The 57,671-nt window shown below is 57.0% G+C and carries 52 protein-coding genes; 30 read left to right on the forward strand and 22 right to left on the reverse strand.

Features of this window, described 5'->3' with window-relative positions; genetic code table 11:
• Positions 1-318: 318 nt before the first annotated feature.
• Entirely contained in the window at positions 319-1,041 is a 723-nt protein-coding gene (locus FZE95_RS14300) for a UDP-2,3-diacylglucosamine diphosphatase (protein ID WP_150301552.1), read from the reverse strand.
• A 9-nt stretch (positions 1,042-1,050) separates the two neighbouring features.
• Positions 1,051-1,545 carry a peptidylprolyl isomerase gene (locus FZE95_RS14305; RefSeq protein ID WP_150301553.1) on the reverse strand — a complete coding sequence of 165 codons (495 nt, stop codon included), beginning with the start codon at positions 1,543-1,545 and terminating at the stop codon, positions 1,051-1,053.
• Positions 1,546-1,853: 308 nt separating this feature from the next.
• On the opposite strand from FZE95_RS14305, the gene FZE95_RS14310 reads away from it, so the two are divergent.
• Together FZE95_RS14310 and cysS are read left to right on the forward strand one after the other, a co-directional pair.
• Positions 1,854-3,521 (forward strand): glutamine--tRNA ligase/YqeY domain fusion protein, encoded by a 1,668-nt coding sequence (locus FZE95_RS14310; protein WP_150301554.1) that lies wholly within the window; start codon positions 1,854-1,856, stop codon positions 3,519-3,521.
• 4 nt (positions 3,522-3,525) lie between these two features.
• Positions 3,526-4,911, forward strand: coding sequence for a cysteine--tRNA ligase (gene cysS / locus FZE95_RS14315; protein WP_150301555.1), 1,386 nt, complete (start codon positions 3,526-3,528; stop codon positions 4,909-4,911).
• Between the two features lie 64 nt (positions 4,912-4,975).
• On the opposite strand, the gene FZE95_RS14320 is transcribed toward cysS, so the two are convergent.
• Positions 4,976-6,388, reverse strand: coding sequence for an alanine/glycine:cation symporter family protein (locus FZE95_RS14320; RefSeq protein WP_150301556.1), 1,413 nt, complete (start codon positions 6,386-6,388; stop codon positions 4,976-4,978).
• A 138-nt stretch (positions 6,389-6,526) separates the two neighbouring features.
• Here FZE95_RS14320 and FZE95_RS14325 point away from each other — a divergent pair, with 138 nt between their 5' ends.
• The 5 genes from FZE95_RS14325 (at position 6,527) to FZE95_RS14345 (ending at position 11,363) form a co-directional block, all read left to right on the forward strand.
• A complete protein-coding gene (locus FZE95_RS14325; protein WP_150301665.1) occupies positions 6,527-7,357 on the forward strand; it encodes a metal-dependent hydrolase in 831 nt (276 codons plus the stop codon).
• A gap of 14 nt (positions 7,358-7,371) precedes the next feature.
• Positions 7,372-8,280, forward strand: coding sequence for an AEC family transporter (locus FZE95_RS14330; protein WP_150301557.1), 909 nt, complete (start codon positions 7,372-7,374; stop codon positions 8,278-8,280).
• Between the two features lie 202 nt (positions 8,281-8,482).
• Positions 8,483-9,610 (forward strand): NAD(P) transhydrogenase subunit alpha, encoded by a 1,128-nt coding sequence (locus FZE95_RS14335; RefSeq protein ID WP_150301558.1) that lies wholly within the window; start codon positions 8,483-8,485, stop codon positions 9,608-9,610.
• A 2-nt stretch (positions 9,611-9,612) separates the two neighbouring features.
• The gene (locus FZE95_RS14340) at positions 9,613-9,939 is read left to right on the forward strand and encodes an NAD(P) transhydrogenase subunit alpha (protein WP_150301559.1); all 327 of its coding nucleotides are present in this window, start codon (positions 9,613-9,615) and stop codon (positions 9,937-9,939) included.
• 5 nt (positions 9,940-9,944) lie between these two features.
• Entirely contained in the window at positions 9,945-11,363 is a 1,419-nt protein-coding gene (locus FZE95_RS14345; protein WP_223825077.1) for an NAD(P)(+) transhydrogenase (Re/Si-specific) subunit beta, read from the forward strand.
• 151 nt (positions 11,364-11,514) lie between these two features.
• On the opposite strand, the gene FZE95_RS14350 is transcribed toward FZE95_RS14345, so the two are convergent.
• Entirely contained in the window at positions 11,515-12,951 is a 1,437-nt protein-coding gene (locus FZE95_RS14350) for an aldehyde dehydrogenase family protein (RefSeq protein WP_150301560.1), read from the reverse strand.
• A gap of 246 nt (positions 12,952-13,197) precedes the next feature.
• On the opposite strand from FZE95_RS14350, the gene iscR reads away from it, so the two are divergent.
• The 10 genes from iscR (at position 13,198) to FZE95_RS14400 (ending at position 21,627) form a co-directional block, all read left to right on the forward strand.
• Positions 13,198-13,674 (forward strand): Fe-S cluster assembly transcriptional regulator IscR, encoded by a 477-nt coding sequence (gene iscR / locus FZE95_RS14355; RefSeq protein ID WP_150301561.1) that lies wholly within the window; start codon positions 13,198-13,200, stop codon positions 13,672-13,674.
• 114 nt (positions 13,675-13,788) lie between these two features.
• Positions 13,789-15,225: a Fe-S cluster assembly protein SufB gene (gene sufB, locus FZE95_RS14360; RefSeq protein WP_150301562.1), complete on the forward strand. Its 1,437-nt coding sequence runs from the start codon at positions 13,789-13,791 to the stop codon at positions 15,223-15,225.
• Positions 15,226-15,280: 55 nt separating this feature from the next.
• Positions 15,281-16,030, forward strand: coding sequence for a Fe-S cluster assembly ATPase SufC (sufC, locus tag FZE95_RS14365; protein ID WP_150301563.1), 750 nt, complete (start codon positions 15,281-15,283; stop codon positions 16,028-16,030).
• On the forward strand, positions 16,030-17,337 hold the full coding sequence (gene sufD / locus FZE95_RS14370) for a Fe-S cluster assembly protein SufD (RefSeq protein WP_150301564.1): 1,308 nt from the start codon (positions 16,030-16,032) through the stop codon (positions 17,335-17,337). The genes sufC and sufD overlap by 1 nt, the downstream gene beginning before the upstream one ends.
• Complete coding sequence (locus FZE95_RS14375; RefSeq protein ID WP_223825078.1) at positions 17,330-18,577, forward strand: aminotransferase class V-fold PLP-dependent enzyme; 1,248 nt, start codon at positions 17,330-17,332, stop codon at positions 18,575-18,577. The genes sufD and FZE95_RS14375 overlap by 8 nt, the downstream gene beginning before the upstream one ends.
• Positions 18,578-18,589: 12 nt before the next feature.
• Positions 18,590-18,946: a HesB/IscA family protein gene (locus FZE95_RS14380; protein ID WP_150301565.1), complete on the forward strand. Its 357-nt coding sequence runs from the start codon at positions 18,590-18,592 to the stop codon at positions 18,944-18,946.
• Positions 18,947-18,959: 13 nt separating this feature from the next.
• The gene (sufT, locus tag FZE95_RS14385; RefSeq protein WP_150301566.1) at positions 18,960-19,481 is read left to right on the forward strand and encodes a putative Fe-S cluster assembly protein SufT; all 522 of its coding nucleotides are present in this window, start codon (positions 18,960-18,962) and stop codon (positions 19,479-19,481) included.
• A 10-nt stretch (positions 19,482-19,491) separates the two neighbouring features.
• A complete protein-coding gene (locus FZE95_RS14390) occupies positions 19,492-19,914 on the forward strand; it encodes a SufE family protein (RefSeq protein ID WP_150301567.1) in 423 nt (140 codons plus the stop codon).
• Positions 19,915-20,089: 175 nt separating this feature from the next.
• On the forward strand, positions 20,090-21,184 hold the full coding sequence (locus tag FZE95_RS14395; RefSeq protein ID WP_150301568.1) for a GGDEF domain-containing protein: 1,095 nt from the start codon (positions 20,090-20,092) through the stop codon (positions 21,182-21,184).
• Between the two features lie 53 nt (positions 21,185-21,237).
• A complete protein-coding gene (locus FZE95_RS14400; RefSeq protein WP_150301569.1) occupies positions 21,238-21,627 on the forward strand; it encodes a YkvA family protein in 390 nt (129 codons plus the stop codon).
• A 14-nt stretch (positions 21,628-21,641) separates the two neighbouring features.
• On the opposite strand, the gene FZE95_RS14405 is transcribed toward FZE95_RS14400, so the two are convergent.
• From FZE95_RS14405 to FZE95_RS14420, 4 genes are all read right to left on the reverse strand, one after another.
• Complete coding sequence (locus FZE95_RS14405; RefSeq protein ID WP_150301570.1) at positions 21,642-22,070, reverse strand: DUF411 domain-containing protein; 429 nt, start codon at positions 22,068-22,070, stop codon at positions 21,642-21,644.
• Between the two features lie 278 nt (positions 22,071-22,348).
• Positions 22,349-22,507: a YqaE/Pmp3 family membrane protein gene (locus FZE95_RS14410; protein ID WP_150301571.1), complete on the reverse strand. Its 159-nt coding sequence runs from the start codon at positions 22,505-22,507 to the stop codon at positions 22,349-22,351.
• Between the two features lie 102 nt (positions 22,508-22,609).
• Entirely contained in the window at positions 22,610-23,812 is a 1,203-nt protein-coding gene (locus tag FZE95_RS14415; protein ID WP_150301572.1) for a benzoate/H(+) symporter BenE family transporter, read from the reverse strand.
• A 173-nt stretch (positions 23,813-23,985) separates the two neighbouring features.
• On the reverse strand, positions 23,986-26,229 hold the full coding sequence (locus FZE95_RS14420) for a TonB-dependent receptor domain-containing protein (RefSeq protein ID WP_150301573.1): 2,244 nt from the start codon (positions 26,227-26,229) through the stop codon (positions 23,986-23,988).
• 371 nt (positions 26,230-26,600) lie between these two features.
• Here FZE95_RS14420 and FZE95_RS14425 point away from each other — a divergent pair, with 371 nt between their 5' ends.
• Positions 26,601-27,506, forward strand: coding sequence for a LysR family transcriptional regulator (locus FZE95_RS14425; protein ID WP_150301574.1), 906 nt, complete (start codon positions 26,601-26,603; stop codon positions 27,504-27,506).
• A 15-nt stretch (positions 27,507-27,521) separates the two neighbouring features.
• Here the strand turns inward: FZE95_RS14425 and ppsR are convergent, their stop codons facing one another.
• Positions 27,522-28,340 (reverse strand): posphoenolpyruvate synthetase regulatory kinase/phosphorylase PpsR, encoded by an 819-nt coding sequence (gene ppsR / locus FZE95_RS14430; protein WP_150301575.1) that lies wholly within the window; start codon positions 28,338-28,340, stop codon positions 27,522-27,524.
• A gap of 163 nt (positions 28,341-28,503) precedes the next feature.
• Here ppsR and ppsA point away from each other — a divergent pair, with 163 nt between their 5' ends.
• The 6 genes from ppsA (at position 28,504) to FZE95_RS14460 (ending at position 34,343) form a co-directional block, all read left to right on the forward strand.
• Positions 28,504-30,873 (forward strand): phosphoenolpyruvate synthase, encoded by a 2,370-nt coding sequence (gene ppsA / locus FZE95_RS14435; protein WP_150301576.1) that lies wholly within the window; start codon positions 28,504-28,506, stop codon positions 30,871-30,873.
• A 19-nt stretch (positions 30,874-30,892) separates the two neighbouring features.
• Positions 30,893-31,378 carry a ribonuclease E activity regulator RraA gene (gene rraA, locus FZE95_RS14440; protein ID WP_150301577.1) on the forward strand — a complete coding sequence of 162 codons (486 nt, stop codon included), beginning with the start codon at positions 30,893-30,895 and terminating at the stop codon, positions 31,376-31,378.
• A 193-nt stretch (positions 31,379-31,571) separates the two neighbouring features.
• The gene (locus FZE95_RS14445) at positions 31,572-31,820 is read left to right on the forward strand and encodes a CrfX protein (RefSeq protein WP_150301578.1); all 249 of its coding nucleotides are present in this window, start codon (positions 31,572-31,574) and stop codon (positions 31,818-31,820) included.
• 3 nt (positions 31,821-31,823) lie between these two features.
• Positions 31,824-32,645 carry a mechanosensitive ion channel family protein gene (locus FZE95_RS14450; RefSeq protein WP_150301579.1) on the forward strand — a complete coding sequence of 274 codons (822 nt, stop codon included), beginning with the start codon at positions 31,824-31,826 and terminating at the stop codon, positions 32,643-32,645.
• A gap of 42 nt (positions 32,646-32,687) precedes the next feature.
• The gene (gene sigX, locus FZE95_RS14455) at positions 32,688-33,269 is read left to right on the forward strand and encodes an RNA polymerase sigma factor SigX (protein WP_150301580.1); all 582 of its coding nucleotides are present in this window, start codon (positions 32,688-32,690) and stop codon (positions 33,267-33,269) included.
• Positions 33,270-33,371: 102 nt separating this feature from the next.
• A complete protein-coding gene (locus tag FZE95_RS14460; protein ID WP_150301581.1) occupies positions 33,372-34,343 on the forward strand; it encodes an OmpA family protein in 972 nt (323 codons plus the stop codon).
• A 42-nt stretch (positions 34,344-34,385) separates the two neighbouring features.
• Here FZE95_RS14460 and FZE95_RS14465 read toward each other — a convergent pair whose 3' ends face one another.
• The 10 genes from FZE95_RS14465 to FZE95_RS14510 form a co-directional block, all read right to left on the reverse strand.
• Entirely contained in the window at positions 34,386-34,838 is a 453-nt protein-coding gene (locus tag FZE95_RS14465) for an acyl-CoA thioesterase (RefSeq protein WP_150301582.1), read from the reverse strand.
• Positions 34,839-35,002: 164 nt separating this feature from the next.
• Positions 35,003-36,598 carry an isocitrate lyase gene (locus FZE95_RS14470; RefSeq protein WP_150301583.1) on the reverse strand — a complete coding sequence of 532 codons (1,596 nt, stop codon included), beginning with the start codon at positions 36,596-36,598 and terminating at the stop codon, positions 35,003-35,005.
• Between the two features lie 446 nt (positions 36,599-37,044).
• Positions 37,045-37,866 (reverse strand): secretin N-terminal domain-containing protein, encoded by an 822-nt coding sequence (locus tag FZE95_RS14475; protein WP_150301584.1) that lies wholly within the window; start codon positions 37,864-37,866, stop codon positions 37,045-37,047.
• Positions 37,863-38,888, reverse strand: a complete 1,026-nt coding sequence (locus tag FZE95_RS19975) for a GNAT family N-acetyltransferase (protein WP_150301585.1) — start codon at positions 38,886-38,888, stop codon at positions 37,863-37,865. Before FZE95_RS19975 ends, FZE95_RS14475 begins: the two co-directional genes overlap by 4 nt.
• Complete coding sequence (locus FZE95_RS14485) at positions 38,875-40,050, reverse strand: ribosomal protein uL16 3-hydroxylase (protein ID WP_150301586.1); 1,176 nt, start codon at positions 40,048-40,050, stop codon at positions 38,875-38,877. The genes FZE95_RS19975 and FZE95_RS14485 overlap by 14 nt, the downstream gene beginning before the upstream one ends.
• A 78-nt stretch (positions 40,051-40,128) precedes the next feature.
• Positions 40,129-41,499, reverse strand: coding sequence for an adenylosuccinate lyase (purB, locus tag FZE95_RS14490; RefSeq protein ID WP_150301587.1), 1,371 nt, complete (start codon positions 41,497-41,499; stop codon positions 40,129-40,131).
• Between the two features lie 36 nt (positions 41,500-41,535).
• Positions 41,536-42,426: a DMT family transporter gene (locus tag FZE95_RS14495; RefSeq protein ID WP_150301588.1), complete on the reverse strand. Its 891-nt coding sequence runs from the start codon at positions 42,424-42,426 to the stop codon at positions 41,536-41,538.
• On the reverse strand, positions 42,419-43,039 hold the full coding sequence (hflD, locus tag FZE95_RS14500; RefSeq protein ID WP_150301589.1) for a high frequency lysogenization protein HflD: 621 nt from the start codon (positions 43,037-43,039) through the stop codon (positions 42,419-42,421). The genes FZE95_RS14495 and hflD overlap by 8 nt, the downstream gene beginning before the upstream one ends.
• On the reverse strand, positions 43,036-44,166 hold the full coding sequence (mnmA, locus tag FZE95_RS14505; RefSeq protein ID WP_150301590.1) for a tRNA 2-thiouridine(34) synthase MnmA: 1,131 nt from the start codon (positions 44,164-44,166) through the stop codon (positions 43,036-43,038). Before mnmA ends, hflD begins: the two co-directional genes overlap by 4 nt.
• A gap of 1 nt (position 44,167) precedes the next feature.
• Positions 44,168-44,602 carry an NUDIX hydrolase gene (locus tag FZE95_RS14510; RefSeq protein WP_150301591.1) on the reverse strand — a complete coding sequence of 145 codons (435 nt, stop codon included), beginning with the start codon at positions 44,600-44,602 and terminating at the stop codon, positions 44,168-44,170.
• Positions 44,603-45,004: 402 nt separating this feature from the next.
• On the opposite strand from FZE95_RS14510, the gene icd reads away from it, so the two are divergent.
• A complete protein-coding gene (gene icd, locus FZE95_RS14515) occupies positions 45,005-46,264 on the forward strand; it encodes an NADP-dependent isocitrate dehydrogenase (RefSeq protein WP_150301592.1) in 1,260 nt (419 codons plus the stop codon).
• Positions 46,265-46,429: 165 nt separating this feature from the next.
• Here icd and cspD read toward each other — a convergent pair whose 3' ends face one another.
• Positions 46,430-46,693, reverse strand: a complete 264-nt coding sequence (gene cspD, locus FZE95_RS14520) for a cold shock domain-containing protein CspD (protein WP_150301593.1) — start codon at positions 46,691-46,693, stop codon at positions 46,430-46,432.
• 205 nt (positions 46,694-46,898) lie between these two features.
• On the opposite strand from cspD, the gene clpS reads away from it, so the two are divergent.
• Both clpS and clpA read left to right on the forward strand, forming a co-directional pair.
• A complete protein-coding gene (gene clpS, locus FZE95_RS14525; RefSeq protein ID WP_150301594.1) occupies positions 46,899-47,261 on the forward strand; it encodes an ATP-dependent Clp protease adapter ClpS in 363 nt (120 codons plus the stop codon).
• A 33-nt stretch (positions 47,262-47,294) separates the two neighbouring features.
• Complete coding sequence (gene clpA / locus FZE95_RS14530; RefSeq protein ID WP_150301595.1) at positions 47,295-49,562, forward strand: ATP-dependent Clp protease ATP-binding subunit ClpA; 2,268 nt, start codon at positions 47,295-47,297, stop codon at positions 49,560-49,562.
• 91 nt (positions 49,563-49,653) lie between these two features.
• Here the strand turns inward: clpA and xthA are convergent, their stop codons facing one another.
• Positions 49,654-50,469, reverse strand: coding sequence for an exodeoxyribonuclease III (xthA, locus tag FZE95_RS14535; protein WP_150301596.1), 816 nt, complete (start codon positions 50,467-50,469; stop codon positions 49,654-49,656).
• 159 nt (positions 50,470-50,628) lie between these two features.
• Here xthA and FZE95_RS14540 point away from each other — a divergent pair, with 159 nt between their 5' ends.
• The 3 genes from FZE95_RS14540 to tpx all read left to right on the forward strand — a co-directional run bounded on the left by FZE95_RS14540 (position 50,629) and on the right by tpx (position 56,632).
• Positions 50,629-52,347, forward strand: coding sequence for an autotransporter assembly complex protein TamA (locus FZE95_RS14540; RefSeq protein ID WP_150301597.1), 1,719 nt, complete (start codon positions 50,629-50,631; stop codon positions 52,345-52,347).
• Entirely contained in the window at positions 52,344-56,054 is a 3,711-nt protein-coding gene (locus tag FZE95_RS14545; RefSeq protein WP_150301598.1) for a translocation/assembly module TamB domain-containing protein, read from the forward strand. Before FZE95_RS14540 ends, FZE95_RS14545 begins: the two co-directional genes overlap by 4 nt.
• Positions 56,055-56,131: 77 nt before the next feature.
• Entirely contained in the window at positions 56,132-56,632 is a 501-nt protein-coding gene (tpx, locus tag FZE95_RS14550) for a thiol peroxidase (protein ID WP_150301599.1), read from the forward strand.
• Between the two features lie 34 nt (positions 56,633-56,666).
• Here tpx and FZE95_RS14555 read toward each other — a convergent pair whose 3' ends face one another.
• Positions 56,667-57,671 (reverse strand): SDR family oxidoreductase, encoded by a 1,005-nt coding sequence (locus FZE95_RS14555; protein ID WP_150301600.1) that lies wholly within the window; start codon positions 57,669-57,671, stop codon positions 56,667-56,669.

Genomic DNA, 57,671 nt, shown 5'->3' on the forward strand with positions numbered 1-57,671 from the left:
CCGGAGCTGGACGGCAAGCTGTAAGTAACGCTTGAGCGGTAAATGAAAACCCGGCCTTGTGGCCGGGTTTTTTGTGGGTGGGGATATTTGCTTGGCTCGGTTTCTATGGGGCGCCGCGAGTCGCGCCTCTAACGGAAGAGTGCGAGTGCTCTCAGGTAGCCAATGGCAGAAATGTAAATGTGTAGGAGGGGCGACTCGCCGCGATGGCGTCCGCAGGACGCCGGGTTTGGTCTGACTGAACTACAAGCTGGACGAGCTCAGGTTCACCCAAAAGTCCAGCTAGCCACGCTGTTCAAGGGTGCCAGATCAACCCCGCCATCAGAGCGCAAAACTCTCCAGCCGATAACCGTCCTCATCCACTTCCAGTGCCCAGCCGCTCTTATCCCAATCCCCCAGCACTATCCGCTTCGCGGACTGGCCGTCGATTTCGAGATCGTGCGCAGCAGGGCGGTGCGTGTGACCGTGAATCAGCGTGCGAACCTTGTGCTCGCGCATCACCTCGACCACCTTGTCCGGATTGACGTCTGTGATGTCGGCGGCTTTGTAGCGGGTTTGCTCGCTGCTTTCAGAGCGTAGCTTTCTCCCGATCTTGTGCCGGGTTTTCAGCGAGAGATTGCGCAGAACGAACAAGCTCAGTGGGTTGCGCAGCAAGCGGCGTAGGCGCATATAACCCAGATCGTCGATACACAGGCTGTCGCCGTGCATAAGCAATACGGGTTCGTTATTCAGCGTGATGACCGTCGGATCATTCAGTAGGGTGCAACTGGCCTCCTGACAGAACCGCTTGCCCAGGAGAAAATCCCGATTGCCGTGCATGAGATAAATCTTCACGCCCTTGGCTGCAACGGCGGCCAGGGCGGAAGCAACTTCACGGGCGAGCGGATTAGGGTCGTCGTCGCCGAGCCACACCTCGAAAAAGTCGCCAAGAATGTAGAGCGCGTCTACCTGGCTGGCACGCTGCTCAAGGCAATGCAAAAACGCCCGGGTGATATCCGGGCGTTCGGCTTGCAAGTGCAGGTCTGAAATAAACAGCGAACGCATTCTGTAGCGTTACTCGACCAGTTCGGCGCGCTCGATGATCACGTCGTCGGCGGGCACATCCTGATGGCCAGCACGCATGGTGGTGGATACCGACTTGATCTTCTCTACCACATCCATGCCTTCGGTGACCTGGCCGAACACGGTGTAACCCCAGCCCTGAACGGTGGGAGCGCTATGATTAAGGAAGTCGTTGTCGTTGACGTTGATAAAGAACTGGGCGCTGGCGGAATGGGGCTCCATGGTGCGTGCCATGGCTACCGTGCCCGCCTTGTTGCTGACGCCGTTGTTGGCTTCGTTCTTGATCGGGTCGCGGGTCTCTTTCTGCTTCATGCCGGGTTCAAATCCGCCGCCCTGAATCATGAAGTTGGGAATGACGCGGTGGAAAATGGTGTTGTCGTAATGGCCGTCGCGGACATATTGCTTGAAGTTCTCGACCGTTTCCGGCGCCTTGTCAGCGAAGAGTTCCAGGGTAATAACACCAAAATTCGTATGTAGTTTGACCATCAAGGCAATCCTCGGAGCGAGTTGAGACTAATTATCCTGCGAGACAGACGTGCTTCGGAGCCTCTGAATAACTACTGCGCTCGGCCATGCTGCGTTGAAACCCTCCTCAAAATGCTCATTTACAGAACGTAAACTGCGCTTTTTCGTCGGATTTCGCCTTGCCTGACCTTCGCTCGCTACGTTCTTCAGAGGCTCCTTCGATTTAGACGCCTGTGACTTTCCGGTATGATAAGCGTTTTGGCCGATACGGCCTAGCCAAAATCCGCGATGCCCATGGGCGTTGCCTGTAACGAGTCCTGCGAATCCCTATGAACAAACCGGAATCCACCACGCCAGCACATTTCCTGCGGCAGATCGTCAAGACTGACCTGGAAAGCGGCAAACACCAGCATATCGTGACCCGCTTTCCGCCGGAGCCAAACGGATATCTGCATATCGGCCATGCCAAGTCGATCTGTCTGAATTTCGGGCTGGCCGAGGAATTTGGCGGTGAATGTAATCTGCGCTTCGACGATACCAATCCGGCGAAGGAAGAGCAGGCATACATCGACGCGATCAAGCGTGATGTTGAATGGCTGGGCTTCAAGTGGGCCGGTGATATCCATTATGCCTCGGACTATTTCGACCAGTTGCACGCCTGGGCTATCGAGCTGATCAAGGCGGGCCAGGCCTACGTATGCGATTTGTCGCCAGAACAGGCGCGTGAGTACCGCGGCAATCTGACCGAGCCGGGCAAGAACAGCCCGTTCCGCGAGCGCAGCGTCGATGAGAACCTCGATCTGTTCGCGCGCATGACCGGCGGCGAGTTCCCCGATGGCAGCAAGGCGTTGCGTGCGAAGATTGATATGGCGTCGCCCAACATGAACTTGCGCGACCCGATCCTGTATCGCATTCGCCACGCGCATCACCACCAGACCGGTGACAAATGGTGCGTCTATCCGAGCTATGACTTCACTCATGGCCAGTCCGATGCGATTGAGGGCGTCACGCATTCAATCTGTACCCTTGAATTCGAGGATCACCGTCCGTTGTACGAATGGTGCCTGGATAACCTGCCAGTGCCGGCCAAACCGCGCCAGTACGAATTCGCCCGTCTCAACCTGAACTACACGGTCACCAGCAAGCGCAAGCTCAAACAGCTGGTCGACGAAGGCCACGTGCAGGGCTGGGATGATCCGCGTATGTCGACCCTCAGCGCGTTTCGTCGCCGTGGTTACACGCCGGCATCGATTCGTGAATTCTGCGAACGGATCGGCGTGACCCGTTCCGATGGCGTGGTGGACATGGGCGTACTGGAATTCTGTATTCGTGATGACCTGGATGCCCATGCGCCGCGTGCCATGTGCGTGTTGCGCCCGCTGAAAGTGACCATCACCAACTACCCTGAAGGCCAGGTCGAACAGCTGTCGCTGCCGCGCCATCCGAAACAGGATATCGGCACGCGTACCCTGCCGTTCAGCCGTGAGATCTATATCGATCAGGACGATTACATGGTCGATCCGCCCAAGGGCTACAAACGCCTGGTACCGGGCGGTGAAGTGCGCTTGCGCGGCAGCTACGTGATTCGTGCCGACGAGGCCGTTACTGACGCCGAGGGCAATATCGTAGAGCTGCTGTGTTCCTACGATCCGGACACGCTGGGCAAGAACCCCGAGGGCCGCAAGGTCAAGGGCGTCATTCACTGGGTGCCGGCTGCAGAAAGCATTGAATGCGAAGTGCGTCTGTATGACCGGCTGTTCAAGACGCCGAACCCGGACAAGGGCGAGGAGGGCGTCGGCTTCCTGGAAAACATCAATCCGGATTCGCTGATCACCTTGCAGGGGTGCCGCGCCGAGCCGTCTCTTGCAGACGCGACCCCTGAGGACCGTTTCCAGTTTGAGCGCGAAGGCTATTTCTGTCTCGATTGCGTGGATTCGACTGCAGACAAGCCGGTATTCAACCGCACCGTCACGCTGCGCGATTCCTGGGGGCAATAAGGTCATGGCGCTGAGTCTCTACAACACCCTGAGCAAGACCAAGGAAGCCTTCAAGCCGCTTGAAGGGAATCAGGTGCGGATGTATGTCTGCGGCATGACGGTGTATGACTACTGTCATATCGGCCACGCCCGGGTGATGGTCGCCTTCGATGTTATTTCCCGCTGGCTGCGCTATCGCGGATATGACCTGACCTATGTGCGCAATATTACTGATATCGACGACAAGATCATCCGCCGCGCCAATGACAACGGCGAAAGCTTTCAAGTGTTGACCGAGCGCATGATTGCCGCCATGCACGAAGATGAAACACGCCTGAATGTGCTGCGCCCCGATCAGGAGCCGCGCGCCAGCGATCACATCGCCGGAATGCACGAGATGATCCAGACCCTGATAGACAAGGGTTACGCCTATGCGCCGGGTAACGGCGATGTGTATTACCGGGTCGGCAGGTTCGAAGGCTACGGCAAGCTGTCGCGTCGGCGTATAGAAGACCTGAAAATTGGTGCGCGTATCGAGGTCGATGAGGCCAAGGAAGACCCGCTGGATTTCGTGTTGTGGAAGGCAGCCAAGCCCGGTGAGCCAAGCTGGCCATCACCCTGGGGCGATGGCCGGCCAGGCTGGCATATCGAGTGTTCGGTCATGTCCACCTGCTGTTTGGGCGAAAGCTTTGATATTCACGGTGGCGGGCCCGATCTGGTGTTCCCCCATCACGAGAACGAGATCGCGCAGAGCGAGGCAGCGACGGGCAAGCCTTACGCAGCCACCTGGATGCATGCCGGGGCGGTGCGCGTCGATGGGGAAAAGATGTCCAAGTCATTGGGCAACTTTTTCACTATCCGCGAAGTGCTGGAGAAGTATCACCCGGAGGTCGTGCGTTATTTGTTGGTGTCCAGTCACTACCGCAGCGCGATCAACTATTCGGAAGACAATCTGAAGGAAGCCAAGGGTGCGCTTGAGCGTTTCTACCGCGCGCTCAAGGGCTTGCCAGATGCCGCGCCAATGGAAGCTGTCGAATATGGCGAACGCTATGCGGCGGCCATGGACGATGATTTCAACGCGCCGGAAGCCTGTGCGGTGTTGTTTGACATGGTGCGCGAGGTGAATCGTCTGAAGGATAGCGACCTGCACGCCGCTGCCGCGCTCGGTGCCACGGTGCGGGAGCTGGCCTCGACGCTTGGCGTGTTGCAGCTGGATGCGGATGAATTTCTGCAAGCCGGCGCGTCCAACCAGGTCGATGCGGCGGAAGTGCAGGCATTGATCGATGCGCGGCTGCAGGCTCGTGCAGACAAGAACTGGGCGGAATCGGATCGCATTCGCGATCAACTGACCGGGATGGGCGTCGTGCTTGAGGATGGAAAGGGCGGAACCACCTGGCGGTTGCGCGGATAAGGCTTCGTTCCCGTTGGGGTAGGGCAGGTGCAGACGGCATCCCGCAGCACCCGCCCACTCGCCCTCAGCGCCAGATATTGTTGTTTATCTTCTCCTTCAGTTCCGGATAGTTCGAAGCCTTGAACGTCGGCACCACGCCTTGCTTGCGCTGCGCCAGGTAATCCTTGGTCAGTTTGGCTACGGTCCCCGAGAGCAGGACAATCGCCACCAGGTTGATAGTCGCCATGAGGCCCATCGATGCGTCAGCGGCGTTGAACACCGTCGTGACCGCTTCGTACGCGCCCCATACCACCATGCTCAGCGTTGCCATCCGCAATAAGGTCATGCCCAGCGTATTCCCGACGCCGAGGTAAATCATCGCGTTTTCGGCATAGGAGTAGTTGGCGACAATCGAGGTAAAGGCGAAGAACAGAATGGCTATGGCGATGAAATAGCTGCCAGCGACCCCGATGTGCGATTCCAGCGCTTGCTGCGTCAACTGCGTACCGGTAACACCCGAGCCGGGCTCCATAACGCCAGAAAGCAGAATCATGATGGCCGTGGCGGTACAGATCACGATGGTGTCGATGAACACCCCCATGGCCTGTACCAACCCCTGGGAAGAGGGATGATGCGGAGCTGGCGTGGCGGTGGCCGCGACGTTGGGTGCTGAGCCCATGCCCGCCTCGTTGGAAAACAAACCGCGCTTGATACCGTTGAGCATAGCAGCCGTCACCGAGCCTGCGACGCCGCCGGCGGCTTCTTCAAGTCCAAACGCGCTGCGTACGATGGTCATCAGCACGCCGGGTACTTCGGAAAAATTCATGATCAGCACCACCAGCGCCATCAGCACATAGGCACCGGCCATGAAGGGCACTACCAGCTCCGCAAACCGGGCGATGGTACGCAGACCGCCGAAAATCACCATGCCGGCCAGTACCGCCAGAGCGAGACCAGACCATAGCTTGGGAATGCCGAAGGCACCTTCCATCGCATCGGCAATGGAGTTGGCTTGCACGGCATTGAATACCAGCCCGAAGGAAATGATCAGCGCGATCGAAAAGATTGCCCCGGCCCATGGCGCCTTCAGGCCTTTTGACATATAGAACGCCGGCCCGCCGCGGTACTGGCCTTTACCGTCCCGTACCTTGTAGAGCTGCGCCAGCGTGCTTTCGGCGTAACCGGTAGCCATGCCGACCAGCGCAACCATCCACATCCAGAAGATTGCGCCGGCACCGCCCAGATAGAGCGCCACAGCCACCCCAGCCAGGTTACCCGTGCCGACCCGTGAGGCAAGACTGGTGCATAGCGCTTGAAAGGGCGATATGCCCGACGCATCGCTTTGTCTGGAGCCCTTTATCGCTCTTACCATCTCGCCAAAATGCAGGAATTGCAGAAACCCCAGCCGAATTGTGAAGAACACACCCACCGCCAGCAGGCCGTAGATAAGCACGTATCCCCAGAAGATATTATTGAGGAAATCGATGATTGCGGTCATGGCACATCCATTTGTAGTGAAAAATCATGTGTAACTCTAGTCGCTACGCTTCAATACGCCAGACATCTATGCCTGACGGCCAGACAGGGTAATATGCAATTCAGGCTTGAGACCAGATAAGGAGGATCGCGCATGAACATCAAAACAAGAACACCGCCGGCTTTGCAGATACTACCGAGGCGTCCGGATCTGGCGTTGCCTGATCCCTTGCCGCGACACTGGCACAGTAACGATCCTTTCAAAACGCATTTTTTCAACGCCATGTCCGTGCTGTTCCCGGATGGGGAGCGCTACTTTATCGACTCGGTCCGGTTGTTCCGCGATCAGATCAGCGACACCGATCTGCAACAGCAGATCCGTGGTTTTATCGGCCAGGAAGGTCATCATAGCCGTGAACATCTCGAATATAACCAGCGCCTGCGCGAGCTGGGCTATGACATCGATGCGCTGGAAAGCACGGTCAAAAAGCGCATTCGCTTCGTTCAGAAAAACTTTTCAGCTGAGCGGCAGCTGGCAGGCACCGTGGCGATGGAGCATTTCACCGCGATCATGGCGGATCTGCTGCTGCGTGAGCCGCAATGGATTGATGGGGCTGTTCAGCCCATGCAGAGCTTGTGGCGGTGGCATGCGCTGGAAGAGACAGAGCACAAGGCCGTTGCCTTCGATGTATACATGCAGGTATGTGGCGACCGCAGAATACTGCGGCGTGCTATGCGTCAGGCGACTTTTTTCTTTCTCAAGGACGTGACCAGGGGCATGTGGCACATGCTGCGCAAGGACGGCAAGCTGACCGATCTGCCCATGATGTGGCGTGGCATGCGCTGGTTATGGGGACGCAACGGGTTTTTCCGCAAGCTTGTGGGGGTGTACCGGGATTATTATCGGAGAGACTTTCACCCCTGGCAGCACGACAACAGGGATCTGCTCGATCAATATGCGCCCGCGTTTGCGTCTGCGCTAGTTCGTTAAGGTGCGCCCATAGCGTGGTAGTCATCAACGCCCTTGTCCCCATCTTCGGGCTGATCCTGCTGGGTTATGTGCTCGGCAAGCGCCGCTGGTTGCCCGCCGAGGCCGGCGGGGCGCTGGCCTCCATCACTTTCCGGATATTCATGCCGGTGCTGCTGTTCTCGGGTCTGGCACGTGCCGACCTGAGCGAGGGGCTGTCGCCGTTGCTTCTGCTGGTGTACTTCCTGCCCGCCGTCGGCGTGTTCTGCGCAGTGAACTGGTTGATGCATCGTCGATCAGGGCAGCCGAGCTCTATGGGCCTGGCTGCCAGTTATTCGAATAATGTGCTGGTGGGTGTTCCACTGATAAGCATCCTGCTCGGGGCGGACAAACTGGTGTATCTGTTTGCCATCCTGATCTTCCACAGCCTCGTACTCTTTACCCTGCAGAGTCTCTACAACAGTCTGTGGCGCGGCGAAGGACGCGGCGGGATAGATAAGGGGGGACTGTTCAAAAGCCTCGCAAACCCGCTGATCATCGGCCTGTTTCTAGGCGCGGCGCTCAATCTTTCCGGTGTGTCCGTGCCCGCACCGCTCTGGCGCATGGTGGAGTGGCTGGCTGCCGCGGCGTTGCCCTGTGCATTGTTGGTGCTGGGGTTAAGCCTGTCGCATTACCGCTTGCACATCAGCCGCGTCATGTTCGGCCTGACACTGGCGAAACTGTTGCTGTTTCCCGGCCTCGTGCTGGCTGGTGGGTTCTTGCTTCCAGGGCTCAGCGCAGATGCCCGAACAGTATTGATACTGATGGCAGCCTGTCCGACGGGCGTGAACGTGCTGGCTTTCGCCATGGCAGACGAAGACAGTCGGATCATCAGTTCCGTGATTTTTCTCTCCACGCTTCTGGCGGCCGTTACCCTGCCGGTCTGGCTTATGCTGCTGACAGGCTGATCCCGCACCTGCACGCTTTCGAACTTTATGGTTTTTCCAAACCGCCTCGCGGGTCGTTTATCGCTACCGCCCCGCTCGCGAAAATTGCAGGTGCGCCGTGCATTTTTGCGCATCGAATCCGTTACAAGAACGGCCAGGGGTTGGGGTATGCTCTTCGCCGGCTTTCAATATGAACAAGACGAACAACATAAAAGGAAACCCCATGCCGGTCAGTCTGTTTGTTCCAGTGGAAAGGCGCGCGAACGAAAAGCGCGTTGCCCTGGTGCCGTCGGTAGCCAGCAAGCTATCGAAGCTGGGCATCGACATCTCATTGCAATCCGGCGCGGGCCTGGCTGCGCGTATTCCGGACCCGCTGTATGAAGGCGAGGGCGTCAAGATCGTCAGCGCGCCTGTGGCCGCCGATCTGGTATTCCGGGTTCAGCCACCCGAGCTTGCGGACATTGAGCAAATGGCGCCGGGAACGGTGTTGTGCTGCTTCGTCTATGCGCACCGCGAACCGGAGATTGTCAGAGCGCTGCGTGACCGGCAGATCACCTGCTTTGCCATGGAGCTGGTACCGCGCATCACGCGCGCGCAGGCCATGGATGCCTTGTCCTCCCAGGCCGCATTGTCCGGTTACGCGGCCGGTCTGATGGCTGCCACCAACCTCAACCGTATCCTGCCGATGATGACCACAGCCGTTGGCTCATTGCGTCCGGCCAAGGTGCTGGTAATGGGTGCTGGCGTAGCGGGTTTGCAGGCGCTGGCCACGGCCAAGCGACTAGGCGCCATGATTGAGGGTTATGACGTGCGCTCGGAAGTCAAAGAGCAGGTCGAGTCGGTGGGCGGCAAGTTCGTTGATACCGGCGTCTCCGCCAGCGGTACAGGCGGGTATGCCCGCGAACTGACCGACGACGAAAAAGCCCAGGTGGAAAAGGTCGTCACCCGACACATCCAGCAGGCCGATGCGGTGATCACCACGGCAGCCATCCCTGGCCGTCCGAGCCCTAAAATTATCAGTGAAGCGCAGATCATGGGCATGAAGCCGGGTTCGGTCATTATCGACCTGGCCGCCGAGGGCGGTGGTAACACGCCGCTTACCGTTCCCGGAGAAACTGTCGAGGTCGGCCCGGTCACTATTGTCGCGCCCATGAATGTCCCCAGTCGTCTGGCTGAGCATGCATCGGAGTTGTACGCCCGCAATCTGCAGCATCTGGTTGGCCTGATGGTCAAGGACGGCGAACTGCAGATTGACTGGGAAGACGAGATTCTGGCCGGAACGGTTTTGACCCATGCCGGTGAAATTCGCAACGAGGCCGCCCGCAAGGCAGCCGAAACCGCCGAGGCATAATCATGGACGCAACGACTACTATCACCGGCTTTGTCGCGCTGTATATCTTCATGCTGGCAGCGTTTACCGGATACGAAATTATCGGCCGCGTGCCGGCGATCCTGCACACCCCCTTGATGTCCGGCTCCAACTTCGTCCACGGAATTGTGGTGGTGGGCGCCATGTGGGCATTGCTTAACGCAGCGACGCCGCTGGAGCAGGTAATCGGCTTTTTCGGGGTGCTGTTGGGCGCGGGTAATGCGGCTGGCGGTTACGTGGTGACAGAGCGCATGCTGGAAATGTTCAAGCCCAGCGACAGGCGCCAGAAAGATGCCTCAGACAAGGAATAACAAGAATGACTGAGATGATTATCGAATCCGTCTACTTCATAACGGCATTGCTGTTCATTTACGGATTGAAGCGTATGGCGAGTCCGGTTACCGCGCGTTCCGGCATCCTGATTGCCGGTGTCGGCATGGTGCTGGCTGTGCTGGCCGCTTTCCTTTATGGGCTTGATGTCAGCGAGCGGGCACAGCCGCATCTGAGCATGAACCTGGCTCTGGTGCTGATCGCCCTGGGACTGGGTCTGGGTTGGGCATGGTACAGCGGCAAGAAGGTCGCGATGACCGATATGCCGCAAATGGTTGCGTTGTACAACGGTATGGGTGGCGGCGCAGCGGCTGCCATTGCAGCAATGGAACTGTATTCCGGTAACGCCCAGGCGCACGGCGTGGTGGTGTCAATGTTGGCGGTGCTCGGCGGGCTGATTGGTTCGGTTGCGCTGTCCGGCTCGCTGATTGCCTGGGCCAAGCTCGACGGCCGCATGAACGGGACCATACGGTTGCCGGCGCAACAGTTGATCAACGCGGTGCTGTTTTTTGTCACGCTCGGGATTGGCGCGGCAATTATCGGCTCCGGAGTCGGCGGTGGCGTTTCGATGCTGTTGATCTCGGTGTTCTTTATCGCTGCTCTGGCGCTGGGCGTGATGCTGACCACGCCAATCGGCGGCGCCGATATGCCCGTGGTGATATCCCTGTACAACGCCTTCACCGGCCTGGCGGTTGCGTTTGAGGGTTTTGTACTGCAGAACCCGGCGATGATCATTGCCGGCACCGTAGTCGGTTCCGCCGGTACGCTTCTGACATTGATGATGGCCAAGGCAATGAACCGTCCGGTATCCAATGTGATCTTCAGCCAGTTCGGTGGCGATGACGACAGCGACGCAGGGGACATAGAAGGTTCGATGAAGCCCGCGGATGCCTCCGACGCGGCCATTGCCATGTACTACGCCAGCAAGGTGATTATCGTGCCCGGTTATGGTCTGGCTGTAGCGCAGGCGCAGCACAAGCTCTATGAGTTCGTGAAACTGCTGCAGAAGCAGGGCGTGGACGTGGCATTTGCCATTCATCCGGTTGCCGGACGCATGCCCGGTCACATGAACGTGCTGCTGGCCGAGGCGGGCGTGCCCTACGACATTATTTACGACCTGGAAGACATCAACGAGGAATTCCAGCAAGCGGACGTGGCCATCGTTCTCGGGGCCAACGACGTGGTCAACCCGGCCGCGCGCACGCGCAAGTCAAGCCCGATTTACGGCATGCCGATTCTCAACGTGGATATGGCGCGCCAGGCCTATGTGGTCAAGCGCGGGCAGGGCAAGGGCTACTCGGGCGTCGAGAACGAGCTGTTCTATGCGGACAACACCTCAATGGTATATGGCGACGCGCAGAAGGTAATGGTGCAGATGATTGATGCGGTGAAGTCGCTCGGGTGACCGAAACCGATTGGCACAAAAAAAACCGCAGCGTGAGTCTGCGGTTTTTTTGTGGCTACCGCACTGAAGCGGAACCAGTGTGGCCGGGGCTGCCCCCGGCCTGTGTGGCGCAATATTCCACCAGCCGAGGTGGAATTGGTCCTTTCTGGGCTTACTTGGCCTTGGCGTTGTAACCGAAGATCGATTTCACTTCGAGGAAATCCTCGAAACCGTAGTGACCCCATTCGCGGCCGTTACCAGACTCCTTGTAGCCACCGAAGGGCGCCTTGTTGTCGAGCGGTGCGCCATTCAGGTGAACCATGCCGGTACGAATCCGGCGTGCAATGCGCCGGGCGCGTTCCGGGTCGCCGGCCGATATATAGCCGGACAGGCCGTAGGAGGTGTCATTGGCGATACGTACAGCTTCTTCCTCGTCTTCATAACCGATGATGGTGAGCACCGGCCCGAAGATCTCTTCGCGGGCGATTTTCATGTCATTGGTGACGTGACTGAAAATGGTTGGCTTGACGTAGTAGCCTTTCTCCAGGCCATCAGGCCGACCTGTACCGCCCACAACCAGCTTGGCGCCTTCCTCGATACCGGCGGCGATCAGGCCCTGAATCTTGCTCCACTGCGCCTCGGAAGCAACCGGCCCGATAACAGTATCGTCAGCCCTGGGGTCGCCCGGCTTGACCTTGGCGGCCACGGCTTGAGCGATAGCGCTGACTTCATCCATGCGGCTGTTAGGGACCAGCATGCGGGTAGGGGCATTACAGGACTGACCGCTGTTGTTCATGCACGACATGACGCCATGGGCGACCATTTTCTCGAAGTTGACGTCGTCCAGAAGGATGTTTGCGGACTTGCCGCCCAGCTCAAGCGCCACGCGCTTGATAGTGTCAGCACCGCTCTTCATGACCTGACGTCCGGCACCGGTAGAACCAGTGAACGACATCATGTCGATGCCCCAGTGGGCGGACATGGCAGCACCGACGGTGGGGCCGTCGCCATTGATGAGGTTGAAGACGCCCGGTGGTACGCCGGCTTCATCCAGAATTTCCGCCAGCAGCAGCGCGGATAGCGGCGCGACTTCAGAGGGTTTGAGTACCATGGTGCAGCCGGTCGCCAAGGCAGGGCCGATCTTGCAGGTCAGCTGGTTCATTGGCCAGTTCCAGGGCGTGATCAGGCCGCACACGCCAATCGGTTCTTTAACCACCAGGGTTGTGCCGATCTCTTCTTCAAATTCGAAGTCCTTCAGGACTTCCAGCGCCGTGGCGAAGTGACCGAGACCAGACGGGGCCTGAGCCTGCTTGGACAGTTTGGCAGGTGCGCCCATTTCCATGGAGATGGCTTCGGCTACTTCCGGCATGCGCTTATGGAACACCGCGATAACGCGCTCGAGCAATGCGATGCGTTCTTCGCGGCTGGTCTGGGAATAGCTTTCGAAGGCTTTGCGCGCTGCGGCGACAGCCAGGTCAACGTCCTCGTGATTACCTAAGGCAATAGTGGCTACGACTTCTTCGGTGGCGGGATTGATGACATCGGCGCTACCGGTGCCCTGGGGTTCGACCCACTGACCGTTGATATAGAACTGCTTGTGGTGGCTCATGAAATGCCGGCTCCTTGAGTTGGTGACGAAGAATAGTCCAACGATAGCACTGTCCGCGCTTTTGTATCACCGGTTTTGCACTAGATCACCGTTGGTTATCCCTGCCAATGTGTTCGGTTTCACGCACAGGGTGATGGCTTTATACTATCCAGCCGCTCCGGCTTGCGGCGCCCGCCATAATACTTGACTAAAACACTTGGATATTGCATAGTTTTGCCTAAGTTGAACCTCCTCCCAGGAGCTAGAATGCGTCTGACAACCAAAGGCCGCTATGCAGTCACTGCCATGCTCGATCTGGCTTTGCATGCGGACCAGGGACCCATAACCCTGGCCGATATCTCGATGCGCCAGGGCGTTTCGATTTCGTATCTGGAGCAGTTGTTCGCCAAACTTCGGCGCAGCCGGCTGGTTGAAAGCGTTCGGGGCCCGGGCGGCGGGTACCGTCTCGCTGGCGGTCCGGACATGATCAGCGTGGCGCAGATAGTTGAAGCGGTTAACGATTCGATGGACGCCACGCGCTGCCTGGGAAAAGGCGACTGTCAGGACGGCGAGATCTGTCTGACCCACCATCTCTGGACTGATCTCAGTAATCGTCTGCGTAATTTTCTGAATGATATAACCCTGGCCGAACTGGTTTCCCGTGAAGATATTCAGCGGGTGCGTTCGCGGCAGGACCGGGGCTGCTCGGGCGCTGCCGAGCCAGTCCTGGAACGCATTATCTAGATCTAGCGGCCCAAGAGCCGATCGAAGAGTGCAGCGTCTCATGGCGTTGTGAAGCCTGAAACGAATTGGCAGCAAGTTGTCACACGGCAATTGCTGCGAAATTGAGGTGATACCGTGTCTCAGCAAGTCGAAAACCTGATCAAGAAGGACTACGCGGCCGGGTTTCACTCTGCCATCGAGTCCGACACTTTACCGCCGGGTCTTAACGAAGAAGTCGTGCGGTTTATTTCGGCCAAGAAGGGAGAGCCTGAGTGGTTGCTGGAATGGCGTCTGAAGGCGTTCCGTGCCTGGCAGGAAATGGAAGAGCCGACCTGGGCCCACGTGCATTATCCCGAGATAGACTTCCAGTCTGTTTCCTACTTCTCCTCGCCCAAGAGCATGGCTGACAAGCCCAAGAGCCTGGACGAAGTCGACCCCGAACTCATTGCTACCTACGAAAAGCTCGGTATCCCGCTGCATGAGCAGGAGATGCTCGCTGGCGTGGCGGTTGATGCAGTATTCGACTCGGTATCGGTCGTGACGACCTTCCGCGCCAAACTGGAAGAAGCGGGTGTTATTTTCTGCCCGATCAGCGAAGCCGTGCACCGTTGTCCGGAACTGGTCCAGAAATATCTCGGCAGTGTGGTTCCGCAGAAGGATAACTACTACGCTGCGCTGAATTCCGCGGTGTTCTCTGACGGCTCGTTCGTCTATATCCCCAAGGGCGTACGTTGCCCTATGGAGCTGTCGACCTACTTCCGCATTAATGAAATGAACACCGGGCAGTTCGAGCGCACCCTGATCATTGCCGATGAAGGTTCACACGTCAGCTATCTGGAAGGCTGCACCGCACCCATGCGTGACGAGAACCAGCTGCACGCTGCGGTCGTTGAACTGGTCGCGCTGGACGGTGCGCAGATCAAGTATTCGACAGTTCAGAACTGGTATCCCGGCGACTCGGAGGGCAAGGGCGGCATCTATAACTTTGTGACCAAGCGCGGCCTGTGCCACGCCAACGCCAAGATTTCCTGGACGCAGGTCGAGACCGGCTCAGCGATCACCTGGAAATATCCCAGCTGCATCCTCAAGGGTGACAACAGTGTCGGTGAGTTCTACTCGGTGGCCCTTACCAACAACTGCCAGCAAGCCGATACCGGCACCAAGATGATTCACCTGGGCAAGAATACCCGCTCGACGATCATCGCCAAGGGCATTTCAGCGGGCCGCAGCAACAGCGCCTATCGTGGTCTGGTACGCATGAATCCCGGCGCCGAGGGCGCGCGGAATTTCACCCAGTGCGATTCGCTACTGATTGGTGACCGCTGTGGTGCGCATACCTTCCCCTATATCGAGAGCAAGAACCCGTCGGCGGTCGTGGAACACGAGGCAACCACCTCCAAGGTCAGCGATGACCAGATGTTCCTGTGCCAGCAACGCGGCCTCGATGCGGAGAAAGCCATCTCGATGATCGTCAACGGTTTCTGCCGCGAAGTGTTCAAGGAGTTGCCGATGGAGTTTGCCGTGGAAGCGGGCAAATTGCTTGAGGTCAGCCTCGAAGGCTCGGTGGGTTAACCCGACCAGACGAACGCTTCACGCCACACTAATTCATAAGGTATCAGGCCAAAATATGTTATCAGTCAAAGGGTTGCACGCTAAAGTTGAAGACAATGATATCCTCAAGGGATTGGATATCGAGATCAAACCGGGTGAAGTTCACGCCATCATGGGGCCGAACGGTTCGGGTAAGAGCACCCTGGGGAACATTCTTTCTGGCCGTCCCGGTTACGAAGCCACCGCGGGCAGCATTACTTTCAAGGGTCAGGATCTGCTGGAGATGGATACCGAAGAACGAGCCCGTGAAGGACTGTTCCTGGCATTCCAGTATCCGGTCGAAATTCCCGGCGTGAGCAACATGGAGTTTCTGAAGGCCTCGGTTGATGCCAAGCGCAAGCACGCCGGCCTGGAGCCCCTGAGTTCGGTCGAATTCATGAAGCTGGCACGCGAAACCAGCAAGCGCGTCGACCTTGAGGCCAACTTCCTCAAGCGTGGCGTGAACGAAGGTTTTTCCGGCGGAGAGAAAAAGCGCAACGAGATCATGCAGATGATGCTGCTGGAGCCGGCGCTGTGCATTCTCGACGAGACCGACTCCGGTCTGGATATCGACGCACTGCAGGTAGTCGCCGACGGCGTCAACAGCATGCGCGACGGCAAGCGCAGCTTCATCGTGGTGACCCACTATCAGCGCCTGCTGGACTACATCGTTCCGGATTACGTCCATGTGCTCGCGGGTGGCAAGATCGTCAAGTCCGGCGACAAGAGCCTGGCGCTCGAACTCGAAGCCAAGGGCTATGGCTGGCTGGAAGGTGAGGTGGCCTGATGAGCGATTTTCAGAATGTGGCGTTGCAACTGGCGGAGGCTCAACATAGCCCCGACTGGTTGCAGAGCTTGCGCGAGCGCGGCGCACTGAGCTGGTCTTCGGCCAGGTGGCCGACCCGCAAGACCGAGCTGTGGAAGAACACACCGCTGCAGCCATTGCAGAGCGACATGCCGTCGCGCTGGGCTGCAGCCACCGGCACTGACTGGCAACAGGATATCGAGCAGATCGATATCGATGCGACGCGGCTGGTGTTCGTCAATGGCCAGTTCATGGCCGAGCTATCAAGTGATCTGCCGGAAGAGATCGTTCGCTTTGCCGATGCAAACGTTGCGCAGCGCCAGGTCATCGAGCAAAAACTTGGTACTGTGGTCGATGCTGAACGGCACTTGTTCGCTGCCCTGAGCAATGCCTGGGTAGCCGATGGCATTCTGGTTCAGGTGCCGCGCAACCGGTCGTTGGACAAGCCCATCTATGTGCTCAACGTGTCCACTCCGGAGGCTGAGCCTGCGGTCAGTAACCAGCGCGTACTCATGGTGTTGGAAGATGGCAGCCAGGCGGAGCTGATCGAGCACTACGTTTCGGCGGACAGCAAGCAAAACGGTTTCGTTAACAGCCTGACCGAGGTGATCGTGGGTCAGAACGCCCAGGTGCAACATTACCGCATCAACCTGGAGCAGGAAGATCTGCTGCATGTGGGCGGGGTTCACGTGAACCTGCACCGCGACGCACGCTTCCATGGCTTCACCCTGGCCCAGGGCAGTCGGCTGAAGCGCATCGATTATCAGGTCAATCACCGGGGCGAGGGCGCTCACCTCGAGCTGCACGGCGTCTATCTGCCGCGCAACAAGCAGCTGATCGATTACCACACCAACGTTGAGCACTGCGTGCCGCACTGCACGACTAATGAGGTGTTCCGCGGCATCATCGGTGACTCGGCCAAGGCCGTATTCAACGGCCGCATTCATATTCATCCGCAGGCGCAGAAGACCCTGGCCGAACTCAGCAACAAGAATCTGCTGACGTCGCCTAACGCCGAGATCTACACCAAGCCCGAGCTTGAGATCTACGCCGATGACGTGCGCTGCGCCCACGGTGCGACCATCAGCCAGCTCAACGAAACGTCGCTGTTCTATCTGCAGAGCCGTGGCGTCGAGCGGGCTGAAGCGATCAGCATGCTCAGCTTCGGCTTCATCAACGAGCTGCTGACGCAAGTGCCAGAGCAAGCCATTCAGGATTACCTGCGCCCGCGCCTGACCACGCTATTCGGGCAGGGGAGTGAACTGCTGGGGCAGCTGGATTATGAATGATCTGAGCATGTCGGGCGTAGCGACCTTTGATGCCGAGAGGGTGCGTCAGGACTTCCCGATTCTGAATCAGGAGGTTAATGGCAACCCGCTGGTGTACCTGGATAATGCCGCGACCACGCAGAAGCCGGACGCAGTGATCCAGGCCATCGTTGATTACTACCGCACCGACAACAGCAATGTGCACCGTGGCGCACACACGCTGGCTGACCGGGCGACCGAAAAGTTCGAAGCGGCCCGGCTAAAGGTGGCGTCCTACGTTAATGCAGGCGAAGCACGGCAGATTATCTGGACGCGCGGCACCTCCGAAGGCATCAACCTGGTTGCCTCCAGCTGGGGCCGTACGCACCTGAAGCAGGGCGACCGGGTACTCGTCTCGGCGATGGAACACCATTCCAATATCGTGCCCTGGCAGATGGTTGCGTTGGAAGTTGGTGCCACGGTCGAAGCCATTCCAGTGGATGAAACCGGCACGCTGGACCTGGACGCGCTGGCTTCCATGCTCGATGAACGCGTGAAGATGGTAGCCTGCGGTCATGTATCAAACGCGCTGGGCACTATCAATCCGGTCGAGCAAATCATCGGTATGGCGCACGCCAGCGGCGCGCTGTGTCTGATCGATGGCGCGCAGGCAATCAGTCACTTCGATGTCGACGTTCAGGCGCTGGATTGCGATTTTTACGTGTTTTCTGCGCACAAGCTGTTTGGTCCGACCGGGCTTGGCGTGCTGTACGGCAAACTGGATTTGTTGCATGCAATGCCTCCCTATCAGGGCGGCGGGGAGATGATCGAGACGGTCAGCTTCGCCGGCACCACGTACAATCAGCTGCCCTACAAGTTTGAAGCCGGCACGCCGCATATAGCCGGTGTGATCGGATTTGGCGCGGCGATCGATTATCTGCAACAGCTCGATCGCCGCGGCGCGCAGGCGCATGAGCAGGCATTGCTCGCCTATGCGGAAAAGCGCGCTCAGGAAACGCCCGGCGTGCAGCTGATTGGCACCTCAGCATCCAAGACCAGCGTGTTAAGTTTTCTGCTGGAAGGCACACATCCGCAGGACGTCGGGATGCTGCTCGATCAGCAGGGCGTGGCTGTACGCACCGGTAATCACTGTGCCCAGCCGATCATGGATCAGTTCGGTATTCCGGGCACCATCCGCGCCAGTTTCGCGTTCTATAACACCCTGTCCGATGTGGACCGTTTGTTTGAAGCATTGGCTAAAGCCAGACAGTTTCTTGTCTGATAAGGAGTTCGCATGAGCGTAGAATCCTTCGATCCGGGTAGCCAGGTCGTCACCGTCACGCCCGCGGCACTCGAGCATTTCCGCCGACAACTGCATGGGCAGAACGGCAAGGCCGTACGGGTCAGCACCAAAAAGAGCGGCTGTACCGGCTTTATGTATGTGATTGATCTGGTCGAACAGGGCAGTGAGGACGATATCCAGTACCAGCTGGACGACGACGTCAAGCTGCTGCTCTCCCGCGACAGCCTGCCAATCCTGAGCGGCTCCGAGATCGATCTGGTCAAGGAAGGCATCAACAAGCAGATCAAGTTCATTAACCCTAACGTCAAAGACCAGTGCGGTTGCGGCGAAAGCTTCAGTGTGAGTTGAGATGGAAAGACGCATGGTAGTTGCGCAGGCGGATTGTCCTGCGCGTCGTGTACCGGATGGCACTCCGCTGGTCATCCCCAAGGATACCTTCGTGACCATCACCCAGGCATTGGGCGGCAACTATACGGTGACGTATCAGGGGCAGATGGTGCGGGTCGACGGGACCGATGCGGCGAACCTGGGGCTGGAGCCCGAGTTGCTGAGCTTTCCTGAGCCGCAAGATGACCAGATCCGTGAAGAGCAGGTCTGGGAGGCGCTGGGTACCATTTATGATCCCGAGATCCCGGTTGATCTGGTCAATCTGGGGCTGGTGTATTCGGTCAAGATTGACCAGCAGGCCAAGCGTGTTGATATCGAGATGACACTGACTGCGCCGGGCTGCGGCATGGGGCCGGTGCTGGTGGGCGATGTCGAGTATCGCGTGCAACGTGTCCCCAACGTCGAAACGGTCAAGGTTGATCTGGTATTTGATCCGCCCTGGAGTCGGGACATGATGAGCGAAGAAGCCCAGCTTGAAACCGGCATGTTCTTTTAAGAGGTCCTGCATGAGCCAGATAGGCACCGATACCACCAGCGACGACATCGTCGAAACGCTGTCGTTCTTCGATAGCTGGGAAGATCGCTACAAATACATCATTGACCTGGGCAGGGAACTGCCGCCGCTGGATGATGCTCATCGCACCGATGAAAATATAGTTCGCGGGTGCCAGAGCCAGGTGTGGCTGGTCAGCCGCAGGGAAGGGGACCGCTTTTTCTTTGATGCCGACAGTGATGCCTTTATCGTCAAAGGCCTGCTTGCCGTCGTTCTGGCCGCGTATAACGGCAAGACCGCCGAAGAGATCGGTAATTTCGATATCGAAGGCTATTTCGAGCAACTGAATCTGCTCAAGCACCTCAGTGTCACGCGTGGCAACGGCTTGCGCGCCATGGTCAAGCGCATCCAGAATACGGCCGCCGCCGCGAGCTGACGGTTGTTGCGTATTTCTGGATTGGTGGGTGAAAACACCACGGGAATGGAAAAACTCTGTGCCATTCGAATGGTCGTGTTCTGACCAGTCGGTCGATGGTCGGTTTCTGCTGGTTGATATCAAAATGATATTGCGGTATTGACGTTAGAAGGTTACTGTTTTGTCCGGAACGGCTGTGGACGCCGATTCTTCCTTCTATCAGGGCAGCGTATACATGCAACGGATCTGGCGACGGCTGAAAGGCGACTATCAGTTATCAATCATTATTTCCGTTGCGGTTCTGGCATTGATAGCGTTGCCGCCTTTTGCTTTGTACCGGCTGTTGAATGACGACTGGCTTCTCGGGGCATTGGATAGTGCCTTGGTCATTGGCACCAGCTTCGCTGTACGTTCGGCCTGGCGTACCGGCAAAACCCTGCGCCCGGGCCAGTTTCTGGCTTTTGCCTATTCGATTAGCGCAGTGATCGTTGCGATAAAGCTGGGCGTTAATGGGTTGTTCTGGTTTTACGTCATGATCATCTTCAACTTCTTCGTGGTGCCTCCGATACAGAGTGCGATAGCGACCTTGTGCGCACTCGTCGCCCTGTGCACCTACGGCTTGCTTGCCCCAGGATATCTTTTCGATGGGCCAGCACAGCTTGTTTCCTTTTCCGTTACAGCTGTTATCACCAGCCTGTTTGCGCTGGTTTTTGCCCATCGCGGTTCAATGCAGCGTAGGCAACTTCATGAGCTGGCGACGATCGATCCTCTCACCGGCATCGGTAACAGGCGTGCGCTGGAAGCGGAGCTTGACACGGTATTTGCTGAACACAGCCGTTATGGCACGGCCTATGGGCTATTGGTGTTGGATCTCGATCATTTCAAACGCATCAACGACAGTTTCGGTCATAAGGCCGGGGATCGCGTCCTAAAGGATTTTGTACGAATAGTCGGCTCGGCCTGCCGGCAGTCTGATCGCTTGTATCGATTTGGCGGTGAAGAGTTCGTCCTGTTGGCACCTCAGGTAAACCGGGGCGGGCTGGAGCAGGTCGCACGTAATATCCTCACCACCGTCCAACAAGAGTTACGCAACGTTGATGGCACCCCGGTCACCGTATCGATTGGTGGTGCGCCGATATTGTGGCAGAAGGATTACAAGTCCTGGCTGCACAGTGCGGATGAGTGCCTGTATCAGGCCAAGCACGCAGGTCGTAATACCATCGTTATTGCCGAGCCGGGAGCTAAGCGCTCGAGCCTGCTGTCATATAACCTGGACGGAGCCGCTCCGTGAGTGATCCAGATGCTCCGGATGGCTCGATACACTTTCGTATCCGGAGGCACGAGATGGCACACAGCAGATTCAGCGATAAGGGGTATTGGAACAAGCTCAGCCGTTTCGCCTTGATCGCGGGGCGCGAGGCGGTTGAAAAGTCTCTGTACCTTTATTACGCAGCCCAACGACCGGAAACGCCCAAATGGGCTAAGACTGCAATGTACGGAGCCTTGGCATACTTCATCTCGCCAGTGGATGCCATGCCGGATTTCCTTCCCATGCTTGGTTTCACGGACGACATCGCAGTCATGGCTGCCGCGATCGGGATGGTCTCGTTCTATATTAACGATGAGGTGAAAGCGAAGGCGCGAAACAAGCTGAACGCCTGGTTCGGGGAAAAACAGGGCACTACCTACGAGGGCACCGCCGAACATACTGAATCAGCCCGCACCAGGGGCTGATTCAGCTTCGCTGTTCAGGGGTAACTGTTGAAAACCTTTTGCGCACCTTCATCGTCCACAGCGACAACCTTGTAGGCGTCCTGGCGGTCGCCCATCTCCATGCCCGGTGAGCCGACGGGCATCCCAGGGACAGCCAGTCCGATCAGATCGGGCTTGTCACTCAGAGCCAGGATATCGGCTGCCGGTACATGTCCTTCGATAAAACGACCATCTATTACTGCAGTGTGACACGAAGCCAGTTCGCCCGGCACGCCAGCATCCTGTTTGAAGCTGCGCATATCGTCTTCAAGGTGATCGTTAACGGTGAACCCGTTCCCTTCGAGGTGTTCGATCCAGGCCGAGCAACATCCGCAATTAGGGTCTCTATGCACATCTATTGTCAACGGGTCGCTGGCATGAGCCAGCCCAGAAACAAGCATTAGAGAAGCAAGCAAACGCGTCATGGGGTATCTCCTGATCAAGAGGCCCCAAGGGTACGGTTAGTCGGCGCGCCTAGCAATGCGCAAGCCGGCCTTATCGGTCACCGTTTATCTGATGAATCGTAAGTATGCGTAACGTGTCAGGGCGGTCGGAAGGGTGGGGGTGTGGATGAGGCCCGGGTAGTGTGTGCAAAGCTGAACAGCTCGCAGTCTGGGCATGAAACCGGCTTGCGGTCGTACCCGAAGCCGTTCCGCGCCACCAGCGTGCAAGGTACTGGCGGCGCGGGAACGCACTAACATGGTTACCGGCGCGCGATAATCCATACGGCATGGATGATCCCGGGAATATAGCCGAGCAGAGTCAGCAAAATGTTCAGCCAGAAAGCACCACCCAGGCCGACTTGCAGGAAAACGCCTAGCGGGGGAAGCAAAATTGCGCAAATCAAGCGAACCAGATCCATCGTCACGCTCCTATAGGTCAGTCAAAAACAGGTCAGTCAAAAATCGATCCGTCGTAAACTCGACGGTTATGGTTCTGACCCTGTTGACTCGATGAACGTTCCTTAATCAGGTTTTTTCCAGCGCAGTACCCCCAGCGAGACAAGACCAGCGACGAGTCCCCAGAACGCCGAGCCTACTGAGAAAAGCGTCATGCCCGAAGCGCTAATCAGAAAGGTGATCAAAGCGGCTTCGCGGTCTGCCGGTTCGGCCATTGCCCGACTCAAGCCATCTGCAATCGAGCCGAGCAATGCCAGGGCAGCAACCGACAACACCAGAGCGCCGGGAAGGGCGAGGAACAGAGTAGTCAGACTTCCGGCAAACAGGCCGATCAGGCAATAGAATAGCCCGCACCATAGGGCCGCGGTGTAACGACGCGCTGGGTCAGGATGCGCTTCGGGCCCGGTACATAGAGCCGCGCTGATAGCGGCGAGATTGATGCCGTGCGATCCGAATGGAGCGAGCAGCAGCGACGCCAGGCCGGTGGCAGACAGTAACGGGGAAGCTTTGACCTCATAACCGCTAGCGCGTAAAACCGCCATGCCTGGCAGGTTCTGCGATGCCATGGCTACGATATACAACGGTAGCCCGATGCTTAACAGTGCTGTGAATGATAGTTGCGGCGCCGTCAGGGTGGGCAAGGTCAACGCCCAATCAACTGCCGGCAAGGAAAACAGGTTATTAAAATAGGCCAGTACTGACCCCGTGAGCAAGGCGCTCAGCACGGCATAGCGCGGCGACCATCGCTTGCCAAGCAGATAACTGCCGAACATCCCGAGCACCAGTAGTGTCTGATGCTCTATTGCAACGAAGATTTCGCTGGTGATACGAAACAGAATGCCCGCCAGCAACGCAGCGGCGAGCGAGGCGGGTAGACGCCGGATCAATCGTTCAAAACTTCCGGTGAGGCCCGTTACAAGCAGCAGAACGCCGCAAAACAGAAAGGCGCCAATGGCCTCGGCGAAGGCAACATTTGGCAAACTGGTAATCAACAGCGCAGCACCGGGTGTAGACCATGCCACCACGATCGGCGCGCGATAGCGCAGCGATAGGCCGATCGTGCACACAGCCATCCCGATCGATATCGCCCAAACCCACGATGCAATCCTGACGTCGCTCAAGCCCGCGGCTTGCCCGGCCTGGATGATGAGCACCAAAGAGCTGCTGTAAGCGGTAAGCATGGCAACGAAACCGGCCGTGATACTCGACAAGCTGCTATCGGCGAGAACGCGCTGGAAGCTTGCTTTCGTTGATATGGTTGAGTTCATGACGGAGTGAAGGGTAGTGGAACAAGGCGACCAGCGTAACGCAGTCAGGCTCACCGGTTTCCATACAGTGGCGTAAAAGAACAATCGCTACAGTTTGGCTGCCCACTCGAACAAACGACAGGCACAAAAAACCGGGCACTGGGCCCGGTTCAGGTGTGCGGCTCTACAGAGCTCTAGAACTCCATCGTGGCTGAGAGCCAGAGGCGACGGCCTTCTTCTAGAGTGCCATCGGTAGAGCGACCCGACTGGATATAGTCTGAAGCCCAGCCTGTGGCCCCGGTGCTGGTTGTGTAATAACTGCCGGTAGTGAAGTCTTTCCCGAAGGCGTTGTAAATTGTCGCGTTGAGGGTGACCTGTTCTGACGCTTTGAACGAACCACCCAAGTGGAATACTTCATATGCCTCCAGATCGCCCGCGGCATCATAAAGCGCCTGATTGGCTGCATTCAGGTTCTCATAACGATCCGTAAAGCGCGCCCTATCTCCCCGGTATTCGCCTTTGAACCATAGATTGACACGCTCGGTCGCAGCCCAATTCAACCGAGCAAAAAACAAGTGCTCGGGTGTGTTGGTTAGTGGTTGGCCTTTATTATCCCCACTTCGTTGCTCGCTGTCGGTGTAGGTGTAGTTCGCGCTGACACTCCAGGCTGGGGCGAATTGCCAGCGTCCGCTTAACTCTACGCCTTGGGTAATCGCTTCCCCAATGTTGATGCTTTGGCCAAATTCATCCTGAGTAAATCCACTGCCATAGCTGATACAACCAGGCAAGCCGGGAGATTCCGCGGAGAAACAGTTCGGGAGTGGTGTGCCATCATCGATTTTGTCGTCAAACTTGTTGTGAAAGATGGTCGCATTAGCGTTGAAGTTGTAAAGGTTATCGTAATAAACGCCGAACTCGGTGTTGGTCGTAACTTCCGGTTCCAGGTCCGGGCTGCCAATGGTCAGAATCGTACCCTGACCAGAAACGCCAGTGATGCCGTCATGCAGCTGGTTCAGTGTGGGGGTCTTGTAACCTTGGCTAACGCCACCCTTGAGCGTCCAGGTATCAGTAGTATTCCAGACCAGATAAGCACGGGGACTAAAGTTGCCGCCGAATGCCTCGTGATCTTCATAACGCCCACCCAATGTCAGGGCAAGATCGTCGCGTAGCCGCCATTCATTCTCTGCGAAGAGAGCCCAGGATTTCTGCTCGAAGTCCTCATCAGCGATTCCATCCGTGACCTCAGCGTCCCACCACTGCCCACCAACGGTCAGAATGTGCGACTGACCAAGCGGGGCGGTCAATTTGGTATCGAAAATAAGATCGGTGGATTTCAGCTCCCGATCTTCGCCACCAACGATTTCGGGATAGCCAGCATAAGGATCGCCAATAGTGCCCGGGATAGTCCGACCCAAAGTTTCAGTGGTGTTATGAGTAAAGCTACTATTCAGGGTGCCGAAGCCCAGTCGACCAGTATGAGACACGGCGACCTGATCGCGCTCAAAGCGCAGCTCATCGCTGTACCCATTGGCTACAGTCGGCGCCTCTTCATCGCAGCCGTTGACTGCGCTGCCGCCGGTGCGGCCGTCCAGATTGCCCAGTTGACAATTGTCATTGTTATAAACCTGTTTACCCTGCTCGACATCCAGAATGAAGTCATGATCGGCATTAGGCGTGAGGGATAGCCGAGCCCCTACGTTGTAGTTTCGCCCTTCAACTGGCGATGCCCCACGACGGCTAACCGCTGTATCATTATCGAATGCCAGGTCAGATTCAGCTCGGTCATAAATACTTCCTTTTACCGCAAGGCCCAGCAAGCCATCTATCAAAGGACCGCTTGTGTAAAGGCTGGTATTACTTGAGCTGCCATAGTCACGGTCTTCCTGGAAGGTATGATCGACTGTAACGGACGTGCCCCAGTTATCTGCAACTTTACGTGTGATGATGTTGACTACCCCACCCATCGCATCGGACCCGTAGAGGGTAGACATTGGTCCTCTGATTACTTCGATACGTTCGATGGCTGACATGGGCGGCATGAAACTGGTGGAAGTTTCGTTGAATCCGTTCGGAGTGACGTTCCCCGCTGTATTCTGACGTCGGCCGTCAATGAGAATCAGCGTGTAATCGCTGGGCATGCCGCGAATGCTTATATTCAGCCCGCCGGTCTTACCTGTGCCTTGTCTAATATCAACCCCTTCAACCTCATCGAGGGCTTGAGCCAGGTTGCTATAGCGTTTTTGCTGTAACTCTTCCCGACTAATCACACTGATACTCGCAGGCGCCTCGGTGATCTTCTGCTCAAACCCTGACGCGGTGACAACCGTGTCGGACAATCTCACTGTGTCTTCGTTGGCCGTTGCAATGCTACTCGCCAGCATTGCAATGGAACCGACGAGCGCGAAGGGAACTGCGTGACCGCGGGGATTTGAAAGCATTTAAGGCTCCTTGGTGGGTTTCGCTCGGGCTGCCTAGTGAACGATAATGATTCTCAAACAGTGGTGCACTTTAGGAGTATTCGCATTGAAATTCCAGTGCAGATTATGAAACTTTCCATCCAGGAATCCGGTACGGAGCGTTTATTCTGGTTAAATTGTTACAAAACAGCAGCTTAACGTCCTGGTCTATATTGGCTTATGCATTTTAGTCATAACGATAATCAATGCTAATTGACAGGCGTTCACATTGACTGAAAAAATCGGGGGCTGCAGTGACCGATGCCAACTGACAGTCGATCGTGATTGGGTCGAGGATTCGGTTGTAGCAGGTGCGCATCATTCCTAAGCGGGGGCTACTTCCTAATATGGTCATGCACGATTTCAACGAGTTGACCGTTTTTGCTGCGGTGGTTGAGCAGGGTGGGTTGACCCAGGTCTCTGCCAATCTTGGCCTGCCCAAATCCACCTTGAGTCGCCGTATCAGCCAGCTTGAGGCACGCGTTGGTCAGCGCCTGTTGCTAAGGCAATCGAACCGGATGCTGCCTACTGAAGCAGGCAAGCTGTTCTACAACTATTGCCGTCAACTGCTTGATCTGGCTGCACAGAGCCAGCACTTGCTGGATGATTTGAAAGAAGAGATCAGCGGCCCTTTGGTTCTGAGAGTGCACAACGCATTCGAAAGGGGCTGGTTGCCAGCGGTCCTCGACAGATTCCTGGATACCCATTCCGGCGTAACGCTCGAGCTGTCTGTCACAAGCCTGCAGCCCGAACAGTCCGACGACACAGTAGGCGATCTGTGGTTGTGGCTCGGGGGCGACACCTTTCATGGGCTACGCAACGAACCACTGGGACGCTGGACCAGTGGCCTCTACGCCAGCCCTGAGTTCGTCAGGGCCAACGGGCTGCCGACACACCCCCATCAATTAGCTATGTATCCGTGGGTGGATGTACTGGAAGGAACGGGCGACCCGGTGCGTCTGCAGAGCACGACTCAGGGCGAATATCATTTCACCCCGAAACCGTCGCGACTCAAGGTCGACAGTCTGGTCCTGCAGGCGGATTGTCTGGTACGGGGACAGGGCATCGGCGTGCTTCCCCTTTGGTACGCGGAGAAGTATGAAAAGGCTCATCCAGGCAGTCTTGTCCGCTGTCTGGATGAGTGGAACCCATCGGAACAACCCATCAACCTGCTCTACAGTTTCGGTAAGGCACCGAAAAAAGTGACGGCGCTGGTGGAATGGTTACGTCACCATATGCCGCCGTCATGGGAGCACTGAAACTAGTTGAACCCATTATTTCAGGCGGCGCTCAATGCCCATGTGCACAAGAATCTTGGCTGAAATCTCCTCGACCGAGAAGTGCGTTGAGTTGATATAGTTGATGTTCTCTTTGCGAAACAGGTTTTCGACTTCGCGTACTTCGAATTCACATTGAGCGAAGCTGGCGTAACGGCTATTGGGGCGTCGTTCGTTGCGAATGCTCGATAGGCGTTCCGGATCGATGGTCAGCCCAAACAGTTTTTGTTTGTAGGGGCGCAGGGAGGCGGGCAGTTGCAAGCGCTCCATGTCGTCTTCGGTCAACGGGTAATTGGCCGCACGAATCCCGTATTTGAGTGCCATATAAAGGCAGGACGGGGTCTTGCCGCAACGCGATACACCGACAACGATCAGATCGGCCTCATCATAATGCTGAGTCCGAGCGCCGTCATCGTTATCCATCGCGAAGTGGACGGCATCAATGCGGTCCTTGTAGTGACCGTTGTGCTGTATTGAATGTGATTTGCCGACTGAGTAGGACGACCCGTCGCCAAGCTCCATTTCCAGCGGGGCGAGGAAGGTCGCAAAGATGTCGATCATGTAACCGTTTGAGCGGGACAGCTCTTCGCGAATCTCGCGATTGACTACTGTATCGAAGATGATTGGCCGCGCGCCATCCCGCTCGGCAGCTGCATTGATTTGTTGTACCATGTCGTGCGCTTTTTCGATGGTGTCTACATACGGGCGCAACAACTTGGTGAAACTGATGTTCTCGAACTGTGAGAGCAGGCTCTGGCCAAGGGTTTCGGCAGTTATGCCTGTGCCATCTGAAATAAAGAAAGCGGTGCGTTTCATGCGCTTAGCCTTAAGAAGCGGTGTTGGCTGGGTGCAGCGATTGGGTGTAGCAATATAGAAACCTGAGGTTCATTAGCAGCATTGTGGCGCATTTGTAACATGCAGGCCAGATGGTCGGCCCTATGCGTATCGCTCAATTCAATGGAATTACGGAGAGATCACCTTGTTAGAGTACGTAGTGTCCTTCGAACAACTGGGTGCGGGAGACGTTGAACGCGTCGGCGGCAAGAACGCCTCGCTTGGGGAAATGATCAGCAACCTGGCGCATGCCGGAGTATCGGTCCCCGGCGGTTTCGCCACCACAGCAGATGCCTACCGCGACTTTCTGGAGCAAAGTGGTCTGAACGAGCGTATTCACGCCGCCCTGGACGCCCTGGATGTAGATGATGTTAATGCTCTGGCCCAGACTGGTGCGCAGATCCGTCAGTGGGTGATGGACGCGGAATTTCCCGAGCCGCTTGATGCTGCCATCCGCACGGCCTTCGCCGAACTGTCTGCCGGCAACGACAATCTCGCCGTTGCGGTTCGCTCTTCTGCCACGGCGGAAGATCTTCCCGACGCTTCCTTTGCCGGGCAGCAGGAAACCTTCCTTAATATCCGCGGCGTGGATAACGTGATCCGTGCGGCCAAGGAAGTATTCGCTTCGCTGTTCAACGATCGCGCTATTGCCTATCGGGTTCACCAGGGCTTTGACCATAAACTGGTCGCCTTGTCTGCTGGCGTCCAGCGGATGGTGCGCTCCGAAATCGGCACTGCGGGCGTGATGTTTACGCTGGATACTGAATCCGGTTTCCGCGATGTCGTCTTCATCACCGGCGCCTACGGCCTGGGTGAAACGGTAGTGCAGGGCGCGGTCAACCCTGACGAATTCTATGTGCACAAGCCGACTCTTGAAGCCGGACGCCCCCCGATACTGCGTCGCAATCTGGGCAGCAAGGCGATCAAGATGGTCTACGGCGAAGTGGCGAGCGCAGGTCGCTCGGTCAAGACAGTTGAGGTCGACAAGACTGATCGCTCGCGCTTCTGCCTCAGCGATGAAGAAGTCATCGATCTGGCTCGCCAGGCACTTATCATCGAGAAGCATTACGAACGTCCGATGGACATCGAATGGGCAAAGGACGGTGATGACAACAAGCTGTATATCGTCCAGGCTCGTCCTGAAACGGTGAAGAGTCGTGCCAGCGGTAACGTGATGGAGCGTTATCTGCTCAAGGAGAAGGGCAAGGTACTGGTTGAAGGCCGCGCAATCGGCCAGCGTATCGGTTCGGGCCCGGTCAAGATCGTTGACCACATCTCGCAGATGGACAAGGTCATGCCCGGAGACGTGCTCGTATCTGACATGACTGATCCGGACTGGGAGCCTGTAATGAAGCGGGCCAGTGCCATTATCACCAATCGTGGCGGACGCACCTGCCACGCGGCGATCATCGCGCGCGAGTTGGGAATCCCGGCAGTCGTTGGCTGCGGTAACGCGACCACCGAGCTGAAAGACGGGCAGAACGTGACGGTATCCTGCGCTGAAGGCGACACTGGCCTGATCTATGACGGCGAGCTGTCCTTTGATGTGCGGACCAACAGCGTCGATGCGATGCCACCGCTACCCTTCAAGATCATGATGAACGTGGGCAACCCCGATCGTGCGTTTGATTTCGCCAATCTGCCCAACGCCGGCGTTGGCCTTGCGCGCCTGGAATTCATCATCAACCGTATGATCGGCGTGCATCCCAAGGCTCTGCTCAATTTTGCGAGTCTGCCGAGCGATGTAAAAGACAGTGTCGAGAAGCGAATTGCCGGCTACTCCGATCCTGTCGACTTCTATGTCGAGAAACTGGTTGAGGGGGTCAGTACCCTGGCCGCTGCGTTCTGGCCGAAAAAGGTCATCGTGCGGTTGTCCGACTTCAAGTCCAATGAATACGCCAACCTCATCGGCGGGCGCTTGTACGAGCCTGAAGAAGAAAACCCCATGCTGGGTTTCCGTGGCGCTTCGCGTTATATCAGCGACTCCTTCCGTGATTGCTTCGAGCTCGAATGCCGTGCAATGAAGCAGGTTCGCGATGTCATGGGGCTGACCAACGTCGAAATCATGGTGCCGTTCGTTCGCACCGTGGGCGAAGCCAAACAGGTGGTTGAACTGCTCGGCGAGAACGGCCTGAAGCGTGGAGAAAACGGCCTGCGGCTGATCATGATGTGCGAACTGCCAGCCAACGCATTGCTTGCCGAAGAATTCCTCGAGCACTTCGATGGGTTCTCCATTGGCTCCAACGATCTCACCCAGCTTACGCTTGGCCTGGACCGCGATTCCGGCATCATTGCCCATCTGTTTGACGAGCGTAACGCGGCGGTCAAGAAGCTGCTGGCAATGGCCATATCCGCCTGCACCAAAGCTGATAAATACATCGGTATCTGCGGGCAGGGTCCCTCGGATCATCCTGATCTGGCGCGTTGGCTGATGGAGCAGGGCATCGAGACCATGTCTCTGAATCCTGATTCTGTAATGGACACCTGGTTCTTCCTCGCGGAACAAAACGCCTGATATGACTCAAGGAGACTCCATGCACTACATCACTCCGGATCTGTGTGACGCCTATCCAGACGTCGCTGTCGTCGAGCCCATGTTCAGCAACTTTGGCGGCCACGATTCATTTGGCGGCGAGATCGTCACGGTGAAATGTTTTGAAGACAACTCCGTGGTGAAGGAGCAGGTCGATCAGAACGGCACCGGCAAAGTAATGGTTGTCGACGGGGGCGGCTCGCTACGCCGCGCCTTGCTCGGCGATATGCTAGCCGAAAAGGCCGCCCGCAATGGCTGGGAAGGCATCATCGTGTACGGGTGCGTGCGCGATGTAGATGTTCTGGTGCAGACACCACTGGGGATTCAAGCGCTCGCCAGCCATCCGATGAAAACCGACAAGCGCGGGATAGGCGACCTGAATGTACCGGTTACCTTCGGCGGAGTGACGTTCCGTCCAGGTGAATATGTGTATGCGGACAACAACGGGATCATCGTTTCTCCAACCGAACTGAAAATGCCCACCTGACGTAGACAATCGTTCTGAAATTCAATTGCGGGACCGGCATTCGAATGGTGACACCGTTCGGATGTCGAGCGTCTTTGCATAGCTTGTTGTCGGCAGCCGATGGGCCCTGACCGTGGCGGCAGTCAACAGCTTTTCAGAAGCCTTAAGCAGTGTGTGAAGGTTTCCGGCTATTCATCGATGCGAGGTCACTATCGTGGACGATCCCTTTGAACATCAGTTGCGCAACCTCATGCGTAATGCCGAACAGCAGCGTCCAGTCAGCTCCGATAACGAGCGACTCGAACGGGTGCTGCATAAAGCACATATACATGGCGGTATATTCGACTTGCTGAGCCTCTTCGCGCGATGGGCCTGGGTCCTCACCGAAGGGGTAGACAAAGGCATTCAACACAGACGGCCGGTACGGCGCAGCAACGATTCCTCCAAACAAGCGAGCGAGTAAATCATGGAATTTGATACCTGGAGGCAAAGCTTCGTTGCAGCCATGACCACCCTGTGGAGCAAAATTGCGTCCTTTGTTCCCGATCTGATCGCCTCGCTGCTCATCGTATTGCTTGGTTTTGTGATCGCTAAGGTCGTTGACGCATTATTGAGCAAAGGGCTGGCCAAGCTGGGTCTGGACCGTCTGATGACCGGTGCCGGAGTCACCAAGCTGCTCGGCAGAATCGGTATTTCCTCACCGGTTTCTTCTGTTGTAGGCAAGATAGTCTACTGGTTTATCGTTCTGACTTTCGTGGTGTCTGCTGCCGAGACGCTGGGCCTTGCCCGGGTTTCCTCGACGCTCGATGCATTCGCGTTGTATTTGCCTAAAGTGTTCGGCGCCGCGCTGATTCTGTTGGCAGGCCTGTTGCTGTCGCACCTGGTCAGTGGCGTCGTCCGCGGCGCCGCTGAAAGCATCGGTGTCGATTATGCAGGAGGGCTAGGTCGTTTCGCCCAGGGTCTTCTGGTAATAATCACTGTCTCTCTGGCCATCGGTCAGCTGCAAATCGAAACCGGCTTGCTCAACACAGTGATTGCCATTGTTCTGGTCTCCTTCGGACTTGCCGCAGCATTGGCGCTAGGTCTGGGCAGCCAACAGATAGTCGCTCAGATCATTGCCGGCGTATATGTACGCGAGCTATACCAGGTGGGGGATCGGATTCAGGTAGGCGGCGTTGAGGGCGTGATTGACGAGATCGGCACCGTTAAGACGTCTCTGGTTGATGATAGCGGGGCGGTAATCTCCCTATCCAATCGTGTTTTGCTGAACGAACGGGTCTCCCGATAACCATCCCGCGTGCAAACCAACCCACTTAGCGACCCACCCGTTTTGAATGATTCTGGCCCATCAAGCAGTCGATATACTCCTGCCGATCTGTCGGACGAGGAATTGGTCCTACGCGCCAAACGTGAATTGCTTCACACGACAGTGGCTTATGAAGAACTCATGAGGCGCTATCAAAGAACACTATTTAACGTTTGTGCGCGATATTTGGGGAACGAAAGGGATGCGGATGATGTCTGTCAGGAGGTAATGCTAAAAGTGTTACATGGGTTGAAACAGTTTGAGGGTAAGGCAAAATTCAAAACATGGCTTTATAGCATTACATACAATGAGTGCATCACACAGTATCGAAAAGAGAAACGTAAGAAGCGACTCTTCGATGCGCTAAGTCTGGACTCTCAGGAGGAGGCTCAGGAAGAACCCGAGCCCCTCGCAGGTAGTGGTGGGCTGGACCGCTGGCTGGTTCATGTGAACCCGGTGGATCGTGAAATTCTTGTGCTACGCTTTGTAGCAGAGCTTGAATTTCAGGAGATTGCCGACATCATGTACATGGGATTGAGTGCTACGAAGATGCGTTATAAGCGTGCGCTGGAAAAACTCCGCAAGCACGTGGAAATGCCGTTTTGAAACTCTTTCTATGATGGTGTTGCGTTGTCTGTATACTCACGCCTGTGTTTTGCCGAGTTTGCGCAAACCTAACGTCCGAATGGATTAAACGGGGATTCAAAGATGAGATTGAAAAACACTGTAGGTATCGTTGTTGGCGCCGTAGTAGCTGCCTCCACAATGCCAGTTATGGCTCAGAGCGCCGGCTCTGTTGAGGCGGAAGCATTTGCCAAGCGTTACTTCACCGACAGCATCCATGATCTGGATGACGGCACTCTGGTCGGTGGTAGCCTCGGTTACTTTGTGAGCGACAACGTCTCGTTGAACCTCGGCCACGGCGTGTACAAGAGCCTGGAAAGTGAAGCAGCCGGTTTCGAAGGCGACGACATCGACGGTCGCATGACTCACCTTGAGGCCATCTATCACTTCGGTCAGGGCGCAGTACGTCCTTACCTGTCCGGTGGCGTAGCCCATCAGGAACTCGACCAGGTTGGTACTGGCAGCCGCGACAAAACCAGCATGATCCTGGCTGGTGCCGGTGTTAAAAATTATCTGAACGAAAACTTCTTCGTACGCGCAGGCGTCGACGTGATGCACGGCCTGGATCACGACAACACCGAGTGGATGGCGGGCGTCGGCCTGGGTCTGAATTTCGGTGGTGCTGCTGCACCTGCTGCTGAGCCAGCGCCGGCTCCAGCTCCTGCTCCGGCTCCAGCTCCTGCGCCAGAACCCGAAATGCAAAACGTTCGGGTTGAACTCGACGTCAAATTTGATTTCGACGAGGCTACTATCCGTCCTGAATTCCGTCAGGATATTCAGAGCCTGGCAGAGTTCATGAACACCTATCCGTCAGTAACTACCACGGTTGAAGGTTACACTGACTCCATCGGTACCGAGCAGTACAACCAGGATCTGTCACAGCGTCGTGCAGCCTCTGTACGTCAAGCTCTGATCGATGAAGGTGTTGAAGCTGACCGTATCGACTCGGTCGGTCATGGCGAATCCAACCCCATCGCTGACAACGATACTGCTGAAGGACGTGCGATGAACCGCCGCGTTGAAGCAGACGTAGAAGCAGAGGTTGAAGTTCGTTAATAGCGAGCTCGACAAAAAACCCGGTCAAATGACCGGGTTTTTTTATGCGTAATCGGGAAGGCAGTTAACGCCAGGGAAGCGCATGCGAAAGTCATCCGGCATGGGCATTACTTTTGATGTAGCAAAATGATAGAAAACGAAACCCGACTTTGCCAAGGCAACGAGTTCACCGTTGCGTGCTTTGGTTATCCGAAAGATGATATCGCCCCCGTATCTATTCAGATCCATCAGGCCAACTTCAAATATCAATGTATCTCTGGCAAAAGCCGCCGTGCGGTAAGTTGTCGCCAGGTCAGTCACAATGATACCGACTTCGTTTTCACCTACTTCTTCGATGCCGAACTGATATAGGAAGCGGGCGCGCGCTTCCGAGATCATGGAGATCATCGAATCGTTCGCCAGATGCTTGCCCGCGTTGATATCGGTAATCCTGACTGTCAACTGGGTGGTGAAATAGAATTGTTTTTCCGGGAAATGAAGTATCAAACGGGACATAGATAACCTTGCGCTGCGATCGCCCTGACGATTGGACGAGTCGACAGGGGAGGAATGGATGAAAGCGCACGCATTGTACGCGACCAGACGGTCACAAAACAGCTACAAAAAAGGCCACCCGAAGGTGGCCTTTCTACACCCGGGCCTAAGCCCGACGACCGGTCTTAGAACTGGTTCATGGTGTTGTCTTTACCGCCAGCTTTCAGTGCAGCTTCACCAGCAAAGTATTCTTTGTGGTTGTCGCCAATGTCCGAGCCAGCCATGTTCTGGTGCTTGACGCAGGCGATGCCCTGACGGATTTCCTGACGCTGAACGCCCTTGACGTAGGCCAGCATGCCTTCGTCTGCGAAGTACCCTTTTGCCAGGTTGTCGGTAGACAGCGCAGCAGTGTGGTAAGTCGGCAGAGTGATCAGGTGATGGAAGATACCTGCTTCGCGGGAAGCATCCTTCTGGAAGGTACGGATCTTCTCGTCAGCCAGTTTGGCCAGTTCGGTTTCGTCGTACTCGACGCTCATCAGCTTGGCGCGGTCGTATGCAGAAACATCTTTGCCTTCTTCCTGCATGGCATCGAATACCTGCTGGCGGAAGTTCAGAGTCCAGTTGAACGACGGGCTGTTGTTGTAAACCAGTTTGGCGTTCGGTACGACTTCGCGGATACGGTTAACCATGTCGGCGATCTGGCCCACGTGTGGCTTCTCGGTTTCGATCCACAGCAGGTCAGCCCCGTTCTGCAGGCTGGTGATGCAGTCCAGCACGACGCGGTCTACACCGGTGTCCTTGCGGAACTGGAACAGGCCGGAAGCCAGACGCTTTGGCTTGAGCAGCTTGCCGTTGGCCTTGATGACTACGTCACCATTCTGGATGTCGTCAGCGCTTTCGATGTAATCACCGTCCAGGAAGCTGTTGTACTGGTCGCCCAGGTCGCCTGGCTCGTTGGTGACAGCGATAGCCTTGGTCAGGCCAGCACCCAGGGAGTCGGTACGGGCAACGATCACGCCGTCGTCAATGCCGAGCTCAAGGAATGCGTAACGCACGGCATTGATCTTCGCCAGGAAGTCGGAATGCGGAACAGTTACCTTGCCATCCTGGTGACCACACTGCTTCTCGTCAGAAACCTGGTTCTCGATCTGGATACAGCACGCACCGGCTTCGATCATTTTCTTGGCCAGCAGGTAGGTAGCTTCCGGGTTACCGAAGCCAGCATCGATATCGGCGATGATCGGCACAACGTGAGTTTCGAAGTTGTCGATCTTGGCCTGAAGTTCAGCTTCCTTGGATTTGTCGCCAGCTTTGCGGGCTTCGTCCAGGTCGACGAACAGCAGGTCCAGTTCGCGGGCATCAGCTTGACGCAGGAAGGTGTAAAGCTCTTCGATCAGACCGGAAACGGAAGTCTTCTCATGCATGGACTGGTCAGGCAACGGGCCGAAATCGGAGCGCAGCGCGGCAACCATCCAGCCGGACAGGTAGAGGTAGCGCTTGTTGGTTGTCTTCAGGTGCTTCTTGATGGAGATCAGCTTCTGCTGACCGATGAAGCCGTGCCAGCAGCCCAGCGACTGAGTGTAGGCATTGGTATCGGCGTCGTACTCGGCCATGTCTTTGCGCATGATGGCGGCGGTGTACTTGGCGATGTCCAGACCGGTTTTGAAGCGGTTCTGGAGGCGCATGCGAGCAGCGTATTCCGGGTTGATGGCGGCCCAGGTGCTACCTGCGGCTTCTGTTACCGCGGCAATAGCCTTGATCTCGTTTTGGTAAGCTGACATGGTCAATCCTTCAAAGTTTGCGTTTGGTTCTGCACGATTTGTCGACCTGAACCCGCCGTGGGCGACAGTCTGAACAGTTGTAGCAATAACGAAGAAGCAATCGGAATGAAGGCAGCGCGGAGGAGAGGGGTGACGAACAGGTGGATGACGTACGTCTGCTATTCAGCCAGGCAGTTGCTTGACCTTGCAGCGTGGTGGTTCCGTCATTCAGGCTGATACGTTTGAATCGCTTCCCCGTCCCTCAGGACAACTTCGTTCCAGTCGCAACCTCGTCAAAATGCCTTGTGGGCTGTTAAGACACGCATCGGTCCTTTGGTATCGGAGCCGATCGGGAACCCTTCGCAGGGTCCTGGCTAGCGGGAGCGGGGCAATAATGCGACTTGCCAGAGGATAAGTCAACTTGCATGTAGTGATTATTTCGTTGCACTACAGAATTGCGAAAAAGTTCAATCAAGGCGTTCAATCATGAGCCGTATGCTGCCCGAATCCTCTTGCCGGGTGGTTGTACGCCGACCGATATCGCGGCTCTCTGCTGTTTCGGCGTCCCCTAACGCACCTACCGTCACCCATTCGCCCAACCGGGCAGTGATCTGCGTATTGGTGTGCCGTGTGTCGATACGCTGGTTATCATTGCGGTTCATCCGGTCATCGTTTGCTTCAAGACTGATCGTTGCCATATCGCCGTTCAGGCGAACGGTTGCGTAGAAGCCTTGCGTGACATCGCGATAATGGGTTTGCTCGACGATCTGTCCGTATGCATCCATGGACCGTGTCGCAAGCGGTACGCTGTGACCGCTCTGGATAAGAACAGGGTACCCCTCATTAGCGGTAATCTGCCGCACGCCGTCTGCTGCGCTGCGCGTTTCCCGTCGTATGATTCGCCCACGGTTGTGTTCGCCAGGAGTGCCAATCACAACGCTCCCTGTTTCTGAACCAAACCGACCATCGATGCGATGCCCGTGGCTTCGACCCGTAACGTTCGTATTGCTTGCCACACTGATTTTCAGGCGTGCGGGTTTGCGGTCAAGATCCGCGATGAGGTTGCGAATATCCTCGATTCGTTCGGGTTCAGCACGCACGATCAGCTGGCTGCCATAGGCGGAAAGGCGTTCGTCGTCTTGCAGCATCGGCTGTATCACCGGGATAAGCGATTCTGCCAAGCCATAATTGAGCGGGATGACTTCGGTAGTCGGTGCCGCAGCGACTACCGAAGCGGCCAGCCATAGCAGGAGCGTACTGCCGCGCAGGAAACGTCCACATTGCTTCATAAGATGAACCTGCGAAAGGCGGGGTCGCTCTGACTGCTCGACCACAGTTCGTCGAACAGGCCGCCGTGGCGCTTTACCTGGTCGCGGCTGTTATAGCGGGCAAATCCGTCGCGCTTGACGGCCCTGGGTAGCAGCAGGATTCCTGCATCGTCGGCCAGCAGGAAAACCCGTGGATCCGGCGCCAGGTCCGGATGTTGTTTCCGGACTTCGCAATAACTGGGGAAACGATGCATAAGCCCAACGATACTGTGTCCGCCAAGCAAATCCTTGCTGACATTCTGCACCAGAACCCGAATGCGCGCTTTGGGGTTGCTGCTGATCAGTGGCTTACAGCTTTCCATGAATGCGCGCTGATTGAATAGCCACATTGCTTGATCAATCGCGTAGATGGTCAGACTGCGCCGCGCCTGCAAGGCGAGGTTACAGGCATGCTCAAGCGCGTTCTGTTCGTCAACAGCCACCAGGTCCGGCTCAACGCCCAGGCGCTGCGGCTGGGGATGCTCCATGATGGGCCGCGCTGGTTCGGGCGGGTTGTGGATTGCAAAGCGTCCGGGAGAAATGAACTCGATCGGCGCCATCTCGTCTGCCGCGTTGTTATTACTACGCCAGATCATGCGGTGATGGGCGATGCCCGCCTCGAGATACTCACCAGACTCGACCACAAAACCCAGCCCCCGGTAGAAGTCCATTGCGTAGGTCTGGGCTGAGAGTTTCAATGTCTCCATCCCTGCGCCGCGAGCATGATCCATAACCGCCAGCATAAGCGCCTTGCCAAGCCCGGTGCCGCGCCAGTCCCGCATAACCGCTACGCGGCCGATATGGCCATCAGGGAGCAGGCGAGCGGTGCCGGCTGGCTGGCCCTTTGCACACAACAGGAAATGCACCGATATGGCATCGTCGGCGTCCCATTCTTCATCGGCTGGGATGCATTGTTCTTCGATGAACACAGCGCGCCGAATATCGCGCAGCGATTCACAGCTGAGCCAGTCGACTACCTCAATGGTGACGTCATTCCTCATCATCTCCCTCCAGCAGGAGGTCTCCCTTGTTGAGCAATTGTTCCACTAACATCCAACCTCCAGTGTCGGCCCGCCACTGGAGCAGGCGCTCGGCGTCCAGGTAGTCCTCATTGCAGACTAGTTGAACCAGCGGCAACAGGGAAGCAGGCAGCACGCAATGCTCGCCGCTGGCGAAGAGCACCAGCTGGTCATCTTCGACACGGTAGGCGAGGCGGGCGCTAGGATTGCGAACCAGGCCGTAGCCCTGGCTCAACACTTGCGCCAGCTCGCCAGGTTCCTGTGCGGCCGGCTGAAGCAGTTCGGGGTACCGCGGCTCGGTCATGAAACGACCGAACCATATAGCCAGAGCGGTTCTGTCATTGGCCGCTTCAAGCAGAATCTCGCGCAGTCGGTCCACCGCAGCGTCATCGATTTCAGCAGGATTGCCCGGGACCTGTTGGCCGGCGTCGCTGTAACGTTGTTGCTCACTCAGATGCTGGCCAAGGAAATCCGTGTAATGCACCAGCACTTCATGGTGACTGGGTGCGCGGAAGCCGATCGAATAGGTCATGCATTCGTCTTCGGCGATACCGTAATGCGCCACACCTGGCGGGATATAAAGCATATCTCCGGGGGCCAACACCCATTCTTCCTGCTGCTCAAATTCACGCAGGATCTTGAGGTCGGGGTTGTCGAGCAGGGCGGTATCAGCGTCACAACGTTGCCCCAGCTTCCAGCGCCGGTGCCCTTGTCCCTGCAGCAGGAACACGTCGTAGTTGTCGTAATGCGGTCCAACACTGCCACCGGGCGTGGCATAGCTGATCATGACGTCGTCAAGCCTCCAGCTAGGCAGGAAACTGAACGCTTTCATCAGGTCGGCTACGTCCGGGACGAACTGGTCGACCGCCTGTACCAGCAGGGTCCAGTCCTGCTCGGGAAGCGTGCGGTAGTCGTCATCGGTAAACGGGCCACGGCGTAGCTCCCAGGGGCGCTCCCCATGTTCAAGGACGATACGCGACTCCACTTCGTCTTCAAGCGACAGGCCGGCAAGCTCATCAGCGGATAGCGGATTCTCGAAATCAGCGAAGGCCTGACGTACAAGCAACGGTTTTTTCTGCCAGTAGTCACGCAAAAAAGTTTCGATGGAGATATTGCCAAGAGGTGAAGCGTGATCGGGGGATGCCATGTTTAATACCTGTAACTTAAAACGCCCGGGGGCGCCGGGCGTATAGGAAAAGCGGGAAGGGCTAACGCCTGGAGGGGCTCAGATGCGCTTCGCCTGATCCACCGCGTTACCTATGTAGGAAGCAGGCGTGAGCGCCTTGAGTTCCTGCTTGGCCGCAGCGGGTATTTCCAGGGCATCGACGAACTGTTGTAGCGCGTCCGGCGTGATGCCTTTGCCGCGCGTCAGCTCCTTCAACTTCTCATAGGCATCCGGAACGGCATATCGACGCATCACTGTCTGGATGGGCTCGGCCAACACTTCCCAGCAGTTGTCGAGATCATTAGCTATCTTCTGAGCATTAAGCTCCAACTTACTGATTCCCTTGATAGTTGACTCGTAGGCAATGACGCCATGAGCGAAGCCCACGCCCAAATTACGCAGTACCGTTGAATCAGTCAGATCCCGCTGCCAACGGGAGATCGGAAGCTTGCTTGCCAGATGCTGGAGAATGGCATTGGCGATTCCGAGATTGCCTTCGGAGTTTTCAAAGTCGATCGGATTGACCTTGTGCGGCATCGTCGACGATCCGATTTCGCCCGCAACGGTCTTCTGCTTGAAGTAACCAAGCGAAATATAGCCCCAGATATCACGATCAAAATCGATGAGGATGGTATTGAAGCGGGCCACCGCGTCGAACAGCTCGGCGATATAGTCGTGCGGCTCGATCTGCGTCGTGTAAGGGTTGAAGGTGAGACCGAGAGTCGTCTCAATAAAGCTCTTAGCGTTAGCTTCCCAATCGATCTGCGGATAGGCCGACAGGTGAGCGTTATAGTTACCCACTGCGCCGTTGATCTTGCCCAGCAGCGGCACGGCCTCGACCTGGCTGATCTGCCGTTCCAGTCGATATACAACGTTCGCCAGCTCTTTGCCCAGCGTGGTGGGCGAGGCTGGTTGGCCGTGGGTGCGGGAAAGCATTGGAACGTCCGCGTACTGTTTGGCCAAGCCGCGAATGTCGTCGGCAATACGACGCATCAGTGGGAGCAGAACCTCATCCCGACCGCTGCGCAGCATCAGCGCATGGGACAGATTGTTGATGTCTTCGGAGGTGCAGGCAAAATGAATAAATTCATTAATTTCCTGTAGTTCCGGAAGATTTTTAACCTGTTCCTTTAGCAAATACTCCACTGCTTTTACATCGTGATTGGTGGTGCGTTCGATTTCCTTGATGCGCTCGGCGTGCTCAAGCTGGAAGTCATCCACCAGGCGGTCCAGCAATTGATTTGCCTGTTCGGAGAAGGGGCCTACCTCGGGCACACCCGGGTGTGCAGCCAGACATTGGAGCCAGCGGACCTCAACCTGAACGCGGAAGCGGATGAGCCCGTATTCACTGAAAATACTGCGCAGGCTGGCGGTCTTGCTGCCGTAACGGCCATCAACCGGAGATACGGCGGTGAGGGAGGAGAGTTGCATAGGATTCTCGTAATTGGTCAGGCGGAAAGGGGCAAATCATACACCAGTCCGGGGCGTTTTGGGCCGCCGGGCGGGCATGGCCAGGCTAAGCAGCGTCGAGACGAAAATCAGTCCAGCGCCAAGCCAGGTGGTCAGATCAGGTATTTCATTCCACAGTAACCAGGCGATAAAGCCGGAGAATACGATCGCGAGGTAACTGAACGGGCCGATCTTGCCTGGCGGTGCGAGGGCGTACGCATGGGACATGATCAGCTGACTGGCCGTGGCGACTATCCCAACGCCGGCGAGCAGCAACAGCTCGGTCAGCGTCAAGGGCTGCCAGGCCCAGATTAGAGGAATCGCGGACAGCAGCGCTGAAAAAGTCGCGAAATAAAACACGATACGACTGACCGGCTCGGTATCGCTCATCGCCCTGATAGACACCCAGGCAGACGCCGCCAACAGACTCGCGCCGATGCCCACCAGCCCCTTGGGATCGAACAAGGCCCCGGTCGGCTTCGCTACCAGCAATACACCCGTGAATCCTATCAGCACCATGACCATCATGCGTGGAGTCAGCGATTCGCGGAGCCACAGCCAGGCGAGAATGGGGGTGAAAACCGGGGCGGCATAAGTAAAGATCATCGAGTCGGCAAGTGGTAGATGAGCGATGGCGTAGAAAAAGCAATACATGGCGCTCAAGCCATAGAAGGTGCGCAAGAAATGCCCGCCCAGTCGCTGGGTACGGAAGGGCGCGAAGCCATGCATTACCATCATCGGCATGAAGAACAACACGCCGATAAAGTTGCGCGCGAACACGATGGTCTCGTTATTGACGGTAAGCGATGCTTCGCGAATCAGAACGCCCATGATCGAGAACAGCAGGGCGGAAAGTGTAAGGAGTGCGGCACCTTTTCGCGGGTGGTCAAGCCGGGTCAGCTCAACCATTCAATACCGACCGGGTGGCATCCAGCAGCTTGCGTCGCGATACCAGCAGTTGCCAGCGGTGGCCATCCAGTTGACGCCATAAGCGTGCGGACCGAATGCCTGCCAGCAGCAGCGCGCGAATCTGGTTTGCAGTAGAGGGCTGCTGCAGATGACGCATGTCGCCCTGCACCTGGATGCGCATTTTCAGGGTACTGAGGGTGTCCTGGTAGGTGCCCCCGAGGCCGGCCATCACGTTGTCATGCAGCAAGCCGAAGTGCTCGACCTGGTTGCCAACCTGATCAAGCCGCTGTCCCAGTACTTGCAGCATGTCGTCACGCTTGGCGAGCTGTCGCTCAAGGGCCAACAGGTTCATGACATAACGCAGCGCTTGCCGTTGCAGGCCCACGGTATCACGTTCAAGCATGGCCTGGAGCGCCTGGATGCCGTGGCGGACCGGATAGAGCGAGCCGCCATAGACTTCCATCACGTCGTCGGGCGAGCGTTCGAAAATGCTTTGCAGGAGACAGCGTACAGGGCCTTCGCCGTACTGACCGGTTCGGGCGAGTTTGTCGACCTGCTGAGCGGCTTCGAATATGGCACCCAGCGCGATGACCTGTTCCTCCGCCCGGTTCATGCGGCGTCCTCGTCGCAGGCAGCGATTGCTGTTTCTATCACACCGCCACCAAGGCATACGTCGTCCTGATAAAGGACCACCGATTGACCGGGCGTCACTGCGCGTTGCGGCTCATCGAAGCGGATCAGATAACCAGAGTCCGTGCGCTCAAGTACGCAGTGCTGATCTGGCTGGCGATAACGCACCTTTGCCGTGAGCCTTACCGGAAACTCGAAAGCAGGGTCGTTGACCCAGAAAAGCTCGGAGCATTCCAGCGCACTGGCGAACAGCCAGGGATGATTGTTGCCCTGGCCGACAACCAATACGTTGCGCTGCAAGTCCTTGCGCAGTACGTACCAGGGGTCATCTCGGGCACCCTGCATTCCGCCAATACCCAACCCCTGGCGCTGACCGATCGTGTGATACATCAGACCGTGGTGCTGACCGATAACCTGTCCGGTAGTGGTTTCGATATTCCCTGGCTGGGCCGGCAGATACTGCTTGAGAAAATCGCTGAAGCGGCGCTCACCGATGAAACAGATACCCGTGGAGTCTTTTTTCCGGGCCGTCGCCAGCTCGTACTTCTCGGCTATGCGGCGCACTTCCGGTTTTTCCAGCTCACCCACCGGGAAGAGGGTGCGTGCAATCTGTTCGCCCTGTACCGCATGCAAAAAGTAACTCTGGTCCTTGTTGCCATCGAGCCCGCGCAAGAGACGAGTCTGGCCGCCCGTATCGGCCCGGCGCACGTAGTGTCCGGTAGCAATCAGATCAGCGCCGAGCATCAAGGCGTAATCGAGGAAGGCTTTGAATTTGATTTCCCGGTTGCAGAGGATGTCCGGATTAGGGGTGCGCCCGGCTTTGTACTCTTCGAGAAAATGCTCGAACACGTTATCCCAGTACTCTGCAGCAAAATTCGCCGTGTGCAATTTGATGCCAAGCCGGTCGGACACGGCTTGTGCATCGGCCAGGTCCTCCCTGGCAGTGCAGTACTCGGTGCCGTCATCCTCGTCCCAGTTCTTCATGAACAGCCCCTCCACCTGGAAGCCTTGTTCCAGCAGAAGCGCAGCGGATACAGAGGAGTCCACTCCGCCGGACATGCCGACAATGACGCGGGTCTGGTTGGGCGTTCTATTGGATGTGGAAGTCATATCAGCGAATCAGGTCCAGTGGATAGTGCGGTTTCTCGAGATAATCCCGGATGCAATCAAGCACAAGATGGCTGCGCAGCTCGATCGGGGTGTTCTGCAGTTGCTCAAGTGTCATCCAGTGGGCAGCTATGATGCCGTCATCCAGCTCCCGGGACGGGTCGTGGTCAAGAGGGCGCCCAGCGAAACAGGTTCGTTGGTACGTCGTACCGTTACGGGCGGTAAACAAGTAAAGGCCAATGAGACCGGTAATCTCTACCGTCCAGCCGGTTTCCTCCAGCGTTTCACGCTGCGCCGCGTCAATGAGACTTTCGTCGGCTTCCAAATGCCCTGCGGGCTGGTTTAGAACAGCACGTCCATCCTGGCGCTCCTCTACCATAAGAAAGCGGCCCCGATCTTCGACGATGGTGGCAACGGTAAGGTGGGGTAAAAATCGCATGCCAGGCCTCCGTAAAGGTGGCATAGAGTAGCTTAAACATGCTCTGACGTGAACCATGGCCCATAATTGCCTGCCATGCAGAGGTGCTGGAATAGATTCAAAAAACAGCTAGGATGCTGTTACTCACCGATATGTAGCGGAGAATGTAGTGTTACTACATCCGGGTGAATGTAAACACCGCTCTGGTAGCTCAAAGCAGCTGGAACGTGCACAGCTGGTGAAGAAGACCTAAAAGTGCGTGACTTTTTGTAGGAAAACTACAACAATGCCGGCACTCATTGAGCTCGTCGACTTTCATCGCTTTAATGAAAAAAGACAACAGAGCCGTGTACCTTATTCTCTGATCGCAGGTTATCCGCTTGCGATCAATCTTCTGACAACGACAACACAACGGAGTCAAACATGGGATACCAAAAGATCCAGGTGCCGAACAGCGGCGACAAAATTACCGTCAATGCGGACCTGTCTCTCAACGTGCCGGACAACCCGGTCATTCCTTACATCGAAGGCGACGGGATCGGTGTCGACATTTCTCCGGTCATGATGAAGGTTGTAGATGCTGCTGTTGAAAAGGCGTATGGCGGCAAGCGCAAGATCTCCTGGATGGAAATTTTTGCCGGCGAGAAGGCCACTCAGGTCTATGACCAGGACACCTGGCTGCCTGAAGAAACCCTGCATGCCGTCAAGGATTATGTGGTTTCGATCAAGGGTCCATTGACCACTCCGGTTGGCGGCGGCATCCGTTCGTTGAACGTTGCGCTACGCCAGCAGCTTGATCTGTACGTCTGTCAGCGTCCGGTCCGCTGGTTTACCGGTGTTCCTAGCCCGGTCAACAAGCCTGGCGACGTGGACATGGTGATCTTCCGTGAGAACTCTGAAGACATCTACGCAGGTGTTGAATTCAAGGCGGGTTCACCGGAAGCGAAGAAGGTCATCAAATTCCTCGAAGACGAAATGGGTGTCACCAAGATCCGTTTCACTGATATGTGCGGCATCGGCATCAAGCCGGTCTCCGAAGAGGGTACCAAGCGCCTTGTTCAACGCGCTCTGCAGTACGCAGTCGACAATGACCGCGATTCGGTGACTATCGTCCACAAAGGCAACATCATGAAGTTCACCGAAGGTGCCTTCAAGGAGTGGGGTTACGAAGTTGCCCGCACCGAGTTCGGCGCTGAGCTTCTGGATGGTGGTCCATGGATGCAGTTCAAGAACCCGAAGACCGGCAAGAACATCGTGGTCAAGGACGTCATCGCTGACGCCATGCTCCAGCAGATTCTGCTGCGTCCGGCTGACTACGATGTGATCGCCACGCTGAACCTGAACGGCGACTATCTCTCCGACGCGCTGGCCGCCGAAGTCGGCGGGATTGGTATCGCTCCAGGGGCAAACCTGTCCGACACCGTTGCGATGTTCGAAGCGACTCACGGCACCGCACCCAAGTATGCGGGCCAGGACAAGGTCAACCCGGGTTCGCTGATTCTCTCTGCAGAAATGATGCTGCGTCACATGGGCTGGATTGAAGCAGCTGATCTGATCATCAAGGGAACCGAAGGCGCGATCGCCAACAAGACCGTTACCTATGACTTCGAACGGTTGATGGAAGGTGCACAGCTGCGTAAGTGCTCGGAGTTTGGTGATGACATGATCACCGCCATGGACTGAGATAAGGAAACGGTTGTCGTTTCGTCGCGGCCGCGAGGGAATGGCAACAGATCCTGATTTCGTGCAGAAACAATAAAGCCGGCTTAAGCCGGTTTTATTGTTTACTGCCCAGGAGGTTGGCCTGCGCTAAAAGGCAGCCTATGCTGCCGTCCGGGATCTTGAGTATCAGTGATTGGCTGAAGCAGTCTCCTTGAGCCCTGCCTTGGCTTCCTCGGGTTTCTTCTCTGCCACAGACTGGATATTGACCGCGTGCAGGCCCTTGGGGCCCTGGATGATTTCGAACTGGACAGGTTGTCCGGCTTTCAATGTGCGGTACCCCTCCATCTGAATTGCCGAATAATGCGCAAAAAGATCCTCATCTCGTCCATCGGCTACGACGAAGCCGTACCCTTTGGCATTATTGAACCACTTGACCTTACCGTTCTCCATTACCACATCCTCTGCTAACCCCGCCGGGGAAGAATGAAACTGAATTCACACAGCATGGAAAGATCAAAAACAAGTGACCTGCACGTCATGCTTGTTTACACTTTTTAACATTGATTCACAGTAAGTCAAGGTGCCCTCTGGCAAGCTGTGTACCAGTACACATTCCCCCTCGGAGTTCTGCTCCCAGCAACAGTGATCCATCAATATGTTTTCAAAGCAAAAAATTCTACTAACCTCCAACCAGGGGCCTGATGAACCGGGGCGCGAAGAAGATCACGATCTGGCGGTCGAGACGAGCAAGCCTGAGCTCAAACCGCCATCACGGTACAAGGTGGTTATGCTCAACGATGACTTCACGCCGATGGATTTTGTGGTAGAGGTGCTGGAGTCTTTTTTCATGCTGAATCGCGAAGCGGCAACTCAGGTGATGTTAAAGGTTCATACTGAAGGCAGGGCGGTTTGTGGCGTCTATACTCGGGACATAGCCGAGACGAAGGCCGAACAGGTAAATGAGTACGCGAGGGAATGCCAGCATCCGTTGATGTGTCAGATAGAACGGGACGCGTGATAAAGCGACTGGGTCGCATGATGAGGTGGCAAAATGCTGAATAGAGATCTCGAGATCACCCTGAACCTGGCGTTCAAGGAAGCGCGAAACAAGCGCCACGAATTCATGACGGTCGAACATCTGTTGTTGGCCTTGCTGGATAATCAGGCAGCAGTAGCAGTCATGCGCGCATGTGGAGCCGATATGGAGCGGCTGCGCCGCGAGCTGACCGAGTTCATTGATTCCACTACGCCATTGATCCCCAAGCACGACCACGAGCGCGAGACCCAGCCGACGCTGGGCTTTCAGCGCGTATTGCAGCGTGCCGTGTTCCATGTGCAGAGTTCGGGCAAGGGCGAGGTCAGCGGTGCCAATGTACTGGTGGCGATTTTCAGCGAACAGGAAAGCCAGGCAGTGTTCTTCCTGAAGCAGCAGCAAATCGCCCGGATCGATATCGTCAACTACATCTCCCACGGCATCTCCAAGGTCGCCGGCGATGCCGAGCAGATTCAACCGGAGCAGGAGGGTATGGACGAAGAGGCCGGCGAGGCCGCTACGTCGAACAACCCCCTTGAGACCTATGCCAGTAATCTCAACGAACAGGCCCGGATCGGACGGATTGACCCCCTGGTCGGGCGCGCTTCGGAGGTGGAACGGGTCGCTCAGATTCTGGTGCGGCGTCGCAAGAACAACCCGCTGCTGGTGGGTGAGGCTGGTGTGGGCAAGACGGCTATCGCCGAAGGGCTGGCCAAGCGCATCGTTGACGGTGAAGTACCAGACATCCTGACCGAGGCGGTCGTGTACTCGCTTGATCTGGGCGCCCTGTTAGCGGGCACCAAATACCGCGGCGATTTCGAAAAGCGCTTCAAGGCGCTGCTAAAAGCCTTGAAGAAACGCCCGCAAGCGATTCTTTTTATTGATGAAATACATACCATTATTGGTGCCGGCGCGGCATCGGGTGGGGTGATGGACGCGTCCAACCTGCTCAAGCCAATGCTTTCTTCCGGGGAGATCCGCTGTATCGGCTCGACTACCTTCCAGGAGTTTCGGGGCATCTTCGAGAAAGACCGGGCGCTGGCTCGTCGTTTCCAGAAGGTCGATGTTATCGAGCCTTCAGTCGAAGATACCGTACAGATCCTGCGGGGTCTCAAGAGCCGGTTCGAGGAACATCACGGCATCCGTTATACCGACGAAGCGCTAAGAGCCGCCTCTGAGCTGGCGTCGCGCTACATCAATGACCGTCATATGCCGGACAAGGCGATTGACGTTATCGATGAGGCGGGCGCCTATCAGCGGCTGAAGCCGGTCGAGGAACGGCCCGAGTGCATCGATGTGGCGGAAGTCGAAGCAATTGTCGCCAAGATCGCGCGGATACCGCCGAAGCACGTTTCGTCCACCGACAAGGAGCTTTTGCAGAATCTCGACCGGGATCTCAAGCTGGTGGTCTTTGGCCAGGATACCGCGATCGAATCGCTATCCACCGCGATCAAGCTATCGCGTGCCGGCCTCAAGTCTGCGGACAAGCCGGTGGGCTCGTTCCTGTTCTCCGGCCCCACAGGCGTAGGCAAGACCGAAGTGACACGTCAGTTGGCGAAGAGCCTTGGTGTGGAGCTGGTGCGGTTCGATATGTCGGAATACATGGAGCGGCATACGGTCTCCAGGTTGATCGGGGCACCGCCTGGTTATGTCGGTTTTGATCAGGGTGGTCTGCTTACCGAAGCCATCAACAAGACGCCGCACTGCGTATTGCTGCTGGACGAGATCGAGAAGGCGCACCCGGAAGTCTTCAACCTGCTGTTGCAGGTGATGGACCATGGCACGCTGACCGACAACAACGGCCGTAAAGCGGATTTCCGCAACGTGATCATAGTGTTGACCACCAACGCCGGTGCTGAATCCATGTCCAGAGCCTCCATTGGCTTCACGCGTCAGGATCACACCAGCGACGCCTCCGAGGTGATCAAAAAGACGTTCACCCCCGAGTTTCGCAACCGTCTGGACGCGATCATCCAGTTTGGCAGCCTGAGTCATCAGAGCATCACTTCGGTGGTCGACAAGTTCCTCACCGAGCTTCAGGCCCAGCTGGAAGACAAGCACGTGGTCATTGAAGTCGATGAAGACGCTCGTAAGTGGCTGGCCGAACACGGCTATGATCCGCTGATGGGTGCGCGGCCAATGGCGCGTCTGATTCAGGACAAGATCAAACGGCCCCTGGCCGAACAGATCCTGTTTGGGGATCTCGCTGAGCACGGTGGCACTGTCCAGATCAGTTTGCGCGACGACGAACTGATACTGAATGTGCTGGAAGAAGAAATGGCCTGAGCATCACAGGTCGGGACAAAGCCGGTACGGGGTTAGCGTCAGCTAGCCACCTACCGGCTTTTTTATTGCGGGCAATTCTGACTGCAAGCAATCAGCAGTCGAATGTCGCCCATATCGGGGCGTGATCAGAGGGCTTTTCCATCGACCGGATGTCATAGTCGATGCCTGTATCAACGCATGAGCCAATCAGGGCTTTGCTCGCCATGACCACATCGATACGCAACCCGCGGCGGGGGTCGTCATCGAAGCCGCGGCTGCGATAGTCAAACCAGCTGAACCTGTCATTCACGTCCGGATTCATATGCCTGTAAGTATCAACCAAGCCCCAATCCTTGAGCCGCTGGAGCCAGGCACGCTCCTCAGGCAGGAAGCTGCATTTGCCGGTGCGTAGCCAGCGCTGGGCATTGACTGCGCCGATACCGATATCACAATCCTCGGGAGAGATGTTTATATCGCCCATCACCACCAACTTCTGTTCAGGGCTGAAGTTTTGCTCGATATGCGCCTGGAGATCAGCGTAGAAACGCGTCTTGGCTGGGAACTTGACGGGGTGATGACGGCTCTCACCTTGAGGGAAGTAACCGTTGAAAACGACCATTTCAGAGCCATCGGAACAGGTCAGGGCAGCGGAAATCATTCTGCGCTGTGAGGCCTCGCCATCGGTTGGTAAGCCTTTGACGACCCAGAGTGGCTCCGCTCGGGTCAACAGCGCGACACCGTAATGGCCTTTCTGACCGTGGTAAAACACGTGATAGCCCAACGATTCGACTTCAGCCAAGGGAAACATTGAATCGTCTACCTTGGTTTCCTGCAAACCGATCACGTCAGGAGCGTGACGCTCAATTATCGCCTTTAATTGATGAGGTCGTGCTCTCAAGCCATTGATATTAAAAGAAACTACTTTCATCGTTTGTCCTATGAATTCAGGCAATCGGTGCCGGTTGGCAAGGTTTTCAGAGCAGAAGCCATGCACCTTAACAGCTGACGCTTCGCAGGTTTCGGTCCGATCGAACGGGGCAGCATGTTAGCATTCCTCCCGCCATTCAGTTGTTGGATAATCGAAATCATGGCTCGACCTTTTATTCCGGTATCCCTGCTTGCGTGCCTGCTGCTGGTCTCCACTGCCGGACAGGCCGAGCTGAGAGTCAATGTGGAGCCCGCCAACACCGCAGTAAGAAACAATATCCAGGCCTTCATAGGTCCTGTCGAAGCCGAGAACCGGCGCGATATGTGGCGCCAGGCCAGGCATAGCCGGGACCAGGCCATCGACGCTGCCAAGGCGCTTGGTTACTACGATGTGCGCGTTCGTCCTCGCGTTACCGGCAGCAACGACGCACCTGTTCTGGAACTCAACGTAACGCTTGGCGAGCCAGTCCGCCTGCGGGAGGTTGATATCCGCGTGACCGGCCCCGGTGAAGGGACGCCTGCGTTTCGGCGACCGGACAGCCCGAGGCTGACCCCCGGCGCAAGACTGCATCATGGGCATTACGAAAGTGCGAAATCACTGATCAGCAATCAGGCTTTACGTTACGGTTATTTTTCCGGACGTTTCGTTGAAAGCCGCCTGTTGATTGATGCTGAGGCGAATCAGGCTGACATTTCCCTGCTTTACGATTCTGGTGAGCGCTATCGACTTGGGGATGTGACGTTCTCCGATACGCCATTTACGGAAGATCTGCTGCGCAGCATCGTTACCTTCGATAGTGGCGTGCCCTATGATTCGGAGCTGTTGGCCGAATTCAACCGCGACCTGTTATCGACAGGCTACTTCGAGAATGTGCAGGTGCTCGCGCCCGCGTCCCAGGCGGTTGATGGCGTCATACCGGTGCAGGCGACTCTCAGCGCACGCAAGCCGCACTCGCTCGGCTTCGGTGGCGGCTATTCCACGGACGTGGGTGCCCGCGGGCGTATCAACTGGACTCAGCACTGGCTGAACGAACACGGTCATAGCCGCGGTGCGGACCTTGAGTTATCCCTGCCCAGACAACAGATCACCACCTGGTACCAGATTCCGCTGACGCCTCCGCAGGCATCCAGTCTGCGATTCTTCACCGGTATTCAAAAGGAAGACATCGAGGACGTCGAGACAGAAAATTTCGTAATTGGCGCGCTCCATCAGCGACGACTGAAAAACGGCTGGGAACGGGCGATAGGTCTGCGGCTTGAAGAAGAACGCTTCAAGGTGGGTAACGATGAGGGCGATGCCACCCTGTTGATACCCAGTCTCGGCTTTAATCGCACCAACAGCGATGGCGGCATGGACCCAAGCCAGGGCTATAGCCTTGCGTTCGAAGTTCAGGGCGCCAAGGAAGGCTTCATCTCTGACTTTGACTTCCTGCGTGTGACCGGCGCTGCGCGCGGCCTCTACACCCTGCAGGATCGGCACCGGCTGTTGGGCCGAGCGCAGCTTGGCGCCGTTGCCAGCCAGAGCTTCGAGCGCGTGCCACCCTCGCTGCGCTTCTTTGCCGGCGGCGACCAGAGCGTGCGCGGCTATGACTTTCGCACCTTATCGCCGGTCGACGAGACCGGTGACAATATCGGCGGTCGCTACCTGGTGGCGGGGAGTCTCGAGTATCAATATGAGTTCATTGATAAATGGCGCGGCGCGGTGTTCGTCGACCATGGTAACGCCGTCGATTCGCTTGAAGATCCGCTGGAAACCAGCGTCGGGGTCGGGATTCGCTGGGTATCGCCGATAGGCCCCATTCGCCTGGACCTCGCCAAGTCCATAAGCGACTCGGAGCAGGGCTTTCGTATTCATTTTGCCATGGGACCTGAGCTGTGATCTGGTTCATTACCAAGATATTTTTGCGGGGGCTGTTGATCCTGGCGCTGATCCCTCTGGTGCTGGCATTGCTGCTTGCCAACGATGGGGTAAATCGCTGGTTGTTCAAGCAGGTCGAAGAATTCGAGCCCCGCCTGCAACTGACCGACGTCACGGGTGATCTGTGGGGCGGCTGGGCAGTAGAGCGTCTCGAGTGGCGTGACGAGAACCTGCAGCTGGTTATTGTGGACCTGGCCAGTTCCTGGACTTTTCGCTGCCTGGGAAGTGGGCGGCTTTGCGTCGAGTACATCGACATCGACAGCATCCATATCGACTCGCAACCTGCAGAAGAAGAGGAGCCCGCTACCAATCAGGCCATAGAACTACCGGATATCGATCTACCGCTCGGGCTGGATCTTCAGCGGCTTTCGATCGGCAGTATCTGGCTGGGACCGGAAGAGCCCGTACTGACAGATATATTCCTCACCGCTGCGTTGGACGGGCAATTACTTTATATACGTGAGTTCAGCGGGGCGGGGCCGCAGTTGAACTGGAAGCTGGACGGCGAACTTCGTATGGCTGATGGCTGGCCACTGATGATTCGGACCGTCGCCGACTTGCCACCTGTGGACGAGCGCGAACTCGCTGCCGACCTCAGGCTCAGCGGCAGTGTCGAGGACCTGCGGATTGATCTACGCACGGATGGCTATGTCAACGGCCGCCTGACCGGGCGCGTCGCCCCTCTGGAACCTGCTCTGCCGCTTACCCTGGAGTGGCAGAGCGAGGATTTTCTTGCGCTGTCGACGCTGCCTGAAACGCTGACTCTGCAGGCTCTGGCAGTGACCGCGCAGGGGAATCTCGATTCCGGCTATGCGCTACGCGGCCAGGGCAGCCTGCCTGGCGAAGGCGGCGAGATTGCATTGCAGCTGGACGCTTTGGCCAGGGCCACAGGCGTTTCCGATCTGGAGCTCCAGCTCCGGGTTGCGGACGAACCTGCCAGGCGTATCGCGCTCACCGGAGCCGCTTCCTGGGAGGATGAGCTTGAAGCTGAGATCCAGGCAGAACTGGACCGGTTCCCCTGGCAATGGCTATACCCTCAGGATATCGGCGAGATCGTCGTAGAACAGCTACAGGTAGACGCCAGTTTGCAAGGCATGGATTTTCGTAGCGAACTGAGCGCTTCGCTGTCCGGGGTTGCGGGGCAAAGTGCGGATATCCAGATGACCGTAGCCGGCAACCCGGACCGCATCAATGTTGCGCCCCTTACAGTCACAACCTCCGCGGGCAGCGCCAATGGAGAACTGGCGCTGGAACTCACAGAGGGTGTTGCCTGGGATGCCCAGCTGCTGTTGGAAGACCTGGACCCGGGGGTTTTCGTCGCAGATCTGCCAGGTAGCCTCAATGGCCCGATAAGCAGCCGGGGCAGCCTGGAAGATGAACAGCTAGAACTGGTCGCCGACTGGGAGCTGAACGGCTCCTTGCGTGAGCGTGAGTTGCGGCTGTACGGCGCCGTAACCAAGCAGGACCAGAACTGGGACTTCACAGACATACTGCTTACCCAGGGGGAGAACCGTGTTTCGGGCGGAGGCCGCTGGGGTGAAGAGATAGCGGCGGATCTCGATATCGATCTCCGCGCACTGGAGAGCTTGTGGCCGGGGTTGTCGGGGCAGCTTGTTGGTGATGTCAACGCAGCAGGTTCGCTGGATGCGCCGCGGGTGAACGCCAATATCCAGGGGCATCAGATTGGCTACGAACAGCTAGAACTGAACCAGATCAGCCTGACTGGTGAAGTGACCCTGTCCGAGGAAATGCCCGGCCGGCTGAATCTGTCCGCTGATCGCATGCGGAATGGCGAGACCCGCCTGGGCAATCTCGACATTCAATTGCAGGGTAACCGTGCGGCCCATGCGCTGGATCTCACGCTGGAGCGCAGCGTGCTCGATATCCGCAGCCGGGTTGAAGGCGGCCTGACTGACGACCTATGGCAAGGTAGCCTGGTACGTGGCGAAATCGAGGCCAGCGGTCTGGATTGGCAGCTGGAGGGCCGCGCTCCGATTGAATATCAACTGGCTGACGGCCAGCTCGCGTTGCAGGCGCATTGCTGGACGCATGAGTCGGCGCGTCTGTGTTTCGAAGGGCCTCAGCAATTGATGCCAGACCGGCAGCTGGCTCTGACGCTGAACGAATTTCCTCTGACATCGCTGGAAGATTTCCTACCCGAGGATTTCTCCTGGAATGGCACGCTGAATGCGGATGTCGAGTTCTCCCAACCCGCCGGTAAGCAGCCGACAGCAGAGGCCAGGATCAGCAGCGTTGACGGTATGGTTTCGGTTACCGACCTGGACCAGACGATTGCCTTTCCCTATTCGCGTCTCGAGCTCACCTCGCAGCTCGATCCCCAGCGTGCGCGGAATAACTTCGTCCTGCAGAGTGAGGCGCTTGGTCAGCTGAATATTCAGGCGGATGTTCAGGACCCGGCGGGTGAGCAACAGCTCACCGGTAGCTACCAACTCGACGGCTTCAAACTCGACTTTATCCGGCCTTTCCTGCCAAACGTCGAGGTGGTGCGCGGCGAGCTGAACGGCAACGGGGATCTGGCCGGTACCCTGCAGGCACCCGAAGTGGCAGGTGTCGTCGTGCTGCAGGAAGGTGAAATCAGCGGCCCGGAGTTGCCGGTCAGCTTCGAGCAGCTGAACGCTCGCGCAGAGATCTCCGGACAGAGCGCTACGCTTTCAGGTGATTGGCGCAGCGGTGAAGCAGGGCAGGGCAACATCAGCGGGCAGATCGTCTGGGCGCCCGAACTCGACCTCTCGCTGGCGGTAACCGGCAGCGCCCTGCCAGTCACGGTGGAACCCTACGCTGACTTGCAGGTCAGTCCGGACCTGACGATCAGTCTGGCTGACAACCGCTTGCAGGTGCTCGGCCAGATAGCCATCCCGGAAGGCGATATAACGGTTCGTGAATTGCCGCCTCAGGCTGTCAGGTTATCGCCTGACGCCGTTGTGGTAGGCGAACAGACTGCAGTTGAACAGGCTCCACTGGATATCGATGCAAGCGTGCAGCTGATTATCGGCGATCAACTGCGTTTTTCAGGCTTTGGTCTGACCGGCCGGTTGCGTGGACAAATTCAGGTTGAGGAGACCATGACCGCCAACGGCGATCTGAACATCCTTGACGGCCGCTACCGTGGCTACGGGCAGCGGCTCAAGCTCCGTCGCGCGCAGCTTCTGTTTGCCGGCCCGATAAGCCAGCCGTACCTCAACATCGAAGCGATCCGCGAGGTTGACGGCGTTACCGCCGGGCTGCGTTTGACGGGACCAGCGGAACAGCCCCAGTCGGAGATATTCTCTGAACCGGCTATGGCTCAGGAGCAGGCATTGTCCTATCTCATACTGGGGCGGCCGCTTGGTAGCGACGGTGGTGATTCCAACGTGCTCGGCCAGGCCGCTCTGGCATTAGGCATGGCGGGCAGCGGGCCCATGGCGCAGAGCATTGCTGGCAGTCTGGGGATCAAGAATTTCCAGCTCGATACCGAAGGTACCGGCGACACCACTCAGGTGGTTGCGGCAGGCTATCTGACGGATAAGCTCAGCCTGCGCTACGGGGTAGGCGTGTTCGAGCCGGCCAGTCAGGTCGGGATCCGTTATGAACTGACACGCCGTCTGTATCTCGAAGCACTTAGCGGTTTTGCCAGTTCGCTGGATTTCTTCTACCGTATCGATTTTTGAGCGACTGCAGGAGCAAGTGCTACAGTGATTCCCATTCACAGCCCGCGCAACCTGCGCGGCATCAACAAGGAGCTCTCATGTCCAGTGTTACTTTGAAAGGCAACCCGATCACCATTGGCGGTACATTTCCGGCACTTGGTGACAGTGCGCCGGCGTTTAGCCTGGTGGCCAAGGATCTGTCTGATACCACATTGTCCAGCCTTGCTGGCAAGCGCAAGATCCTGAACATTTTCCCCAGCGTTGACACGCCGACCTGCGCCACCTCCGTACGCAACTTCAACAGCAAGGCGAGCCAGCTGGACAATACTGTGGTGCTGTGTATTTCCGCTGACCTCCCATTTGCCCAGGCGCGTTTCTGCGGCGCTGAGGGTCTGGACAACGTGGTCATGCTGTCAACCCTGCGTGGTGGCGAGTTTCTGCAGGACTACGGTGTCGCGATCGAGAACGGTCCGATGGCAGGCCTGACTGCACGCGCGGTAGTGGTACTGGACGAACAGGACAAGGTTCTGCATAGCGAGCTGGTTGCAGAAATCGGCAGCGAGCCGGATTATCAGGCTGCGCTCGATAGCCTGGCCTGAACGCCACGCGGGTTAGCTGCTCACCCCGTGTCAGCTAACCCGCCAGCAGAGCGATGACCGCGCCGCTGGCAAAGGCCACCACTACAACCGTGCCAAGCAGCAGCTTGCGCACGGTTTCAGATCCCACTCCCAAGGCCTGATCTTTCGCATCGCTGGTAAAGCGCCCGGATGTGCGATGTAGTCCTTTCTCGGTAACAGGCGAGAAGAGATTATCCTCGCGCGCTGGATCCTCGTCTTCATCGGTCAACTGACCGTCCCATGCCTGCTTGGACATCATCCTGTCGAGCACACCTGGCATGACCATGCTACCCAGAATTGCCTGCAACGAAGCCTTGCCCAGCCACAACTCCCGCGGTGCATCGATGGCTGCACGGAGTATTGCCCGTGCGGCGACCTCGGGCGTATGGATCGGCGGTACCGGTTGCGGCCGCTTGGGCATATGATTGCGGACCCAGTCGAATTGGGGCGTGTTATGAGCCGGAAGTTGCACCATGGTGATACGGATGGCGCTGTTCTCGTGAATCAACTCGCAACGCAGCGCGTCTGTGAATCCCCGCACAGCAAACTTGGCTGCACAATAGGGTGCCTGCAAGGGAATGGCGCGGTAGGAGAGGGCGGAGCCAACCTGGACGATGGTGCCGTGATCGCGCCGCTGCATGCGGCGCAATGCCGCCTGGGTGCCGTGCACGCAGCCCAGATAAGTGACTTCACTGACACGCCGGATTTCCTCGGCAGGTAGCTCGGCGATTTTGCCGAACACCGTGACCATTGCAGCATTCACCCAGACATCGATCGGCCCGAGCTCTGCTTCGATCCGATCCGCCGCGCTTTCCACCGCAGCCGCATCCGATACATCCACCGCAATTGCCAGGACACGCGTACCGCCGGCTTCCAGCTCGGCACGCGTATCTTCGAGCGCCTGTTCGCCGCGGGCGAGCAGCGCAACCTGATAACCGGCGCGGGCGAACTCCTTGACGGTTGCACGTCCCACCCCAGCATTGCTTCCAGTGATCACAACGGTGAGTTGCTCATCGCTCAT

Origin of the sequence: Pseudomonas profundi (genome assembly GCF_008638305.1) — a bacterium.
Classification (GTDB): domain Bacteria; phylum Pseudomonadota; class Gammaproteobacteria; order Pseudomonadales; family Pseudomonadaceae; genus Halopseudomonas; species Halopseudomonas profundi.

What these genes read in the sequence shown, in the direction of transcription:
- FZE95_RS14300 (WP_150301552.1), bottom strand. Translation starts at nt 1,041, where the DNA reads ATGCGTTCGCTGTTTATTTCAGACCTGCACTTGCAAGCCGAACGCCCG.
- FZE95_RS14305 (WP_150301553.1), bottom strand. Translation starts at nt 1,545, where the DNA reads ATGGTCAAACTACATACGAATTTTGGTGTTATTACCCTGGAACTCTTC.
- FZE95_RS14310 (WP_150301554.1), top strand. Translation starts at nt 1,854, where the DNA reads ATGAACAAACCGGAATCCACCACGCCAGCACATTTCCTGCGGCAGATC.
- cysS (WP_150301555.1), top strand. Translation starts at nt 3,526, where the DNA reads ATGGCGCTGAGTCTCTACAACACCCTGAGCAAGACCAAGGAAGCCTTC.
- FZE95_RS14320 (WP_150301556.1), bottom strand. Translation starts at nt 6,388, where the DNA reads ATGACCGCAATCATCGATTTCCTCAATAATATCTTCTGGGGATACGTG.
- FZE95_RS14335 (WP_150301558.1), top strand. Translation starts at nt 8,483, where the DNA reads ATGCCGGTCAGTCTGTTTGTTCCAGTGGAAAGGCGCGCGAACGAAAAG.
- FZE95_RS14340 (WP_150301559.1), top strand. Translation starts at nt 9,613, where the DNA reads ATGGACGCAACGACTACTATCACCGGCTTTGTCGCGCTGTATATCTTC.
- FZE95_RS14345 (WP_223825077.1), top strand. Translation starts at nt 9,945, where the DNA reads ATGACTGAGATGATTATCGAATCCGTCTACTTCATAACGGCATTGCTG.
- FZE95_RS14350 (WP_150301560.1), bottom strand. Translation starts at nt 12,951, where the DNA reads ATGAGCCACCACAAGCAGTTCTATATCAACGGTCAGTGGGTCGAACCC.
- iscR (WP_150301561.1), top strand. Translation starts at nt 13,198, where the DNA reads ATGCGTCTGACAACCAAAGGCCGCTATGCAGTCACTGCCATGCTCGAT.
- sufC (WP_150301563.1), top strand. Translation starts at nt 15,281, where the DNA reads ATGTTATCAGTCAAAGGGTTGCACGCTAAAGTTGAAGACAATGATATC.
- sufD (WP_150301564.1), top strand. Translation starts at nt 16,030, where the DNA reads ATGAGCGATTTTCAGAATGTGGCGTTGCAACTGGCGGAGGCTCAACAT.
- FZE95_RS14375 (WP_223825078.1), top strand. Translation starts at nt 17,330, where the DNA reads ATGAATGATCTGAGCATGTCGGGCGTAGCGACCTTTGATGCCGAGAGG.
- FZE95_RS14380 (WP_150301565.1), top strand. Translation starts at nt 18,590, where the DNA reads ATGAGCGTAGAATCCTTCGATCCGGGTAGCCAGGTCGTCACCGTCACG.
- sufT (WP_150301566.1), top strand. Translation starts at nt 18,960, where the DNA reads ATGGTAGTTGCGCAGGCGGATTGTCCTGCGCGTCGTGTACCGGATGGC.
- FZE95_RS14390 (WP_150301567.1), top strand. Translation starts at nt 19,492, where the DNA reads ATGAGCCAGATAGGCACCGATACCACCAGCGACGACATCGTCGAAACG.
- FZE95_RS14400 (WP_150301569.1), top strand. Translation starts at nt 21,238, where the DNA reads ATGGCACACAGCAGATTCAGCGATAAGGGGTATTGGAACAAGCTCAGC.
- FZE95_RS14405 (WP_150301570.1), bottom strand. Translation starts at nt 22,070, where the DNA reads ATGACGCGTTTGCTTGCTTCTCTAATGCTTGTTTCTGGGCTGGCTCAT.
- FZE95_RS14410 (WP_150301571.1), bottom strand. Translation starts at nt 22,507, where the DNA reads ATGGATCTGGTTCGCTTGATTTGCGCAATTTTGCTTCCCCCGCTAGGC.
- FZE95_RS14415 (WP_150301572.1), bottom strand. Translation starts at nt 23,812, where the DNA reads ATGAACTCAACCATATCAACGAAAGCAAGCTTCCAGCGCGTTCTCGCC.
- FZE95_RS14420 (WP_150301573.1), bottom strand. Translation starts at nt 26,229, where the DNA reads ATGCTTTCAAATCCCCGCGGTCACGCAGTTCCCTTCGCGCTCGTCGGT.
- FZE95_RS14425 (WP_150301574.1), top strand. Translation starts at nt 26,601, where the DNA reads ATGCACGATTTCAACGAGTTGACCGTTTTTGCTGCGGTGGTTGAGCAG.
- ppsR (WP_150301575.1), bottom strand. Translation starts at nt 28,340, where the DNA reads ATGAAACGCACCGCTTTCTTTATTTCAGATGGCACAGGCATAACTGCC.
- rraA (WP_150301577.1), top strand. Translation starts at nt 30,893, where the DNA reads ATGCACTACATCACTCCGGATCTGTGTGACGCCTATCCAGACGTCGCT.
- FZE95_RS14450 (WP_150301579.1), top strand. Translation starts at nt 31,824, where the DNA reads ATGGAATTTGATACCTGGAGGCAAAGCTTCGTTGCAGCCATGACCACC.
- FZE95_RS14460 (WP_150301581.1), top strand. Translation starts at nt 33,372, where the DNA reads ATGAGATTGAAAAACACTGTAGGTATCGTTGTTGGCGCCGTAGTAGCT.
- FZE95_RS14465 (WP_150301582.1), bottom strand. Translation starts at nt 34,838, where the DNA reads ATGTCCCGTTTGATACTTCATTTCCCGGAAAAACAATTCTATTTCACC.
- FZE95_RS14470 (WP_150301583.1), bottom strand. Translation starts at nt 36,598, where the DNA reads ATGTCAGCTTACCAAAACGAGATCAAGGCTATTGCCGCGGTAACAGAA.
- FZE95_RS14475 (WP_150301584.1), bottom strand. Translation starts at nt 37,866, where the DNA reads ATGAAGCAATGTGGACGTTTCCTGCGCGGCAGTACGCTCCTGCTATGG.
- FZE95_RS19975 (WP_150301585.1), bottom strand. Translation starts at nt 38,888, where the DNA reads ATGATGAGGAATGACGTCACCATTGAGGTAGTCGACTGGCTCAGCTGT.
- FZE95_RS14485 (WP_150301586.1), bottom strand. Translation starts at nt 40,050, where the DNA reads ATGGCATCCCCCGATCACGCTTCACCTCTTGGCAATATCTCCATCGAA.
- purB (WP_150301587.1), bottom strand. Translation starts at nt 41,499, where the DNA reads ATGCAACTCTCCTCCCTCACCGCCGTATCTCCGGTTGATGGCCGTTAC.
- FZE95_RS14495 (WP_150301588.1), bottom strand. Translation starts at nt 42,426, where the DNA reads ATGGTTGAGCTGACCCGGCTTGACCACCCGCGAAAAGGTGCCGCACTC.
- hflD (WP_150301589.1), bottom strand. Translation starts at nt 43,039, where the DNA reads ATGAACCGGGCGGAGGAACAGGTCATCGCGCTGGGTGCCATATTCGAA.
- mnmA (WP_150301590.1), bottom strand. Translation starts at nt 44,166, where the DNA reads ATGACTTCCACATCCAATAGAACGCCCAACCAGACCCGCGTCATTGTC.
- FZE95_RS14510 (WP_150301591.1), bottom strand. Translation starts at nt 44,602, where the DNA reads ATGCGATTTTTACCCCACCTTACCGTTGCCACCATCGTCGAAGATCGG.
- icd (WP_150301592.1), top strand. Translation starts at nt 45,005, where the DNA reads ATGGGATACCAAAAGATCCAGGTGCCGAACAGCGGCGACAAAATTACC.
- cspD (WP_150301593.1), bottom strand. Translation starts at nt 46,693, where the DNA reads ATGGAGAACGGTAAGGTCAAGTGGTTCAATAATGCCAAAGGGTACGGC.
- clpS (WP_150301594.1), top strand. Translation starts at nt 46,899, where the DNA reads ATGTTTTCAAAGCAAAAAATTCTACTAACCTCCAACCAGGGGCCTGAT.
- clpA (WP_150301595.1), top strand. Translation starts at nt 47,295, where the DNA reads ATGCTGAATAGAGATCTCGAGATCACCCTGAACCTGGCGTTCAAGGAA.
- xthA (WP_150301596.1), bottom strand. Translation starts at nt 50,469, where the DNA reads ATGAAAGTAGTTTCTTTTAATATCAATGGCTTGAGAGCACGACCTCAT.
- FZE95_RS14540 (WP_150301597.1), top strand. Translation starts at nt 50,629, where the DNA reads ATGGCTCGACCTTTTATTCCGGTATCCCTGCTTGCGTGCCTGCTGCTG.
- tpx (WP_150301599.1), top strand. Translation starts at nt 56,132, where the DNA reads ATGTCCAGTGTTACTTTGAAAGGCAACCCGATCACCATTGGCGGTACA.
- FZE95_RS14555 (WP_150301600.1), bottom strand. Translation starts at nt 57,671, where the DNA reads ATGAGCGATGAGCAACTCACCGTTGTGATCACTGGAAGCAATGCTGGG.